Annotated in this window: 57 protein-coding genes and 1 pseudogene (2 of these 58 cut by a window edge); 36 read left to right on the top strand and 22 right to left on the bottom strand. The window is 63.3% G+C overall.

Annotation, left to right across the window (positions count from 1 at the left end; all coding sequences use genetic code 11):
- Positions 1-40 carry the 5' end (the start) of a metallophosphoesterase gene (locus OPC11_RS05975; protein ID WP_264781319.1) on the bottom strand. The gene continues 479 nt to the left of window position 1, outside the view, so only the first 40 of its 519 coding nucleotides appear in the window; the start codon lies at positions 38-40; its stop codon lies off the left edge, out of view.
- A gap of 141 nt (positions 41-181) precedes the next feature.
- On the opposite strand from OPC11_RS05975, the gene OPC11_RS05970 reads away from it, so the two are divergent.
- Together OPC11_RS05970 and OPC11_RS05965 are read left to right on the top strand one after the other, a co-directional pair.
- Positions 182-1,150 (top strand): cation diffusion facilitator family transporter, encoded by a 969-nt coding sequence (locus tag OPC11_RS05970; protein WP_264781318.1) that lies wholly within the window; start codon positions 182-184, stop codon positions 1,148-1,150.
- Between the two features lie 92 nt (positions 1,151-1,242).
- Positions 1,243-3,429, top strand: a complete 2,187-nt coding sequence (locus tag OPC11_RS05965; protein ID WP_264781332.1) for an ATP-dependent DNA helicase — start codon at positions 1,243-1,245, stop codon at positions 3,427-3,429.
- A gap of 19 nt (positions 3,430-3,448) precedes the next feature.
- Here the strand turns inward: OPC11_RS05965 and OPC11_RS05960 are convergent, their stop codons facing one another.
- Both OPC11_RS05960 and OPC11_RS05955 read right to left on the bottom strand, forming a co-directional pair.
- A complete protein-coding gene (locus OPC11_RS05960) occupies positions 3,449-3,949 on the bottom strand; it encodes a 2'-5' RNA ligase family protein (protein WP_264781317.1) in 501 nt (166 codons plus the stop codon).
- Positions 3,950-4,011: 62 nt separating this feature from the next.
- Positions 4,012-5,127 (bottom strand): hypothetical protein, encoded by a 1,116-nt coding sequence (locus tag OPC11_RS05955; protein WP_264781316.1) that lies wholly within the window; start codon positions 5,125-5,127, stop codon positions 4,012-4,014.
- Between the two features lie 351 nt (positions 5,128-5,478).
- Between OPC11_RS05955 and OPC11_RS05950 the strand changes: the two genes are divergently transcribed.
- The 9 genes from OPC11_RS05950 (at position 5,479) to argF (ending at position 14,448) form a co-directional block, all read left to right on the top strand.
- Positions 5,479-6,648, top strand: a complete 1,170-nt coding sequence (locus OPC11_RS05950) for an argininosuccinate synthase (protein WP_069452646.1) — start codon at positions 5,479-5,481, stop codon at positions 6,646-6,648.
- Positions 6,641-8,113: an argininosuccinate lyase gene (argH, locus tag OPC11_RS05945; protein ID WP_264781315.1), complete on the top strand. Its 1,473-nt coding sequence runs from the start codon at positions 6,641-6,643 to the stop codon at positions 8,111-8,113. The genes OPC11_RS05950 and argH overlap by 8 nt, the downstream gene beginning before the upstream one ends.
- A gap of 151 nt (positions 8,114-8,264) precedes the next feature.
- A complete protein-coding gene (lysW, locus tag OPC11_RS05940) occupies positions 8,265-8,429 on the top strand; it encodes a lysine biosynthesis protein LysW (protein ID WP_007976494.1) in 165 nt (54 codons plus the stop codon).
- A 60-nt stretch (positions 8,430-8,489) separates the two neighbouring features.
- Entirely contained in the window at positions 8,490-9,350 is an 861-nt protein-coding gene (gene lysX, locus OPC11_RS05935) for a lysine biosynthesis protein LysX (RefSeq protein WP_264781314.1), read from the top strand.
- Positions 9,350-10,426 (top strand): N-acetyl-gamma-glutamyl-phosphate reductase, encoded by a 1,077-nt coding sequence (gene argC, locus OPC11_RS05930; protein WP_264781313.1) that lies wholly within the window; start codon positions 9,350-9,352, stop codon positions 10,424-10,426. Before lysX ends, argC begins: the two co-directional genes overlap by 1 nt.
- Positions 10,423-11,364: an acetylglutamate/acetylaminoadipate kinase gene (locus tag OPC11_RS05925; RefSeq protein WP_264781312.1), complete on the top strand. Its 942-nt coding sequence runs from the start codon at positions 10,423-10,425 to the stop codon at positions 11,362-11,364. The genes argC and OPC11_RS05925 overlap by 4 nt, the downstream gene beginning before the upstream one ends.
- Complete coding sequence (locus tag OPC11_RS05920) at positions 11,361-12,494, top strand: acetylornithine/succinylornithine family transaminase (protein WP_264781311.1); 1,134 nt, start codon at positions 11,361-11,363, stop codon at positions 12,492-12,494. The genes OPC11_RS05925 and OPC11_RS05920 overlap by 4 nt, the downstream gene beginning before the upstream one ends.
- Complete coding sequence (locus OPC11_RS05915; protein WP_264781310.1) at positions 12,491-13,558, top strand: [LysW]-lysine hydrolase; 1,068 nt, start codon at positions 12,491-12,493, stop codon at positions 13,556-13,558. The genes OPC11_RS05920 and OPC11_RS05915 overlap by 4 nt, the downstream gene beginning before the upstream one ends.
- Complete coding sequence (gene argF, locus OPC11_RS05910; protein ID WP_264781309.1) at positions 13,555-14,448, top strand: ornithine carbamoyltransferase; 894 nt, start codon at positions 13,555-13,557, stop codon at positions 14,446-14,448. Before OPC11_RS05915 ends, argF begins: the two co-directional genes overlap by 4 nt.
- A gap of 1 nt (position 14,449) precedes the next feature.
- Here argF and OPC11_RS05905 read toward each other — a convergent pair whose 3' ends face one another.
- Positions 14,450-14,923 (bottom strand): DUF1440 domain-containing protein, encoded by a 474-nt coding sequence (locus OPC11_RS05905; protein WP_264781308.1) that lies wholly within the window; start codon positions 14,921-14,923, stop codon positions 14,450-14,452.
- Positions 14,924-15,059: 136 nt separating this feature from the next.
- On the opposite strand from OPC11_RS05905, the gene OPC11_RS05900 reads away from it, so the two are divergent.
- The 4 genes and pseudogenes from OPC11_RS05900 to OPC11_RS05885 all read left to right on the top strand — a co-directional run bounded on the left by OPC11_RS05900 (position 15,060) and on the right by OPC11_RS05885 (position 19,326).
- Entirely contained in the window at positions 15,060-16,049 is a 990-nt protein-coding gene (locus tag OPC11_RS05900) for a CapA family protein (protein ID WP_026177795.1), read from the top strand.
- Positions 16,050-16,160: 111 nt separating this feature from the next.
- On the top strand, positions 16,161-17,420 hold the full coding sequence (gene thrC, locus OPC11_RS05895; RefSeq protein ID WP_007976508.1) for a threonine synthase: 1,260 nt from the start codon (positions 16,161-16,163) through the stop codon (positions 17,418-17,420).
- 214 nt (positions 17,421-17,634) lie between these two features.
- Positions 17,635-18,846: pseudogene (locus OPC11_RS05890) on the top strand (histidine kinase N-terminal 7TM domain-containing protein); the annotation flags it as partial.
- On the top strand, positions 18,844-19,326 hold the full coding sequence (locus OPC11_RS05885) for a HAMP domain-containing sensor histidine kinase (protein WP_264781331.1): 483 nt from the start codon (positions 18,844-18,846) through the stop codon (positions 19,324-19,326). The pseudogene OPC11_RS05890 and the gene OPC11_RS05885, both read left to right, overlap by 3 nt.
- Positions 19,327-19,391: 65 nt before the next feature.
- Here the strand turns inward: OPC11_RS05885 and OPC11_RS05880 are convergent, their stop codons facing one another.
- The 4 genes from OPC11_RS05880 to OPC11_RS05865 form a co-directional block, all read right to left on the bottom strand.
- Positions 19,392-20,633: an MFS transporter gene (locus tag OPC11_RS05880; protein ID WP_264781307.1), complete on the bottom strand. Its 1,242-nt coding sequence runs from the start codon at positions 20,631-20,633 to the stop codon at positions 19,392-19,394.
- A 138-nt stretch (positions 20,634-20,771) separates the two neighbouring features.
- Positions 20,772-22,355 carry a phosphoglycerate dehydrogenase gene (gene serA / locus OPC11_RS05875; RefSeq protein WP_264781306.1) on the bottom strand — a complete coding sequence of 528 codons (1,584 nt, stop codon included), beginning with the start codon at positions 22,353-22,355 and terminating at the stop codon, positions 20,772-20,774.
- A 122-nt stretch (positions 22,356-22,477) separates the two neighbouring features.
- Positions 22,478-22,978: a hypothetical protein gene (locus tag OPC11_RS05870; protein WP_264781305.1), complete on the bottom strand. Its 501-nt coding sequence runs from the start codon at positions 22,976-22,978 to the stop codon at positions 22,478-22,480.
- Entirely contained in the window at positions 22,978-23,952 is a 975-nt protein-coding gene (locus OPC11_RS05865) for a prohibitin family protein (protein WP_264781304.1), read from the bottom strand. Before OPC11_RS05865 ends, OPC11_RS05870 begins: the two co-directional genes overlap by 1 nt.
- Positions 23,953-24,053: 101 nt before the next feature.
- Here OPC11_RS05865 and serB point away from each other — a divergent pair, with 101 nt between their 5' ends.
- Together serB and OPC11_RS05855 are read left to right on the top strand one after the other, a co-directional pair.
- Positions 24,054-24,689, top strand: a complete 636-nt coding sequence (gene serB / locus OPC11_RS05860) for a phosphoserine phosphatase SerB (RefSeq protein WP_069449354.1) — start codon at positions 24,054-24,056, stop codon at positions 24,687-24,689.
- Positions 24,690-24,804: 115 nt separating this feature from the next.
- Entirely contained in the window at positions 24,805-25,215 is a 411-nt protein-coding gene (locus OPC11_RS05855) for an Hsp20/alpha crystallin family protein (RefSeq protein ID WP_007976521.1), read from the top strand.
- Here OPC11_RS05855 and OPC11_RS05850 read toward each other — a convergent pair.
- The 4 genes from OPC11_RS05850 to OPC11_RS05835 all read right to left on the bottom strand — a co-directional run bounded on the left by OPC11_RS05850 (position 25,131) and on the right by OPC11_RS05835 (position 28,875).
- Complete coding sequence (locus tag OPC11_RS05850) at positions 25,131-25,991, bottom strand: trypsin-like peptidase domain-containing protein (protein ID WP_264781303.1); 861 nt, start codon at positions 25,989-25,991, stop codon at positions 25,131-25,133. The two genes, OPC11_RS05855 and OPC11_RS05850, sit on opposite strands and share 85 nt — an antisense overlap.
- 129 nt (positions 25,992-26,120) lie before the next feature.
- Entirely contained in the window at positions 26,121-27,299 is a 1,179-nt protein-coding gene (gene metX, locus OPC11_RS05845) for a homoserine O-acetyltransferase (RefSeq protein ID WP_264781302.1), read from the bottom strand.
- Positions 27,296-28,627 (bottom strand): O-acetylhomoserine aminocarboxypropyltransferase/cysteine synthase family protein, encoded by a 1,332-nt coding sequence (locus OPC11_RS05840; RefSeq protein ID WP_264781301.1) that lies wholly within the window; start codon positions 28,625-28,627, stop codon positions 27,296-27,298. The genes metX and OPC11_RS05840 overlap by 4 nt, the downstream gene beginning before the upstream one ends.
- Before the next feature lie 92 nt (positions 28,628-28,719).
- A complete protein-coding gene (locus tag OPC11_RS05835; protein ID WP_007976528.1) occupies positions 28,720-28,875 on the bottom strand; it encodes a hypothetical protein in 156 nt (51 codons plus the stop codon).
- Between the two features lie 162 nt (positions 28,876-29,037).
- Here OPC11_RS05835 and OPC11_RS05830 point away from each other — a divergent pair, with 162 nt between their 5' ends.
- The 3 genes from OPC11_RS05830 to OPC11_RS05820 all read left to right on the top strand — a co-directional run bounded on the left by OPC11_RS05830 (position 29,038) and on the right by OPC11_RS05820 (position 31,959).
- Positions 29,038-29,628, top strand: coding sequence for a DUF3267 domain-containing protein (locus tag OPC11_RS05830; protein WP_264781300.1), 591 nt, complete (start codon positions 29,038-29,040; stop codon positions 29,626-29,628).
- Positions 29,629-29,641: 13 nt separating this feature from the next.
- Entirely contained in the window at positions 29,642-29,851 is a 210-nt protein-coding gene (locus tag OPC11_RS05825; protein WP_264781299.1) for a hypothetical protein, read from the top strand.
- A 104-nt stretch (positions 29,852-29,955) separates the two neighbouring features.
- A complete protein-coding gene (locus OPC11_RS05820; RefSeq protein WP_264781298.1) occupies positions 29,956-31,959 on the top strand; it encodes a DUF460 domain-containing protein in 2,004 nt (667 codons plus the stop codon).
- A gap of 25 nt (positions 31,960-31,984) precedes the next feature.
- Here the strand turns inward: OPC11_RS05820 and OPC11_RS05815 are convergent, their stop codons facing one another.
- On the bottom strand, positions 31,985-32,185 hold the full coding sequence (locus tag OPC11_RS05815; protein WP_264781297.1) for a hypothetical protein: 201 nt from the start codon (positions 32,183-32,185) through the stop codon (positions 31,985-31,987).
- A gap of 100 nt (positions 32,186-32,285) precedes the next feature.
- Between OPC11_RS05815 and OPC11_RS05810 the strand changes: the two genes are divergently transcribed.
- Positions 32,286-33,263 carry a tyrosine--tRNA ligase gene (locus OPC11_RS05810; protein WP_264781296.1) on the top strand — a complete coding sequence of 326 codons (978 nt, stop codon included), beginning with the start codon at positions 32,286-32,288 and terminating at the stop codon, positions 33,261-33,263.
- Between the two features lie 105 nt (positions 33,264-33,368).
- Positions 33,369-34,049, top strand: coding sequence for an MBL fold metallo-hydrolase (locus OPC11_RS05805; RefSeq protein WP_264781295.1), 681 nt, complete (start codon positions 33,369-33,371; stop codon positions 34,047-34,049).
- Between the two features lie 281 nt (positions 34,050-34,330).
- Here OPC11_RS05805 and OPC11_RS05800 read toward each other — a convergent pair whose 3' ends face one another.
- Positions 34,331-34,531: a hypothetical protein gene (locus OPC11_RS05800; protein WP_007976538.1), complete on the bottom strand. Its 201-nt coding sequence runs from the start codon at positions 34,529-34,531 to the stop codon at positions 34,331-34,333.
- A gap of 168 nt (positions 34,532-34,699) precedes the next feature.
- Between OPC11_RS05800 and eif1A the strand changes: the two genes are divergently transcribed.
- The 5 genes from eif1A to thsA all read left to right on the top strand — a co-directional run bounded on the left by eif1A (position 34,700) and on the right by thsA (position 39,366).
- Positions 34,700-34,984: a translation initiation factor eIF-1A gene (eif1A, locus tag OPC11_RS05795; protein ID WP_007976539.1), complete on the top strand. Its 285-nt coding sequence runs from the start codon at positions 34,700-34,702 to the stop codon at positions 34,982-34,984.
- Positions 34,985-35,125: 141 nt separating this feature from the next.
- Positions 35,126-35,785, top strand: a complete 660-nt coding sequence (locus tag OPC11_RS05790) for a nitroreductase family protein (protein ID WP_264781294.1) — start codon at positions 35,126-35,128, stop codon at positions 35,783-35,785.
- Positions 35,786-35,831: 46 nt separating this feature from the next.
- Positions 35,832-36,698: a serine/threonine-protein kinase Rio1 gene (gene rio1, locus OPC11_RS05785; RefSeq protein ID WP_007976541.1), complete on the top strand. Its 867-nt coding sequence runs from the start codon at positions 35,832-35,834 to the stop codon at positions 36,696-36,698.
- A 300-nt stretch (positions 36,699-36,998) separates the two neighbouring features.
- Positions 36,999-37,547 (top strand): KH domain-containing protein, encoded by a 549-nt coding sequence (locus tag OPC11_RS05780; protein WP_007976543.1) that lies wholly within the window; start codon positions 36,999-37,001, stop codon positions 37,545-37,547.
- Between the two features lie 142 nt (positions 37,548-37,689).
- A complete protein-coding gene (gene thsA, locus OPC11_RS05775) occupies positions 37,690-39,366 on the top strand; it encodes a thermosome subunit alpha (RefSeq protein WP_264781330.1) in 1,677 nt (558 codons plus the stop codon).
- A 230-nt stretch (positions 39,367-39,596) separates the two neighbouring features.
- Here the strand turns inward: thsA and OPC11_RS05770 are convergent, their stop codons facing one another.
- From OPC11_RS05770 to lrp, 3 genes are all read right to left on the bottom strand, one after another.
- A complete protein-coding gene (locus OPC11_RS05770; RefSeq protein WP_264781293.1) occupies positions 39,597-39,926 on the bottom strand; it encodes a helix-turn-helix domain-containing protein in 330 nt (109 codons plus the stop codon).
- 124 nt (positions 39,927-40,050) lie between these two features.
- Entirely contained in the window at positions 40,051-40,707 is a 657-nt protein-coding gene (locus tag OPC11_RS05765) for a helix-turn-helix domain-containing protein (protein ID WP_264781292.1), read from the bottom strand.
- 41 nt (positions 40,708-40,748) lie between these two features.
- Positions 40,749-41,207: an HTH-type transcriptional regulator Lrp gene (lrp, locus tag OPC11_RS05760; RefSeq protein WP_007976550.1), complete on the bottom strand. Its 459-nt coding sequence runs from the start codon at positions 41,205-41,207 to the stop codon at positions 40,749-40,751.
- A 124-nt stretch (positions 41,208-41,331) separates the two neighbouring features.
- Here lrp and glnA point away from each other — a divergent pair, with 124 nt between their 5' ends.
- A complete protein-coding gene (glnA, locus tag OPC11_RS05755) occupies positions 41,332-42,702 on the top strand; it encodes a type I glutamate--ammonia ligase (protein ID WP_264781291.1) in 1,371 nt (456 codons plus the stop codon).
- On the opposite strand, the gene OPC11_RS05750 is transcribed toward glnA, so the two are convergent.
- From OPC11_RS05750 to OPC11_RS05740, 3 genes are read right to left on the bottom strand one after another with little or no spacing between them, the layout of a single operon-like run.
- Positions 42,699-43,544, bottom strand: coding sequence for a phosphatase PAP2 family protein (locus OPC11_RS05750; protein ID WP_264781290.1), 846 nt, complete (start codon positions 43,542-43,544; stop codon positions 42,699-42,701). The two genes, glnA and OPC11_RS05750, sit on opposite strands and share 4 nt — an antisense overlap.
- A gap of 2 nt (positions 43,545-43,546) precedes the next feature.
- Positions 43,547-44,773 (bottom strand): YihY/virulence factor BrkB family protein, encoded by a 1,227-nt coding sequence (locus OPC11_RS05745; protein ID WP_264781289.1) that lies wholly within the window; start codon positions 44,771-44,773, stop codon positions 43,547-43,549.
- Between the two features lie 53 nt (positions 44,774-44,826).
- Positions 44,827-45,933: a tRNA (guanine(26)-N(2))-dimethyltransferase gene (locus OPC11_RS05740; protein WP_007976554.1), complete on the bottom strand. Its 1,107-nt coding sequence runs from the start codon at positions 45,931-45,933 to the stop codon at positions 44,827-44,829.
- Positions 45,934-46,104: 171 nt separating this feature from the next.
- Here OPC11_RS05740 and OPC11_RS05735 point away from each other — a divergent pair, with 171 nt between their 5' ends.
- Positions 46,105-46,449, top strand: a complete 345-nt coding sequence (locus OPC11_RS05735; protein ID WP_026177792.1) for a hypothetical protein — start codon at positions 46,105-46,107, stop codon at positions 46,447-46,449.
- Positions 46,450-46,455: 6 nt separating this feature from the next.
- On the opposite strand, the gene hisH is transcribed toward OPC11_RS05735, so the two are convergent.
- Positions 46,456-47,115 carry an imidazole glycerol phosphate synthase subunit HisH gene (gene hisH, locus OPC11_RS05730; RefSeq protein ID WP_264781288.1) on the bottom strand — a complete coding sequence of 220 codons (660 nt, stop codon included), beginning with the start codon at positions 47,113-47,115 and terminating at the stop codon, positions 46,456-46,458.
- Positions 47,116-47,262: 147 nt separating this feature from the next.
- Here hisH and OPC11_RS05725 point away from each other — a divergent pair, with 147 nt between their 5' ends.
- The 7 genes from OPC11_RS05725 to OPC11_RS05695 all read left to right on the top strand — a co-directional run bounded on the left by OPC11_RS05725 (position 47,263) and on the right by OPC11_RS05695 (position 55,936).
- A complete protein-coding gene (locus OPC11_RS05725) occupies positions 47,263-48,201 on the top strand; it encodes a phosphate/phosphite/phosphonate ABC transporter substrate-binding protein (RefSeq protein WP_264781287.1) in 939 nt (312 codons plus the stop codon).
- 72 nt (positions 48,202-48,273) lie between these two features.
- On the top strand, positions 48,274-49,026 hold the full coding sequence (gene phnC / locus OPC11_RS05720) for a phosphonate ABC transporter ATP-binding protein (RefSeq protein ID WP_264781286.1): 753 nt from the start codon (positions 48,274-48,276) through the stop codon (positions 49,024-49,026).
- 1 nt (position 49,027) lies between these two features.
- On the top strand, positions 49,028-50,038 hold the full coding sequence (locus OPC11_RS05715; RefSeq protein ID WP_264781285.1) for a phosphate/phosphonate ABC transporter permease: 1,011 nt from the start codon (positions 49,028-49,030) through the stop codon (positions 50,036-50,038).
- Positions 50,039-50,092: 54 nt separating this feature from the next.
- Positions 50,093-52,255: a PQQ-binding-like beta-propeller repeat protein gene (locus OPC11_RS05710; protein ID WP_264781284.1), complete on the top strand. Its 2,163-nt coding sequence runs from the start codon at positions 50,093-50,095 to the stop codon at positions 52,253-52,255.
- 53 nt (positions 52,256-52,308) lie between these two features.
- Entirely contained in the window at positions 52,309-53,583 is a 1,275-nt protein-coding gene (locus OPC11_RS05705; RefSeq protein ID WP_264781283.1) for an inorganic phosphate transporter, read from the top strand.
- 71 nt (positions 53,584-53,654) lie between these two features.
- A complete protein-coding gene (locus OPC11_RS05700) occupies positions 53,655-54,095 on the top strand; it encodes a universal stress protein (RefSeq protein WP_007976566.1) in 441 nt (146 codons plus the stop codon).
- A 473-nt stretch (positions 54,096-54,568) separates the two neighbouring features.
- Positions 54,569-55,936 (top strand): hypothetical protein, encoded by a 1,368-nt coding sequence (locus tag OPC11_RS05695; protein ID WP_264781282.1) that lies wholly within the window; start codon positions 54,569-54,571, stop codon positions 55,934-55,936.
- Between the two features lie 132 nt (positions 55,937-56,068).
- Here OPC11_RS05695 and OPC11_RS05690 read toward each other — a convergent pair whose 3' ends face one another.
- Positions 56,069-56,148 carry the end of a uracil-DNA glycosylase gene (locus tag OPC11_RS05690; protein WP_264781281.1) on the bottom strand. It continues 508 nt past the right edge of the window, so 80 of the gene's 588 nt are visible here — the last part of the coding sequence; its start codon lies off the right edge, out of view; its stop codon occupies positions 56,069-56,071.

The raw sequence follows: 56,148 nt of genomic DNA, 5'->3' as shown, positions 1-56,148 counted from the left end.
GACCGGTCGTGCTGTGGGTGTCCGAAACGATGGTTATCATGCTCCGACGTTGGTAGCCCCTCGTTTTCCGTCTTACGTCGGGTCGCGCTCGATTCTCACGGGTCGGTTCCGCGGTGTCGTCGGACTTCCGTTCGGCCCTCCGTCGTAAGGACTTTGACACCTCCTCGCCGCTAGTGGCATAATGGCGAATAGCAAGTCCGTCGTGATTGCCGCCCTCGTCGCAAACGCGGCGATTGCCGTGATGAAGTTCGTCGGTTTCGTCCTCACCCAGAGTCCGGCCATGCTCTCCGAGACGTTTCACTCCATCTCCGACACCGGGAATCAGGTGTTCCTCCTCATCGGTATCTGGTTCGGCGGGCGGAAACCGACGCGCGCTCATCCGTTCGGCTACGGCAAGGCACAGTTCTTCTACAGCTTTCTGGTCAGCGTCCTCCTCTTCGGCATCGCCGGGTGGGAGAGCGCGAAACACGGGTACGAAGCCCTGCTCCACCACGAGACGGTCAGCGGTGAGGCGGTCCATTTCCTCGGACAAACGTTTCCGCCCGTCTACGTGAACTACGCGGTCCTCATCGGTGCTATCGTCTTCGAGAGCTACGCCTTCAGCAAGGCGTACCGCGCGACGAAACTCGAAATCGACCGCCGAAACTGGAGCGGATTCCGCGAGGCGTTCCACAAGACGAGCGACGTTTCGACGTTGACGGCGCTCACCGAGGACACGGTTTCCGTCAGCGGTGCCGGGTTCGCGCTGTTCGGCATCTGGCTGTCGCAAATCACCGGGAACCCGATTTACGACGCCGCCGCGGCGCTCCTCATCGGGCTTCTCCTGATGGGCTTCGCCGTCGCGCTCGCGTGGGAGAACAAGCGCCTCCTGCTCGGCGAAAGCCTGCCCAAGGAAGAGGAGGACCTCCTCCGGTCCAAGCTCGACGGCTGGGAGGGCGTCACCGAGATAATCGACTTCCGCACGGTCTACTTCGGCCCCAACCGCATCATCGTCACCGCCGACGTGGCGTTCGACCCGACGCTCGACACCGGCGAAATCGACGAACACATCACCAACATCGAAAACGAACTGTTCGAGACCAACGACAGCGTGAAGAAGGTGTACATCGAGCCGGAAGTGCAGGAGACGGCATCGGAATCGGTCGTCTAATCGCAGCACTCGAAACCGGTCCGCATCGGGTGCAAAACACGCGTTTCTCTCACGTAGGCAAGGGTTTTTGAACCAAGCCGCGAATATCCCGTATCGTGTCCACGACGAACGAGTACATGCGGTTCTTCCCGTACGATTCTCCCTACGAGAACCAACGGGAGGCGATGGACCGCATCTACAACGGATTGACGCGCGGGCAGGACGTGCTCTTCGAAGGCGCGTGCGGGACGGGCAAGACGCTCTCGTCGCTCGTCCCCGCGCTGGAGTTCGCGCGCGAGGAGGACAAGACGGTCGTCATCACGACCAACGTCCACCAGCAGATGCGCCAGTTCGTCACGGAGGCGCGCGAGATAACGCGAAAGGAACCGCTCCGCGCCGTCGTCTTCCGGGGGAAGGGGTCGATGTGCCACATCGACGTGGATTATCAGGAGTGTCAGGTGCTCCGGGACAACACCTACGAGGTCGTCGATAAAGAACGCGACAAACGGGAACTCGAACAGCGCCAGAGCGAACTGCTCTCCGATATGCAGGAGGGCGATTCGAACGCCGCCGAGGCGCGCAGCGCGGTGATGGACGAACTCGAACAGATTCAGGACGAGGTGGAGAATCTGAAGGAGAAGAACGTCTGTGAGTACTACTACAACAACCTCACGGGGAACACCGAGGAGTTCTATCAGTGGCTCTACGACGGCGTTCGGACGCCCGACGACATCTACGAGTACGCCGAGCAACAGCACATGTGCGGCTACGAACTGCTGAAGGACGGAATGGAGGGCGTAGATTTGGTCGTCTGCAACTATCACCACCTCCTCGACCCGATGATACGCGAGCAGTTCTTCCGGTGGTTGGGCCGCGACCCGGAGGACGTCATCACCATCTTCGACGAGGCGCACAACATCGAGGGAACGGCCCGCGACCACGCCTCGCGCACGCTGACCGAGAACACCATCGACAGCGCGCTGGACGAACTCCAGGAGAGCGACGACTTCCGGAGCGAGGCGGGATTCAACGTCCTCGCCGCGTTCCAGCGCGCGCTGAAAGCCACCTACGAGGATTCGTTCGGCTTCGGCGAGCGCGAAGCGGTCGGCGAGAACTGGCAGGACGTATCGGTTGCGAACGAGAACAAGCGCGACGACCTGACGCTGAACTTCCTGCAGGAGTACTCCGGGAAGGGAATCGACGCGGAGTTGGACGACGCGCTCTCGCTCGCCAAGGAACTCGACCAGAAGTACGAGGACGCCTACAAGGAGGGCGATGCGACGACGCGAAAGGAGTGCCAGACGTTGCAGGCCGCGGCGTTCGTCAAGTCCTACATGGACGAGGGGGCAGAACTCGGACAGTATCCGGTCGTCGCGGTGCGGCGCGACGAGGGAACCGACCAAGTGTACGGACGAGCGGAACTGTACACCTGCATCCCGCGCGAGGTGACGCAGGCCCTGTTCGACGAGGTGTACGCGACGGTGCTGATGAGCGCGACGCTTCGCCCGTTCGACGTGCTGTCGGACGTGCTGGGGCTCTCGGAACCCGTCACGCTGGCCTACGGACTCCAGTTCCCCGAAGAGAACCGTCGCACTTTCGCGGCCGAGACCCCGGCGTTGTTCGCCAGCGAGCGAAGCGACCCGGAGACGCAGGAGACCATCGCCGAGGCGTTGACCGACGCGGTTCGGTTCACCGCCGGGAACACGCTCGTCTTCTTCCCGAGTTACGCCGAGGCGGAGCGCTACCGCGACCTCGTTCGGAACCGCGTCGATGCGACCCTCTACTTCGACGAGGCCGGAACCCCCGTCGAGGAACTCCGCCAGCAGTTCACGTCGGACGGCAACGGCGTGCTCTTCACCTCGCTGTGGGGGACGTTGGCAGAGGGCGTCAGTTTCGACGGCGACGACGCGCGGACCGTCGTCGTGGTCGGCGTCCCGTACCCGCACCTGGACGACCGGATGGACGCGGTACAGGAGGCCTACGATACGGTGTTCGCGGACCGCTCCGGCCGGAATTCGGGCTGGGAGTACGCCGTGGAGATCCCGACGATTCGGAAGACTCGGCAGGCGCTCGGGCGGGTGATTCGCTCGCCCGAGGACTTCGGCGTTCGCATCCTCCTCGACAAACGCTACACCGAGAAGAGCGTCCGTGAGATGGGAAAGTACAGCGTTCGGGAGACGTTCCCCCCCGAGGAACGCGGGGAGACCATCGACATCGCGCCGGAAAAGCTCAAGTTCGCCATGCTGAACTTCTTCACGGACAAGGACGCGTGGGACGGCGACCCGCCGAAACCGCAGTAAAAACGGAACCGAGAGCGAATCAGACGGGAAGCGAGAGTCTGGCGGCGGTTTCCTCGTACTTTGCATCCCAGAGGTGGAGTTCCGTGACGCTCCACGAAATCGAATCGATATCGCGTTGGGCGAGTTGTCGCGCCGTCTCCACGTCCCCGCCGCGCGCCAGCGTGACGTGCGGAACGTAATCCTCGCCTTCCAACCCCTCGATGGTCCCGAACTCCTCGGTCAGTTCGTCGTGGAGGCGCTGCAGGCCGGGGCTTTCGACGCCGAGATAGACGACGGGACCCGCGCCGCGCGTCGGCGTTTCGAAGTAGTCGATGCCCGAAACTTTCGCCTCGAACGCGGGCGTTCCGACGAGCGCGGTTCGGACCCGCATCTCCAGTCGGTCGTAGTCCCCGTCGTTTCCGAAGCGCTTGACGACGAGCGTCCGTCGATCACGAACCTTGTCGAACCCGTAGAGGGAGGGGCGTAGCTCCTCCGCGAGTCGGGCGATGTCGCCGGGAACCGGGACGTTGAGGCTGAACACTGTTCGGTTCGAGCGGTGGGAAGAATATCAGGGTGGCGTTTGTCAGTCGGGACCCGCTGGACTCATGCGGTGCTGTCGTTCCGTATCGCGGAGCCCCAAATCGAAATCCACCACTTCTTCATTCGGAGGCTGACACTCGACGTCCACTCGGTATGGTTTATCGCCGAATCGTTCGACTGCGGACGGTTGACCGTCGCGTTTCCGGCGATACGATACGAATGCCCCTTCGTGTCTTCGAGGCTGGTGACGGTGATGTGGGCGACGTCACCGTTTCCGAGCGATTTGGGAAGTTTGATTTTACCACTCGCGCCGACCGTATCGTTTCCGAGGAAGAGCGAGGCGTTCGTTCCTGCCGGAATACGTTTCCCGCCGTGGTGTTCCACGGTGACCTCGCTCGCGTTCCGGTGAACGGTCAATCGCGGACGGTCGTCCATCCACTTCGGGGGCGTGGGTGGGTTCGAAACCAACTCGTACCGATAGTCGAACTCGACGGTCGCGGAGCGTGTTCCCGTCGTTCGAACCGTTCCGGATAGGTCGTGGATGATGCCGCGTTCGTCCACGAGTGCGGTCGCGGAGAGCGTCTCGACGCCCTCCAGCGTCGAGGACCCCGAGGCCTCGTATCGGTACAACTTCGTTCCGTTTCGAACCGTCGTTCCGTTCACGAGGAAGTCCGCGCTGGAGAGTATGGTTTCCATTCGTGGAGCAACGGACCCGATGCGTTGCCGGATGAAATTGGAACTCTCCCCGGAATTAACTCGGCAGGTGTCGTCCGCGAGTCGACACCATGCTACGCTATCGTTCCACGTGTACCCTCGATACGGGTTCCCCATTTTGTTCACTACCACTCCGTCACCCGCCTCCCGTATTCCCGCGCGGCCACCTCCCACGTGCGCGGTGAGGGTCGAGTTCATCCAGTTTCTCGACCCGACGTCCTGTCTCGGGCGGATACGAACGCTCACTCGATAGGGCTTCGATTCGAGCGCCGATTCGTGTGCGGACACCAACCGCTCGGCGTCGACTATCCACTGGCCGTTCGCGCCGGGCGGCGGCGACAGCGAATCGGTCGAAGTCGCGGTCGGTGTTCCTCCGCCGGAACCGGTGTCGGACCACGGGAGAAACCCCGAACAGCCGGATGTCAGGACGAGGAGGACCAACAGGAGGGCTGGTAGCCGTCGCATTCCACGACGTTACCGTCGGAACACAATAAAATCTATCTACGAAGGGAACCGCTGGCAATCGTTGCCGTGCCGAAAGGCTTTAAGGGGTGAGCGACGGAAAGACTCGATAATGTCGCGGACTCGCGTTACCGGGGTCGCCCCTCTGGTGAGCGACGAGTCCGTCCGTGACTCCTTCTGCGTGCGACGACGACCGGGGCTTTTCTAGTCCCAATAATACCTATTCCACTCCGTTCCGATGTTCGTTCAAAACGCACTCACCTGTGATTAACTCGTCTTTAGTCTGCTCTCCGATTTTATTTCTCAAATACTTGAGAAGAATTTAAGTAGGTGTAGCCCCTGGCGACTCGTACAATGAAAACGGTTGCACTCGCCTTCTCGGGCGGACTCGACACGACAGTATGCGTCCCACTCCTCGAAGAGGAGTACGGCTACGACGACGTTATCGGCGTCACTGTCGACGTGGGTCAACCCGAAGAGGAGTTTGCAGAAGCGGAGGAAACAGCGGAGGCATTGGATTTGGACCACTACGTCGTGGACGCCAAGGACGCGTTCGCGGAGCAGTGTCTCGACGCGGTGAAAGCGAACGCGACGTATCAGAGCTATCCCCTCGGCACCGCGCTCGCCCGCCCCGTCATCGCCGAAGCGATTCTCGACGTGGCGAAGGAAAACGACTGTGACGCCGTGGCCCACGGCTGTACTGGCAAAGGGAACGACCAGTTGCGCTTCGAGGCGGTCTGGCGCGCCTCCGACTTGGAGGTCATCGCCCCCGTACGCGAGATGGGGCTGACACGCGAATGGGAGATGGGCTACGCTGACGAACACGACCTGCCCGTCGAGGGCGGCAACGAGGGCGTCTGGAGCATCGACACGAACCTCTGGAGCCGCTCCGTCGAAGGCGGTAATCTCGAAGACCCCGGCTACGTCCCGCCGGAGGACATCTACGAGTGGACTCTCGCACCCGGCGCGGAAACCGAACTCGTCGAAATCGAGTTCGAGGAGGGCAAACCGGTCGCCGTTGACGGCGAAGCGATGGACGCGGTGTCGCTCATCGAGTACCTCAACGAACTCGCCGGAAAACACGGCGTCGGTCGCACCGATCTGATGGAAGACCGCATGCTCGGCCTGAAGGTCCGCGAGAACTACGAACACCCCGCCGCGACGACGCTCCTCAACGCTCACGAGGCGCTCGAAGGATTGGTGTTGACGAAGGAGGAGCGCTCGTTCAAGACGAGTATCGACCAGCAGTGGGCCGAGAAGGCCTACGAGGGACTGCTCTCCGCGCCGCTCGTGGACGCCCTCGACGGCTTCATCGACACCACGCAGGAGAAGGTGACCGGCACGGTCACCATCAAATTCCAGGGCGGGCAGGCCCGCGCGGTCGCCCGCGAGAGCGAACACGCCGTCTACTCCGAGGACGCCGCCTCGTTCAACACCGAGACGGTCGGCAAAATCGAGCAGGCCGACGCGACAGGGGTCGCGAAATACCACGGCTATCAATCACGCCTCGCGAACGATGAGTGACGGCGGACACGCGGCGAGCGAGGACGACTTCGGGGACGGAGACGTCGTTCGCGGCGACCGCTTCAGCGGCGGTCCCGCCCGCGGGTTTCTCTCGTCGCTCGCGGCCGACGAGCGCATCTTCGCGGCGGACCTCGAAATCGACCGCGCCCACGTCGTGATGCTGGCCGAACAGGGCATCATCGACGACGAGGTAGCGGGCGAAATCCTCACCGCGCTGAACGTGGTCGAAGTCGAAGGCCACGAGACGCTCCCCGAGGGCGAGGACGTTCACGCCGCCATCGAAACGGCGGTCGTCGGACAGGTCGGCCACGACGGCGGGAAGATGCACACCGCCCGCAGTCGGAACGACGAGGTGGCGACCTGCATCCGCTATCGCCTCCGCGAGGACGTTCTCTCGCTCCTCGAAACCACGACGGCGCTCCGCTCGGCCCTGCTCGACGCCGCGGAATCGCACGCAGAGACGGTGATGCCGGGATACACCCACCTTCAGCCCGCGCAACCGACGACCGTCGGGCACTTCCTCGCCTCCTACGAGCAGGCCGTCGCCCGCGATACGGCACGCCTGCTCGACGCCTACGGGAGAATCAACCAGTGCCCGCTCGGCGCGGCGGCGTTCGCGGGAACGCCGTTCGACGTGAACCGCGAGCGCGTGGCGGAACTGCTCGGCTTCGACGGCGTTCTTGAGAACTCGATGGACGCGGTTTCGACCCGCGACTTTTTGGTCGAGACGGTCGCCGCCGCGGCGAACCTCGCCACGACGGTCTCCGGTGTCTCCGAGGACCTCGTGATTTACTCGAACCGCGGCTTCGTGGAACTCTCGGACGATTACGCGTCCACGTCGTCCATCATGCCACAGAAGAAGAATCCCGATACGCTCGAACTGGCTCGCGCGGTCGCGGGCGACGCTCACTCCGGACTGTCGGGGCTGCTCACCACGCTGAAGGGACTGCCCCGCGCGTACAACCGTGACCTGCAACGCGCGACGCCGCACGCGTGGGACGCCATCGACGCCGTGACCGACGCGACCGAAGTCGCGGCTGGTGCGGTGGCGACCGCGACGTGGAACGACGACGCGCTCGCGGACGCGGCCGGAGAGGGATTTTCGACCGCAACGGGCGTCGCCGACCTGCTGGCGATGTGCGGCGTTCCGTTCCGCACGGCCCACGAAGTCGTTGCGACGGCGGGCGAAGCGGACTACGACGCTCTGGACTCGGCGGCCGAGGAGGTCCTCGGCGCACCGCTCTCGGAGTTCGTCGCCCCCGAGGAAGTCGAATCGGCGCTCGACGCGGCGACGAGCGTCGCCATGCGCGATTCGGTCGGCGGTCCGGCGAGCGAGTCGCTGGCCGACTCGCTCGCCGACGCGGAAGCGACGCTCGTGGACGACGAAACGACGACGACCGAACTCGCCGAGTCGCTCGAAGCGGCCGGTGAAACGCTCCAGACGGAGGTAAACGACTATGCCTGAACTACCGCGACCCCCGCGTGGGGCACTACTTGATTACTAACATCGAAACCGCGGTATCCGACTTCTAACGCCGTTAGACGGCAGTCTGTGCTTTTCTTTCATAATTAATAACGATGGATTTAAGTCCGATAGGGCGATACGGGAGAGTACAATGGCAGAATGCGTTGAGTGCGGAGCCGATGTGGCTTTGCACGACGATTTGGAAGCGGGCGAAATCATCGACTGTGGAACCTGCGGTGTCGAACTGGAAGTCATCGACGTGAACCCGCCAGTCCTCGACCGAGCGCCGGAGCTCGAAGAGGACTGGGGGGAGTAAATTGCACCGCGCAAATACGCACCATTTGCTGGCTCACGTTTGCCACCGGAGGTGGCTCGCATGAATGTAGGCATCCTCTACTCCAGGATTCGCCGCGACGAAAAGCTCCTCCTCGCGGAACTCCGCGAGCGCGGACACGAGGTAACGAAGATCGACGTGCGCAAGCAGACGTTCGATCTGACCGAGCCACCTGAGGCCTTCGAGGGGCTCGACCTCGTCGTGGACCGCTGTCTGGCGACGAGCCGGAGCCTCTACGCCACGCAGTTCTGCGAGGCGTACGGGGTTCCCGTCGTCAACAGCCACGAAACCGCGGAGGTGTGTTCGGACAAGGCGAAGAACAGCCTCGCGCTCGCGGGCGCTGGCGTCCCCACGCCCGAGACGAAAGTCGCCTTCACGACCGACAGCGCGATGGAGGCCATCGAAAGCTTCGGCTACCCGTGCGTCCTCAAACCCGTCGTCGGGTCGTGGGGTCGCCTGATGGCGAAAATCGACTCGCGCAGTGCGGCGGAGGCGATTCTGGAACACAAGGCCACGCTCGGCCACTACGAGCACAAGGTGTTCTACGTGCAGGAGTTCGTGGACAAGCCGGAGCGCGACATCCGCGTCGTCGCATTGGACGGGAAGCCGGTCGCCGCGATGGTCCGCCATTCGGACCACTGGCTCACGAACGCCGCGAAAGGTGCTGAGACGGACGAGTTCGAACTCGACGCGGAAGCGAAATCGCTCGTGAAGAAAGCCAGCGATGCGGTCGGCGGCGGTCTCCTCGGCGTCGACTTGATGGAGACCGAGTCGGGCTACACGGTCCACGAAGTGAACCACACGGTCGAGTTCAAGGCGCTGAACGAGGCGGTCGAAACGGACGTTCCCGCCGCCGTCGTGGACTGGCTTGAAACGAAGGTTCCGGCGGAGGTGGTGGCCTGATGGCTACCGCGACCGACGCGGAGACGGATACGAGCGCCGAGACGCTCTCGGCGACCGTCATCGGAGCCAGCGGGTTCACCGGCGGAGAGCTGCTCCGCCTGCTCGCCGGACATCCGAACTTCGAACTCGCACAGGCGACCAGCAGGGAGTACGCGAACAAGACGCTCGGCTCCGTCCACCCGAATTTACGTGGGTCCGACCTTCGCTTCTCGGAGCCTTCGGACCTCGAATCGGTGGACGTGCTGTTCGCCGCGACGCCACACGGCGTCTCGATGGAACACATCGGCTCGTTCCGCGAGGCCGCCGACACGGTGGTCGATTTGAGCGCGGACTTCCGCCTCGACACGGAAGCCGAGTACGACGAGTGGTACGACGGACACAGTTGTCCCGAATATCTGGACGAGGCGGTGTACGCCCTGCCGGAACTGACGCGCGAGGAACTTCCCGGTGCGGACCTCATCGCCGCGGGTGGCTGTAACGCCACCGCGACGCTGCTCGGCCTGTCGCCGCTGTTCGACGCGGGAATCCTCTTCGGGAGCGAGCAGGTCGTCGTGGACGTGAAGGTCGGATCCTCCGAGGGTGGTGCCTCGCCGAGCAAGGCGAGCAGCCACGTCGAGCGCTCGGGTATCGTTCGCCCCTACGCGCCGACGGGCCACCGCCACGAGGCCGAAATAGAGGGGATTCTCGGAACGAGCGTGTCGTTCAGTGCACACGCCGTGGACATGGTTCGCGGAGCCTCCGCGACCTGTCACGTGTTCCCCGACTCGCCCGTCTCGAAGGGAGACCTCTGGAAAGCGTATCGGGAGGCCTACGAGGACGAACCGTTCGTCCGCCTCGTCGCGGGGGGCGGCGGCGTCTATCGCTACCCGGAACCCAAGGCGGTCGCCGGGACGAACTACGCCGAGGTCGGGTTCGAACTCGACCCGACCAATAAACGCATCGTCGTCTTCAGCGCCATCGACAACCTGATGAAAGGGTCGGCGGGACAGGCGGTCCACGCCGCCAACCTTGCGCTGGGATTCGAGGAAACAGCCGGATTGGAATTCGAGGGACTACATCCCGTGGGAAGCCCATGACTGACGAATACAGCCGCGAGGAACTGCTGGCCGCACACGACCAACTCATCGACAACGACAACGACGACGGGCTTCGAGCGGACGGCGGGGTCGTCGAGGACGACACCGCCCCCGTGGTCGTCAAAATCGGCGGCGCGCGGGCGGTGAATCCCGACGGCGCGCTGTCGGACGTGGCGCACCTCACCGCAAACGGACAGGACGTCGTGGTCGTCCACGGCGGTTCGACGGCGGTGGACGACACGCTCCACGAACTCGGCGAGGAACCCGAGTACGTCGAGTCCACCAGCGGTGTCATGGGCCGGTTCACCGACGAGAAGGCGATGGAGGTCTTCGAGATGGTGATGCCGGGCAAACTCAACACCGAGCTGACGGCAAATCTGCAGAACGAAGGCGTCCGCTCCATCGGACTGTCCGGCGTGGACGGCGCGCTCCTGACCGGCCCGCGCAAGTCGGCCGTCAGGGTGGTCGAGAACGGGAAGAAGAAGATACGTCGCGGCGACCACTCCGGAAAAATCGAGGACGTGAACGCCGACCTCCTCGAAACGCTCCTCGACGGCGGATACACGCCCGTCGTGACGGTCCCCATGCTGGCCGACGACGGAACGCCGGTCAACGCGGACGCGGACCGCGCGGCGGCGGCCATCGCCGGCGCACTCGGCGGCGAACTCGTCGTTCTGACGGACGTGCCGGGTCTCCTCGAAGACCCCGACGACGAGACGACGCTCATCGAGCAAGTGGGCACTCCCGAGGAGATGGAAACCGCGAAATCGGCCGCTGAAGGGTTCATGACGAAGAAGGTCATGGCCGCGACGGAGGCGCTCGAAGGCGGTGCGGAATCCGTCGTCGTCGCGGACGCGAACAACCACGACCCGATTACGACGGCCCGGAAGGGGCACGGAACGCGCTTTACGCCCGCCTCGCTGGGGGTGTCGCCATGAGCGGTTTCGTCTACAACGAGAAGCCGATTCGAATCGCGAGCGGCGAGGGACCGTACCTCTACGCGGAGGACGGAACCGAATACCTCGACTTCGGCGCGAGTTACGCGGTCACACCGGTCGGCCACTGCCACCCGGACGTGGTTTCCGCCGTCCAAGAACAGGCCGCGGAACTGCTGTTCGTCCACGCGTCGTATCCCACCGACGCCCGCGACGACCTCTACGCGAAACTGGCCGCCGTCGCACCCGAGGGCCTCGAAAACGTCTGGCTCAACAACTCGGGAACCGAAGCGAACGAGGCGGCGCTGAAGTTCGCCCGGAGCGCGACCGGGAAGTCGAAACTCGTCGCCGCGAAGCGCGGCTTCCACGGCCGGACCATGGGGTCGCTGTCGGTGACGTGGAAGAAGAAGTTCCGCGCGCCGTTCGAACCCCTCGTGGAGGACGTGGAGTTCGTCACCTACGGCGACGAGGAGGAACTGGCCGACGTCATCGACGACGACACGGCGGCCGTCATCCTCGAACCCGTACAGGGCGAGGGCGGCGTCAATCCCGCCACGAAGACGTATCTTCAGGCCGCCCGCGAGTTGACCGAGGACGCTGGAACGGCCCTGATATTCGACGAGGTGCAGACAGGCCTCGGCCGGACGGGTGCCTTCTGGGCGTGCGAACACGCCGACGTCACCCCCGACGTGCTCACGACGGCGAAGGGGTTGGCGAGCGGCCTGCCCATCGGCGCGACGCTCTGTGCCGACTGGATAGCCGAGTCCGCGGGGTCGCACGGTTCGACCTTCAGCGGCAGTCCGGTCGTCAGCGCGGCGGCGGAGGCGACGCTCTCGGTACTCGTGGAGGAGAACTTGCCGGAGCACGCCGCCGAGATGGGCGAGTACCTCCGTTCCGAACTCGAAGCCGCCGACCTGCCCGTCCGCGAGGTTCGCGGCCACGGCCTGCTCGTGGGTATCGAGGTCAAACGCGGAGCGAACCGCGTGTTGAAGGAGCTGGCGCTGTCACACGGCGTTCTCGCGCTTCCGGCGGGACGGAGCGTCGTCCGCCTCCTCCCGCCGCTGACGGTGGACACGGAACACGTCGATACCGTCGTTTCCGCGCTGGCCGACGTGCTGGGAGGGAACGAATGATAGGAACGATGATGGATTCTACTTCTGTATCACAAGCCGACGCGCACGATTTGCTGGTCGAACTGGTCGAAACGCCCTCGGTTTCGGGCGAGGAAGCGGACTGTGCCGAACGACTCGCTGCCTTCCTCGAAGCGGAGGGCCGCGACGTGTGGATCGACGACGTTGGCAACGTCCGCGCCCCCGGAAACGGGGTGCTCCTCACTTCGCACATCGACACCGTGCCCGGCGACGTCCCGGTCGAACTGGACGACGGAATCCTCCACGGTCGCGGAAGCGTGGACGCGAAGGGGCCGCTCGCCGCGATGGCGGTCGCGGCGGTCGAAACCGGCGCGAGCTTCGTCGGCGTCGTCGGCGAGGAGACGAACTCGCGCGGCGCGCGCCACCTCGTTTCCGACGTGGACGAACCCGAATTCGTCGTCAACGGCGAACCCAGCGGCTGGGACGCCCTGACGCTCGGCTACCGCGGCTACCTGACTGGTACCTACTCGGTCACGGTCGATTCCGTGCACACCTCCCGCCCGGAACCGAACGCGATTCAGTACGCGACGGAGTGGCTGACGCGCGTCGAATCGGCGTTCGACACGGCGGCGTCGGACGCCGACGAATCCTCGACGGCGACCTCGGTGACGGTAAAGCCCGTCGAGTTCGACGGCGGTCTGACCCCGGACGGCTTCGCCACGGAGGCGACGGTCGAAATCCAGTTCCGTATTCCGTCGGGTACGACGGCCGAAGAGATTCGGTCGGTCGCCGAAGCCGAACTCGATGCCGGTAAGCTGTCGTGGAACACCCCGATTCCGCCGACGCTCTCCAGCCCGCGGACGGAGTTGGGTCGTGCGTTCCGCGTCGCCATCCGCGAGGAGGGCGGCGACCCCTCCCTGCTCCGGAAGACGGGAACGAGCGACGCGAACCTCTACGCCGAGGCCTGGGACTGTCCGGTCGTCACGTACGGACCGGGCGACTCCTCGCTCGACCACACGCCCGAAGAGCACATCGAACTGGCCGAGTTCGACAGGTCGATTTCTGTGTTGACTGCCGTCTGCGAGAAACTGGAGGTGGACGCATGACGCGTCACTTCCTCGACGTGGACGACCTGTCGCCGGAGGAGGTGGCGGAGGTGCTGGCGCTCGCGTCCGAATACAAGGAGAGCGGGTCGCCGCACGTACTTTCCGGCCAGACGCTCGCCATGCTGTTCGAGAAGCCGAGCACGCGCACCCGCATCTCGTTCGAGACGGGGATGACGGACCTCGGCGGGCACGCCATCTTCCTCGGCCCGAACGACACGCAACTCAACAGGGGCGAACCACTCTCCGACACGGGGCGGGTGCTCTCGGGCTACGTGGACGCCGTGATGGCCCGCGTGTTCGACCACGACAGTCTGGTCGAGATGGCCGAACACGCCACGATTCCGATAATCAACGGGCTTTCCGACGTGGCGCATCCGTGTCAGGCGCTCGCCGACCTCCAGACGATTCGGGAGCACTTCGGCGGGTTCGAGGACCTCACGGTCGCGTGGGTCGGCGACGGTAACAACGTCGTCAACTCCTTCGCCATCGCGGCCTCGACGGTCGGTATCGACCTGACGATTGCGACGCCCGAGGGGTACGAGCCCTCGGCTGACGCCATCTCGACGGCGGCCGCCCGCGGACCGAAGCCGACGGTGACGAACGACCCGGACGCGGCGGTCGCGGACGCAGATGTCGTCTACACCGACGTCTGGGTCAGCATGGGCGAGGAGGACGAACGCGAGTCGAAACTGGCCGCGTTCGACGGCTTCCAACTGAACGAGGAGTTGCTCCCCGACTCGATGCCGGTCATGCACTGTCTGCCCGCCCACCGCGGCGAGGAAATCACCGGTAATGTCCTCGAAAGCGACCGCTCGCTGTCGTGGGACCAAGCGGAGAACAGGCTTCACGCACAGAAGGCGCTTCTCGCGTTCCTCGCGGAAAAACGGTGAGTCAGCGCCGGTAGGCGATGGCGAACACCGCGCCCAACAGGACGCCGTAGACGATGTGGCCGACGAGGCTCACGACGTCGAACGTCGGGACGGCGAGGGTCATGCCGACCGCGCCGAGCCAGAACGGCATGACGAAACTCGCGGCGACGACCCACAACACGATTCCGTACGCCACGCCGATTCCGGCCGTCGGGCCGGGACGGTCGGCGTACGCTCGAAGTCGCGTCATCGTCATCACGGCCCCGAAGACGAGACCGAACACGACGCTGTTGAACAGGTGGGCGACCCACCCCATCGTCGTCCCGTCGAGTCCGTACAACGCCGCGACGGTCGGCAGCACCCCCATCGACTGCAGCAGCAGGCCGAACACGATGCCGCCGACCAGCCCCCCGAGTATCGAACTCGACCACGTTCTGTTGATAACCCCGCGCTCTCTGATTCGCTCGCCGATGGTTTCGCTCCGTTCTTGTGCCATATGTGAACGTAGGCCACGGTGGTTGATGTGGGTTTCCGCAGGAACCGAACAGGACGGTTTCCTGTCCGATTGCCGTCTCACGAGCGAGTAGCCTTTTGCCGGTGTCACGCTACCTCTAGGTGGGTGAGAAAGGGGGATGACTCGACTCGGTTTCACGGGGGACGTGATGCTCGGGCGGTTGATAAACGAACGACAGCAACGTCGGAGCGTCTCGGGGGTTTGGGGCAACGTTGAAGGGACCCTCCGCGCGCTCGACGGTCTGTTCATCAATCTCGAATGCTGTCTCTCCGCGGGTGGTACGCTGTGGACGGACACGTATCGTCCGTTTCACTTCCGGGCCGACCCGGACTGGGCGATTCCGGCGCTCGAATCGGTGGGCGTCGAGTGGGCGAATCTGGCGAACAATCACGTGCTGGACTACGGCCCGGACGCGCTCGCGGACACGGTGGGTCACCTTGACGACGCCGAAATCCGCCATTCGGGTGCGGGGGCCGATTTGGAAGCGGCCTGTTCCCCCGCGTTCGTCACCGTGGACGGGTTGGAGGTCGCGTTCGTCTCGTTCACCGACAACACGCCGGAGTTCGCGGCGAAGTCGGACAAAGCCGGGACGGCGTACGTGAACTTCGACGTCACCCACCCGCAAGCGGTGCGACGCGTCGGGCGGTCCCTCGCCCGCGCTCGAACGGAGGACCCCGACCTGCTCGTGGCGTCGCTTCACTGGGGTCCGAACATGCGAACCGAACCCACCGTCGAGTTTCGAGAGTTCGCCCGCTGGTTGGCGGAGGAGGGCGTGGACATCGTGCACGGTCACAGCGCGCACGTCTTTCAGGGCGTCGAAGTCATCGACGATACGCTCGTGCTCTACGACACGGGGGATTTCGTGGACGATTACGCGACCGATTCGGAACGCCACAACGACCGGGGTTTTCTCTTCGAAGTGACCGTCTCGGACGGTGAACTCTCGGAGCTTCGACTCCGCCCGACGGAGATTTACGACCTCGCGGTCCACGAGGCGGAACACTACGCGGGAACGTGGAGCGTCCAGCGGATGGACGCGCTTTCGTCGGCGTTCGGTACCGAGCTCCAGCGCGATAACGACGACCTCGTGCTCTCGCTTTCGTCGTAGCGTTGCCGTCGTTCGCGGCGTTTTCACGGGTCGGTGCGGTGCTTCCGACGGCCGCTGCCAGCGTTGCCACCGTCCGCGCCTTTTTCACCTCGGAACCCATCCACCCGCTCAATGAACCTGACGCTCTCGAATCCGACCGCACCCGAACCCGACGGTGCGGACGACGGCGTATGGCTCGCCTGTATCGACTGCGAGTGGACCGGCGCACCCTTCGACGAGATTCGCTACCGCTGTCCCGACTGTGACGGACTGCTCGAAGTCCGCTACGCCGACCACCCGACGTTCGACGACTTCGAGGGGAGCGGCGTCTGGCGCTACGCCGACGCCCTTCCCGTCGAGTCCGGCGTGAGCATCGAAGAGGGGAACACCCCGCTCTACGAGGTGCCGACCATCGAGGAGGAAGTCGGCGTCGACGCGCTCCGCGTCAAACACGAGGGGATGAACCCGACCGGGAGTTTCAAGGACCGCGGCATGACGCTGGGCGTCAAGGTCGCCGAAGAATTGGGCGTCTCCCGCCTCGCCTGTGCGAGCACCGGGAACACCAGCGCGGCGCTCGCCTGCTACGGCGCACGGGCCGGAACCGAAGTGCTCGTGCTCCTCCCCGCCGGGAAAGTCGCCGCCGGAAAGGTCGCACAGGCCAGCCTCCACGGCGCGCGAATCCTCGAAGTGGACGGCAACTTCGACGACTGCCTCGACATCGTTTCCGACCTCGCAAATCGGGGCGAAGCCTATCTGCTCAACTCGCTCAATCCCTTCCGCCTGGAGGGGCAGAAGACCATCGGCCTCGAAATGATAGAACAGTTCCGCGACCAGACGGGCGAACTGCCCGACCGAATCGTCCTCCCCGTGGGCAACGCCGGAAACACCAGCGCGCTGTTCAAGGCGTTCCGCGAACTCGTCGCCGCCGGGGAACTCACGCCCGAGGAGGTGCCCGTCCTGACCGGCGTGCAGGCCGAAGGCGCGGCCCCGATGGTCGAAGCCGTCGAGAACGACGCCGAGGAAGTCCGTCGCTGGGACGAGGTGGAGACCATCGCAACCGCCATCCGCATCGGCAATCCCGTCAACGCCCCGAAGGCGCTCCCAGCGATTCGGGAGACGGGCGGCACTGCCGTCGCCGTCACCGACGAGGAAATCACCGACGCCCAGCGCGCGTTGGCGCGGGATGGCGTCGGCGTCGAACCCGCGAGCGCGGCGAGCGTCGCCGGATTGCGAAAACTCCGCGAGTCGGGCGAAATCTCGCCGGGCGAAAACGTCGTCTGCCTGACGACGGGCCACCTCCTGAAAGACCCCGACGCGGCGGCCGCGGCGGGCGTCGAGCCGGAACCGGTTCCGGCGGACACGGACGATGTGCTCGACGTGCTCAGTCAGTAGCCGAGCGTATCACGTCGAAACGTCGCTCGGTAGCCGCCCGACTGACGACGAGTCGATAGAATCCATCCGAACGTTCGATATTTTCATTATAACAATCGCAACAATATTATCCGTCTCTCGAAAATATCATGGGTATGATGGTTCGGGACCAGATATTGCAGTGGGATGATTTATCAGTCTCGATACGAAATCTGGAACGCAAAGCGATATCGAAATGCAAGTCACACCGTCCGCGACCCTCTCGGTCGTTTCGACTCTCGTCATCCTCGGCGTTACCGCGTTCATATGGCGCTATCGCTCTCGTCCGGGTGCGACGCCGTTAGTCGGATTCACGACAGCCGCGGCCGTTTGGACGGCCGGAAACGCGCTGCAGATAGCGAGCACGTCGCTCGCTGGGAAACTGTTCTAGGTCAACGTTCAGTACTTCGGCATCGTCGCAATTCCGATAACGTGGTTCGTCTTCGCGTGTGAATACACGGGCCACGATGAGTGGCTGACGCGGCGGACGTTCTCGATACTCTTCTTGTATGCTGGCGGTACGCTGGTGCTCGTCTGGACCAATCCGGTCCACCACCTCGTTCGAACGTCGAGCGAACTCGTCGTCACCGACGGCGTGGTTCGGTTGGACCGAACGTTCGGCCCGTGGTTCTGGACGAGCGCCGTCTACTCGAATCTCGTGGACGGTCTCGGGACGCTGTTGCTCCTTCGAGGATTGATACGAGCGCGCCGGTTCTTCCGGGGACAGGCGACCGCGCTGATAGTCGGGACGATGATTCCGTGGACGGCTTCCGCGCTGTTCTACAACGGGCTGTTGGGAATCGAACCGGAGGTGTTTTTCGCCGCCACGGCCATCGCGTTCGCCTACGCTATCTGGCACCACCGGTTGTTCGATCTGGTTCCGGTCGGACGCTCCGCGGTCGTGGACGAGATGACCGATGCCGTCATCGTCACCGACGACAGCGGCCGCTTGGTGGATACGAATCCCGCGGCAAACCGACTGCTCGACGTTTCGTCCGACGATATCGGCCGACGGTTCGATGACGTCTGTGCGGCGTTCCCCGAACTCGTGGAGTGTTTCCGTGCACGGCGGGTTCCCGAAACGCCCATCGTCAGCGACGTCGGTGGCGACCGTCGGTACCTCGACGTCCACTGTTCGAAGGTGTCCGACTCGGGGACGAAGCTTTCGGGGACGATACTCATCGTTCGAGACGTGACCGAGTTCGAGCGGAAAAAGCGGGCCGTAGAGCGGCACAACGAGCGACTGGAGCGGGTCGGGCACACCATCGCCCACGACCTTCGCAATCCCCTCAACGTCGCCGAAGGGTACCTCGGACTCGAACGCGAGCGCTCCGACGGCGAGTACTTCGATAACGTCGAACGCGCCCACGACCGCATGGAGGAGATAATCGATGACGTCCTTTCGATGGCACGTCACGAGCGCTCGGAACGGTTCGAATCCCTCGATCTCGAACGACTCGCCGAGCGGGCGTGGGAGAACGTCGAGACGGACGCCGCCACGGTCTCCATCGAAACCGGTCCCGTCGTCGTTCGAGCGAACGAGGGACAGTTGTCGAGCGTGTTCGAGAACCTGTTTCGAAACGCGGTCGAACACGCTGGACCGACCGTGGCCGTCGAGGTCGGGTGGAAAGAGGACGAGAACGAACAGCGGAGTGGAACGATATACGTCGGTGACGACGGGCCGGGCATCCCGCCGACCGAACAGGGTCGCGTCTTCGACCACGGCTATTCGACCCGAACCGACGGGACGGGTGCGGGACTCTCCATCGTCGCCGGTATCGCCGAACGACACGGATGGGAGGTGAACGCGACGGACAACACTCGTCGCGGAGCACGCTTCGACATCAGCGGCGTACAGACTTCATCGCCGGGTCGAGAACTCGATTGACGGTCGCTCACCGTCGTGGTTTCCGATTTCTGGCGGCTCACGGCGCGACCCCCCGTTTCACGGTGTCACCCTGACCGCGACCACCGCGCCAGCGCGAACACGATGCTCGCGCTGACGATGAGACACGCGAGCAGTCCGGTGAACGCCGCCTTATATCCTGACTGCCCCGCGACGTACCCGACGTACGTCGTACCGAGGCTGCCGAAACCGATGTAGACCGTTCGCGTCGCGCCGAGGTCGCCGCCCATGCTCCCGTCGGGAAACACGTCCATCAGGTGCGCCTGCATGGCTGGCGGATAGGCCATCAACCCCGCCGCGAACAGGGCGACGCTTCCGGCGACGGCCAGCGTCCCGCTCGCCAGTACGAGCGCGGCGAGGGCGACCGTCGCCAGCACGAGCGACCCGGCGGCGACGACCGGGCGCGATATCCGGTCGCCGAGCGCGCCCGAAACCGGTTTCACCAGCGTTCCGACGATGAACAGCGCCGCGAACGCGCTTCCCGCGAGTTCGGGCGAAAAGTCCTTCGACTCCTGGAGGAACGACGGGAGGAACCCGGCGACGGACTGCCAGACGAACGCGTAGAGCGAATAGGCCACGAGGAGCGCCACGGTTCGGCGGTTGCCGAAGCGCCGCGCCGTCGCTCTGACGTCCGCGATGACCGCTCGTCTCGCGTCCGCGTCGATGGTCGGTCGGGTGTAGGCCTCTCGACTCCAGCGGTGGAGGAAAACGAGTACCAACACGGTTACCAGCACGACGGGAACGAACGCGGCCCGCCAGACGGCGACGGCGAGGACGGCGACCGCCAGCCCCGCCGCTATCACTCCGCCCGTGTCCCCCGACGCGCCGTGAAGGCCGAACGCTTGCCCTCGACGGGAGACGAACAGGTCGGAGACGAGCGCCCGCGCCGGAGTCGGATACAGTCCGGCACCGCACCCGACGACGGCCGCGCCGAGCAGAAAGACGGCGTAGGTCGGCGCGGCCGCGAGGACCGTGAATCCGACCGCGAGGAGCGAAAGCCCGGACACGAGCAGAGTTTTGCGCGAGAAGCGGTCGGACAGCCTGCCGCTCGGATACTGACCGAGCGCGTACAGCCCCCAGAGAAGGGTGAACGCGACGCCCGCCTGAAGCTCCGTGATGTGGAGGTCCTCCATCACGGCCGGGAGCATTGGCGAGAGGACGAGCCGTCCGGCCTGAATCATCATCCATCCGAGCGAGACGACGAGGAGCAGTCGCCCGGAATACCCCGTCACGAGCCGCTCCTCGCGTCCGGGTCGTTCGTCGCCGCGGTTGGATTCGACCGATGTCACGACTCGACGGTGGCGTGGCGGCTACTTGAGTCCCGCTTTCGCGGCAGGGCAAGCGGTCAAAGATTCGTTCGACTGGTCCTCACACCGACTGCTGGCCTCGTTTCCGTATAAAAAGATTCGTCGCCCGCGGGTCGATTTTCAGTTCCCGTTCAGCGCGATGTTCCGCACTTCGATGATGCGCTCGTCGGCTTCGAGCGCTTCCTTTGCGGCCGTACTGACTTCGCTGTCCAGGTTGTAGACCGACAGCGCCTCGCCGCCGTCGGTTTCGCGGGCGTTGAACATGCCCGCGATGTTGATGTCGTGTTCGCCGAGGACGGTTCCGATGAACCCGATGACGCCGGGCTTGTCCTGATTGCGGGCCACGAGCATGTGACCGTGGGGGATGGCGTCCACGCGGTAGCCGTCGATGCGGACGATGCGCGGGTCGTCGTCCGCGAAGAGGGTTCCTTCGACCGTTATCTCCCCGTCGTCGCTTTCGACCGTGACCGTGATGAGGCTCTGGAAGTCGGCGGCCTGCCGGGTCTTGCTCTCGGTCACTTCGACGCCGCGCTCCTCCGCGATTTGGGGGGCGTTGACGGCGTTGACCTGCCATTCGAGCGGCTGGAAGACGCCCTTCTGGGCGCTGGCGGTCACGAGGTCGACTTCCTCCTCGGCGATGTCTCCCTCGTAGTTCACCTCGATGCGCTCGATGCGCTCGTCCAGCAGTTGCGTGGCGATTTTGCCCGCGGTTTCGGCGAGTTCGATGTAGGGTCGAACGCGGGGGAACGCACTCTCCTCGACGGACGGCGCGTTGAGCGCGTTGATGACGGGTTCCTCGCGGAGCGCGGCGACCACTTGATCCGCGGTGCTGGTCGCCACGTTCTCCTGTGCGGCCTCCGTGCTCGCGCCGAGGTGAGGCGTGAGGATAACGTCGTCCACGTCGAGCAGCGGGTTGTCCTTGGGGAGCGGTTCCTCCGCGAACACGTCCACCGCTGCACCCGCCAGCACGCCGTCGGCGACCGCTTCGGCGAGCGCATCCTCGTCGATGACGCCGCCGCGGGCGCAGTTGACGATGTACCCGCCTTCGACCTGCGCGAGTTCTTCGGTGCTGATGAGCCCCTCGGTTTCGGGCGTGAGCGGGGTGTGCACCGTCAGGAAGTCGGCTTGTTCGAGACAGTCGTCCAGTTCGACCAGTTCCGCGCCGAGTTGCCTGGCGAGGTCCTCGCTGATGTACGGGTCGTACGCGACGAGGTTCATGCCGAGGCTGTCGAGTTTCTTTGCGACCTCCTGCCCGACGCGGCCGAGGCCGACGATGCCGAGCGTCTTACCGTTCAGTTCCGTTCCGAGGTAGTCGCCCTTGGCCCACTCGCCGCCCTTGAGTCGGGCGTGTGCCTGCGGGATGGAGCGCGCGGCGGCGAACGCCATCGCGACCGTGTGCTCCGCGGCGGCGCGAACGTTGCCTTCCGGCGCGTTCGCCACGATGACGCCGTTTTCGGTCGCGGCCTCGATGTCGATGTTGTCCACGCCGATACCCGCACGTCCGACGATAACGAGGTCGGACGCCGCTTCGAACACGTCTCGGTTGACGTCCGTCCCCGAGCGAACGATGAGTCCGTTCGCATCGGAAACCGCGTTCAAAAGTGCATCGCCCTCTACGTCGTATGCCGTTTCTACCTCGTATCCGCTTTCACGAAGTCGCTCGAGACCCGCGTCCGCGATGGGGTCCGTGACGAGAACCTTCATTGCTGGAGAGAATGCACCCCCCACCCGTTAACCCTTTCTCTCACAGCGAAGATTGCCAATATATTTTCGTATTCTATATTCTAAAAATATGTTGTCATTGGGAGGACTGCTACGGTCGGTGGCTACTGATTCCGCTCACGTCGGTCGGAGGACTGCCGTTCCGTCTCGTCTTTTTCGTGGCCTTCGACCGCTTCGTCGCTCGCATCGCTTCCATCGTTTTCGTTCCCATCCGACTCGGCCGCGAAACACTCACGACAGTAGTCGTTGCTCCCGCTTTCGACCAGCGCAATCGGGACGCCATCGACGACGAGTTCCTTCACGAACCGCCGTCGAACGCCGTTCCCGCCGTGCGTGCCACAGACGCCACACTCCCCGTCACCGAGCGCGATTCGCTCGGTGACGACGCGACGGCCGACGCCGTACCGCCCGCGGTCGTAGGCGCGTTCCGCCCGACTGAGACGATAGGAGAGGAGCACCGCCGGGACGAGAACGACGAGCAACAGGAGGAACGCCTTCCAACTCACCAACGACCGGACGACGACGCTGAGGAGCACCGCGAGCGAGGCGAATCCGACCGCGACGAGGACCCACTTCGTCAATCGGGCCGTGGCGTCGTTCGTCATCAGGTCGACGCGTTCGTCGAGTTGGTGGACGTCCCCGACGGCGAATCGCCGTTCGACCCGTCGATGTTTCGCACGAACTGCGGGTAGCCGTCACCGCCGACCGGGATGTAAACCGTATCCGTGTCGTCGAGTTTGTCGATGTACTGCTGTGTGAGAACCTTCTGGTCGAGCGATTCGCTCAGGATGCGGTTCGCTTCCGCCTCCCCGTTCGCCTCGATTTTCTTTCGGTCGGCTTCGAGTTTCTCGACTTCGAGTTCGTTCTCCTTCTGCTGTCGGCGCTGTTTCGTGATTTCCTTCTGTTCGACCGCCTGCTCGTACTGTTTCGGAAGGTTGACCTTCCGAATCTGGACCGCTTCGAGGATGAGGGCATCGCGGGCGAAATCCTTCTTCAGGGCGCTCTGGGCGGCCTGTTTCAGTTCCGTCTGGCCCTTTCCGGTGTATATTTCGGTCACGGGGAGGGCACCCGCCTCGGTGCGGAGCACGGAGCGAATGCTCGGGCGGATGAGTCGCTGCTCCGCGGACCCGAGCGTCCGGTAGTTCTTGTAGAATTTCACGGCCTGTCCCGCATCCACGCGATACCGCACGGTGATGTCGATGTCCACCCGGAGTCCGTCCTCCGTCAGGACGGTGATGGAGTCGTCTGTACCCGCCTTGTTTCCTTCGCCCTGTTGACTGGACATGGTGTAAGACTGGGGTCGCGTGGAGAGCGACACGGTGTCCTGCGAAACCGGGTTGATGAAGTGGGCTCCCGGTTCGAACACCGTTCCCGTCGCGGCACCCCACTTTTTGACCACTTGGACGTTCCCCTCGTCGACGGGCGTCCACGAGAGGAACCCGATTACCGGGGCGGCGATGAGGACGATGACGAGGACGATGAGGAGGGTGTTGCCGAAGATGCTTCGGAGGTCGATATCGGGAATGTTCGGTCCCGAGGAACCGTCGGGGTCTATCGGAATGTCACTATCGGAACTCATTCAGGTACGACCACATGTCTCGAGAGACATGTTATATCTCTTGGCGTTTGTCGCCGACGTGCATCGAACTTTATACCGTTGGGTTGTGAACCACGACTCGAATGACGTTAGTCGCGTTCGATTTCGACGGAACGCTTTCGGATTCGGAGATGACCGTGCTCCTCGGGAAACAGGTCGGCGTGGCCGACGAGATGGCCGACATCACCGCCCGAGCGATGAACGACGAACTCAGCTACGCGGAGAGCCTGCGCGACCGCGCGGCTTTGCTCGACGGGTTGTCACTCGCGGGTGCCGAGGACGCCTTCTCCGAGGTGACGCTCCGCCCCGGGGCGGCGGAAATCCTCGACGAACTTTCGGCGAAGGGAACCCACGTCGCCATCCTCACCGGCGGGTTCGAGCGCGGGGTACAGGCCGCGCTCGACCGCGAGGGCGTCTCGGTGGACACCATCGTCGCCAACCGACTGCTCGACGACGGGGAGGAACTGACGGGCGAGGTCGAGGGGCCGCTCATCGAGGGGACGAAGGACGACGCGCTCGAAGCGCTCGCGGAAGAACAGGGCGTCGACATGGTGAACACCGTCGCAATCGGCGACGGCGCGAACGACCTGCCGATGCTCGAAGTCGCGGGCTTGGCCGTCGGGTTCGACCCGAAACCCGCCGTCGCGCCCGCCTGTGACACCATCGTCACGCACATGGACGAACTGGACGACGTGCTGGGACGGAAGAACGCGATTTGAGCGTTCGCCGTCATTTCATATCGGGGATGTGGTGGTAGGGCGCTGAGACACGTGATATTCCGCATCTCGCTATCTTTAATATCTCAGCGAGCGTCTAATACATTCGGTGATTGTCATGGAACGATACACCCCCTTCGAGGACATGGACCGAATGTTCGAACAGATGCGTTCCCGCATGTGGGGGACGAACGCCCCGCGGAGCGAACTCCGAGGAGCATCCCACGGGACGCACGTGGACCTGAAAGAACGCGACGGCGAGTTCGTCCTCGTCGCCGACCTCCCCGGATTCGAGAAGGAGGAGATAGAACTCGCGTTCGCGGACGACACGCTGACCGTCGCCGCGAAACACGAGGTGTCCGGCGACGACTTCAGCCGCGCCCGCGAACTCTCGGAGCGCGTGACGATGCCCAAGCCGGTCGAGAAGGACGGAATCGAGGCGACCTACCGCAACGGCGTCCTCGAAGTTCGGCTTCCCATCAGCGAGGTGGAGACCGACGACGGCGACCGCATCGAGATTTCGGACTGATTTTTTTGGCGCGACCCGTCGACCAGCGGCGGCACCGTCTCGCGGAGCGCGCTCGCTGGAATCGCAAAGCCGAGGTTCTCTCCGCCGACGATTCCCGCCGTGTTGACGCCGACGACGCGTCCGTTGCAGTTCACGAGCGGTCCGCCGCTGTTGCCCGGATTGATGGCCGCGTCGGTCTGCACGACGCCGGAAATCGTCGCCCCGTGCTGGGACGGCAGCGTCCGGTTGACCCCGCTGACGACACCCTGCGTGATGGTCCCCTGTAGACCGAGCGGACTGCCGAGGGCGGCGACTGACTGTCCCGGTTCCGCCCGCTGCTCCGCGAGCGAGAGCGACTCGACGTAGGACGGGACGTTTTGCACGCGGAGGACCGCGAGGTCGCGTTTCGGCGCGGCCCCGACGACCGTCGCACGTCGCCATTGACCGCGGTCGAACTGGACGCGGAGTCGAGTTGCCTGCGCGACGACGTGCTGGTTCGTGACGACGTAGCCGACCCCCTCGGTCAGTTCGTAGACGAACCCCGACCCTTCGCCTTCGCTCCGGGGCGTTTCGACGCCGACCGAGACGACGGAATCGATGCTCCGGTCGTAGAGGCTCGAAAAGTCGCACGTCGATTGCTCCGCTCCTTGTGTGCCCTGTGCTCGGACGGTTCCGTTCGACGCGACGGCCCCCCACGACGGGACGACCCCCCAACTCGCGGTGACGAGAAGAACGGCAGCCACGGAGACGATGGCGTCGGTGAGCGTGCGGGACGGCGGAAGCGGTCGAGTTCCCATCTCGCACTCTGGACGTCACGCGCGCTAATCAGTGCCACGGCCGAACGACGGGGACGGCGGCGTTCACGACTGAACGACGGGGACGGCGGCGTTCACGACTGAACGACGGGGACGGTGGCGCGACGGGAACTACTGTGCGAACAGGCTGGCGTGAACGGGCGCGAAGTCGCTCGAATCGGACGAGAGGAACCGGCGAATCGGCGGGCCGACCAGTTCGGGTTCGGTGAGAAACGCGTCGTGCCCGTGGTCGCTGTGGAGGGAGCGGTGCGTCGCTTCGACGCCCGCCCGTTCGAACGACTCCATGAGGTGATTCGACTGCTGGACGGTGAAATGCCAGTCACCAGAAATCGAGATGAGGAGCGCCTCGCCGTCGAAGTCGGCGAGCGCCTCGGCGTCCGAGTCGCAGTTCGCGGCGAGGTCGTAGTTCTCCATGGCGTGCGTGAGGTGGAGGTAGCTGTTCGCGTCGAACCGCCGGACGAACTTCTCGGCCTGATAATCGAGGTAGCTCTCCACGTCGCGGTAGGAATCGGGGCCGAATCCGGCGATTCGGTCGTCCGCTCCTCGGCCGTTCGACGGAAACGTCCCCGGCGCGCTGTCGGCGAAGTCCCGGCCGAACTTCTCGCCCATCGACTCCTTCGAGAGGTACGTGATGTGGCCGAGTTGGCGGGCGAGCGCCAGTCCGCTGTCCGGGTGGTCGGGGTAGTAATCGCCGCCCTGCCACGCCGGGTCGGAGGTAATCGCCCGCCGCGCAACCGCCGACAGGGCGAGCAGTTGCGGGTCGAGTCGGGGACCGGTGGCGACGGGAATCACGCGTTCGACCATCTCCGGGTATCGCTTCGCCCATTCGAGCGCGTTCATCCCGCCGACGCTGCCGCCGACGACGGCCCGCAGTCGGTCGATTCCGAGGTCGTCGAGGAGTCGTCTCTGGACGCGAACCCAGTCGCCGACAGTCACGGCGGGGAAGTCGGAACCGTACGGGTCGCCCGTCTCGGGGTTCGTGCTGGCCGGGCCGGTGGTCCCGTAGCACGACCCCGGCACGTTCGCGGCGACGACGAACTGCTCGTGTGTGTCGATGGCTTTGCCGGGGCCGACGATTTGGTCCCACCAGCCTTCGCCCTGCCCGTCGGCGGCCCCCGTCACGTGGTGGCTTCCGGTCAGCGCGTGACAGACGAGAATCGCGTTGTCGCCGGTGAACTCGCCGTAGGTCTCGTAGGCGACTTCCAGTTCGGGAATCTCCTCCCCGCACTCGAACTCGAACGGGCCGAGCGAGAGCGAGGAATCGACGGTGGCGTCGGTCGGTTCGGTCATCGTGTCGAGTCCTCTGTTCGTGTCACCCCGTTTTTCGTCGCGGCGGCCGCCTCGTCCGTCGCCGACTCGATGGCGTTCTCGATGTCGGCAAGGATGTCCGCGGGGTCCTCGATTCCCACCGACAGGCGAATCAGGTCGCGCGTGACGCCCGCCGCCCGCTGTTCGTCGGGAGAGAGTTGTGCGTGCGTCGTGCTCGCGGGGTGGATGACGAGCGTCTTCGCGTCGCCGATGTTGGCGAGGAAGGACGCGAGGTCCACGTCCTCGCAGAACGCCTTGCTCGCCTCGAACTCCCCGAGGCCGAAGGCGATCATGCCGCCGTAGCCCCCCGACAGGTACCGACTCGCGCTGTCGTGCGTCCGGTGGTCGTCGAGGCCGGGATACGCGACCCACGCCACCTCGTCGTGGTCCGCGAGGTACTCCGCGACGATGGCGGCGTTCTCGCAGTGTCGCTCCATCCGAAGCGGCAGCGTCTCGATGCCTTGGAGGGTCTGCCACGCGTCGAACGGGGACTGTTGGTTGCCGAGGCTTCGAACCGACCGAAGCCTCGCGGCGGCGGCCAGCGGCGCGTCCGAGAAGTCCTTCGAGAAGTTTACGCCGTGGTAGGCCGGGTTCTCGCCGCCGATTTCGGGGTAGTCGCTCCAGTCGAAATCACCGCCGTCGACGAGGACCCCGCCGACCGTGGTGCCGCTCCCGTGGAGCCACTTCGTCGTGGACTCCCAGACGGCATCCGCGCCGTGTTCGAGCGGACGACAGAGCGCGGGCGTGGCGAACGTATTGTCCACGACGAGCGGAACGCCGTGGTCGTGGGCGATGGCCGCCACGCGCTCGAAGTCGGGCGTGACGAGCGACGGGTTGCCGACGGTTTCGACGTGGACGAAGGCCGTGTCGTCGTCGATTTCCTCCTCGTAGGCGTCGTAGTCGAGCGTTTCCACGAGACGGGCGTCGATTCCCCGGCGGGTCGCGGTGTGGGCGAAGTAGGCCGTCGTGCCGCCGTAGGTGTCGGTCGAGAGGACGACGTTATCGCCCGATTCGGCGAGGACGAGCGTGAGGGCATCAAGCGCGGCCATGCCGCTGGCGGTGGCGACCGCATCCGTCCCGCCTTCGAGCGAGGCGATGCGGTCTTCCAGCATCTCGACGGTCGGGTTGCTCAAGCGCGAGTAGATATGGCCGTCGGCCTCCAACGCGTACAGATCTGCCGCGTGGTCGGCGTCCTCGAACGCGTAGGACGTGGTTTGGTAGAGAGGTGGGGCGACCGCCCCCGTCGCGGGGTCCGGCTCCTGTCCCGCGTGAACGCTTCGAGTATCGAATCGGGACCCGTCGTTGCTCATGTGTAATACGCATATTCTCCCAGAATTTTATAACCAGCAGTTACGGCAACGTTTGCTATCCGTGGGGTCCCGTGTCACGGGTTTCGTGCCTGCTACTCACAGTTCACCGTCACGGCCGTGAACACCACCGCTAGAACGAGGAACACGACGCCGAGAGTGACGGTGAAAAACCAGCCGTCCCCTCTCACGCTGATACTCCCGCCGAGCGTGCGGAGGATTTCGATGGCGAAGAGGAGGAGCACCGCCACGGAGAGCCAATTCAGTTTCCGATTTACCGCCGCGAGGTTGGGGTCCGTCGTATGAAACCACTGTCAACTTCGATTCGTATCCCTTTCGAACCGCCGCTTTCGTTTCGGTCACGTGGCAAGCGGTACGAAACAGCGAAGCCTTCCGGACGCGTTTTCATCGCAATGACCGCCCCGTCTCCTCCCGCCGGATACCGTCCTCCCGAACGGTTCCGCTACTCCTCTGCCTTTCTCGCCCTCGCGTCGCTCGTCGCGTTCGTCGTCTCCGCCGTCGGCTTCGGTGCCCTCCTCTGGTTCCTGCAGGGAACCCCCGAGGGCGGGTCCGTCTCGTTCGGCTTCGCGGGAGTCGTCGCCGTCTTCCTCGTCTGTCTCGCCACGCTGGTCGTCCACGAGGCGATACACGGCCTCGTCTTTCGGTGGCTGGGCTATCGCGTCTCGTTCGGCTTCGCACCGCACGTTCCCGCCCTCTACACCGCCGCGTTCGGGCAGTTCGTCACCCGTCGGGACAATCTCCTCACCGGAGTCGCACCGCTCGTCGTCATCACCGCCGTCGCGGTCCCGCTGTTGGCAGCGCCGCTCCCCGTCGCGTCGGTGGCGTATCTCGTCCTCCTCGTCAACACCTCTGGTGCGGTGGGGGACGTCTACATGTCGTGGCGACTGTGGCGACTGCCACCCGAGACGCTGTTTTACGACGTGGATATCGAGCACAGCTACGCCTTCGAACCCGCGAACGACACCGCTATAGGTGCCGAGTAACTCGCCACAATCGATGCAAAAGCGCACGTTCACGCTCCTCGGACTCGGTGCGTTCGGCCTCACCGTCGTCAGTTTCGTCCTCCTCGGGTTCGGCCGCCTCGTTCTCTCCTACCGGACGGCGCGCTATCTCTCCGCCCCGACGATGTTCCTCTCCTTCGTGCTCCTCGTCGGTCTGTTCGTCTACTCCGTGCTCGTCTACGTCGGCGTCGCGGAACTGGAGTGAGGGGAGGCGGAGTGGGGACCGTCTACCTTGCGTCGCCGATTTCCTCCACGCGACACGCTACCACCCGCGCCGGATTTATATTTCGACGGTTCCTACCACGGACCGTGAGCGAGCGCACGAGTGCCCTTGACACCCTCGTTTTCGGTGTCGATATCCAAAGCGGGGACGTTCGGGGTGATTCTCCCTCTTACGCACTGGTCGTCTACGACGGCGAGGAGTTGGACCGCGACGTCGTCTCCTACCGCAAACTCCGTCGGCTCATCGACCGCGACGAACCGACGTTCGTGGCGACGGACAACATGTACGAACTCGCGGCCGACAAGAACGCCCTCGTCCACTTCCTCGGTAGCCTGCCGGACGAAACCCGCCTCGTGCAGGTGACTGGCGCGGAACGACCCGAACCGCTTTCACGGGTCGCGTCTCGCCACGGCGTTCCCTACGGGAAGAAACCGATGCGCGAAGCGGAGGCCGCGGCCCGCCTCGCCGCGATGAACGTCGGGCAGGTCGTGTCGGCGTTCACGGACACGACGCGCGTCAAGGTCTCCCGCGGGCGCTCGACCGGAAAAGGCGGCTGGAGCGAGGACCGCTACACCCGTCGAATTCACGGGTCCGTGAAGGAACACTCCCGGACGGTCGAATCCGAACTCAGGAGCGCCGGACTCGACTACGAGCGCGAGGTGACGGAGAAGTACGGCGGCTACTCCAACGCGACGTTCGACGTGGACGCCCGACCGGGCGACATACCCGTCTCGTCCCGGCGCTCCGGCGACATCCGGGTCGAAATCGAGCGACTCCGCCGCGACGGAATCGAGTTCGAACCCCTCGCAAAGCGCCGCGACCACGTTATCGTCGGCATCGACCCCGGTACCACGACGGCGGTGGCGATGACCGACTTGGACGGGACCCTCCTCGACGTGTTGAGCACGCGAACCGCCGACACCGCCGACGTCATCGAGTGGATAATCGAGCGGGGCCGACCGGTCATCGTCGCGGCGGACGTGACGCCGATGCCGGAAACCGTGGAGAAGTTCCGCCGGAGCTTCGACGCCGCCGGGTGGACGCCCGAACGCGACCTGCCGGTGGACGAAAAGCAACACCGGACGCGGGAGGACGGCTACGACAACGACCACCAGCGCGACGCGATGGCCGCCGCGTTCTTCGCGTTCGACAGCCACGAGGACCAGTTCCGGCGAATCGCCCGCAAGGTGCCGCCGGGAATCAGTCGCGGGGAAGTCACCGCCCGGGTCGTGGCGAACGACGAGAGCGTCGAGAGCGTCCTCCGGGACCTTTCGGACGACCCGGAACCGGAAGCGGAGGAATCCGAACACACGGTCCGCGAACTCTCGGCCGAGGAGAAGCGCATCAAGCAACTCGAATCGCAGGTCGAGCGCTTGCAGTCGCACACGGCGGAGTTGAACGAGACCGTCGAGAAGAAGGACGAGCGAATCGAGGAGTTGGAAACCGAACTGTCGGACACGCGTCGAAAGGAGCGCCAGAACGCCCGCGAACGTCGGGACATCTCGCGTCTCCTGCGCGAGAACAACCGACTGGAGGACGAAATCGACGACCGCGACGACAGGATCGAGGAGTTGGAGGGCAAACTCACCCGACTCAAGAAGTTGTGGAAACTCGACCATTCGAACTTCAGCGACGTGTCCGAGAAGAAGGCCGGACTCGTCGCCGTCAAACCGGTCGAGAAGTTCACCAACGACGCCATCGACGCCGCCCACGAGAGCTACGGACTCGCCGAAGGCGACGTGATATTCCTCCGCGACGCGAGCGGCGCGGGTCGTTCGACCGCCGAGCGACTGGCCGACATCGGGCCGCGCGTCGTGCTCAAGGCGGGCGGGATTTCGGATGCGGCCGACGAGGTGCTGTTCGAACACGAGATTCCCGTCGGCCCCGCCGACGAGGTGACGATTCAGGAGATAGACGAACTCGCCGTGGCGCGCGAGTCGGAAGTCGAAGCCGTCATCGACGACTGGCACGACCGCGCCGAGGAGCGACAGAAAGAGGAGAAGGCCGAGCAACTCGACCAACTCATCAGCGAACACCGGGCGGAGCGACGGGCGGACGGCCGCGGGTCGTCGTCCTCGTTCGGCAACTAACCGCTCTCGTTCTCTCTCACCTTTGCTACGTCGTCCACTCTGCCGTCAGCGTTCGGAGGACGCTCAATCCCCAGATGGCGATGCCGAACCCGACCGCCAGCAGGGCGGCGTAGAGAAAGACGTACTCGGGAAGCGTCGTCGAGACGCCCTCCTGCAGGCGAATGGCGGGATACAACGCGAGTCCACCGACGACGGCCAACCAGAGGCCGATTCGTGTTCCGTTCATACCCTCGCATTTCGACCCGGACGACTTGGCTGTTGGGACGTGCGATTCCCGGTAACACGATGACGCAACCCTAAAGCCGGTCAACACTCTTTTTCCGGGCATGGACGCCTACGAGCTAATCTCACGGAACGCCGAGGAGTTGGTAACCGAAGCGGAAGTGCGCGAACTCGCGGAGGACCCCGAGGGCAAGCGCGCCTACGTCGGCTACGAACCCTCCGGCGTGCTCCACATCGGGCACATGCTCACCGCGAACAAACTCATCGACTTGCAGGAAGCGGGCTTCGAAGTCGTCATCCTGCTCGCCGACGTGCACGCCTACCTGAACGACAAGGGCTCCTTCGAGGAGATTCGGGAGACGGCGGAACGGATGAAAGAGCAGTTCATCGCCTACGGGCTGGACGAGGAGAACACCGAGTTCCGGTTCGGCTCCGGGTTCCAGATGGACGACGACTACGTGCTCGACCTCCACGCGCTCGAACTGGAGACGACGCTCAACCGCGCGAGCAGGGCGATGTCGGAGATTCAGAGCGGCGAGTCCACGAAGGTCTCACAGGCGGTTTACCCCCTCATGCAGTCGCTCGACATCGAGTACCTCGATTTGGACCTCGCCATCGGCGGCATGGAACAGCGCAAGGTCCACATGCTCGCCCGCGACACGCTCCCGAGCATCGGCTACGAGTCGCCGACTTGCCTGCACACGCCGCTCATCGCCGAACTCTCCTCGGGCGAGGGCAAGATGTCTTCCAGCAAGGGCGTCACCATCTCGATGGAGGATTCGACCGAGGACATCGAGGAGAAGGTCAACGGCGCGTTCTGCCCGCCGACCCGCGACCCCGACGGGGACCTCGAAAATCCCGTTCTCCAAATCTTCGAGTACCACGTCTTCCCCCGCTTCGAGAACGTCGTCGTCGAGCGTCCCGACAAGTACGGCGGCAACCTCGAATACGACGACTACGAGTCGCTCGAAGACGATTTGGAGAGCGGCGAACTACACCCCGCCGACGCGAAGAGCGCGTTGGCGACGTACCTCGACGAACTCATCGCACCCGGCCGCGAGAAGCTTCGACAGGCCGAGTAGCGCGGTTTCGATTGCTATCCTTTTGCGTGTAACGGGCCGAACGGAAATCGGTTCGGGAGTTCTCGACGAGAAACTATACTATGATTCGATAATTTGTCACGTGTGATGACGGCATCCCTACCGGACGGCCTTCGCCACATCGACTGTCGGACACGGGACAAACCGAACGCGTACATCATCGACGACGGCGCGATTACGCTCGTGGATGCCGGTTGGCCCGGCGACGAAGCGACGGTACGGGACGGCCTCCGCGACGCCGATATCGGTCCGGGGGATATCGACCGGGTGCTGTTGACTCACTACGACGCCGACCACGTCGGGACGCTCTCCAGACTGACTCCCGAGTTGGATGCGCCGGTGTACGTCCATCGGCTGGAAGCACCGTACGTCGCCGGGAATCGACTTCCGCCGTGGACCGCCCGCCACGGAATCGAGGCACTCCACCGATTGTACTACCGACGGCTTACGCTTCCGGACCTTCACATCCGTTCCGTCGAAGACGGGGATGCGGTCGGTGACTTTCGAGTCTATCATACGCCGGGACACACGCCCGGTCACGTGGTCTACCTTCACGAGGACCCCTCCGCCGCGTTTCTCGGCGACCTCGCGTACGGGTTAGGGGACCGCCTCCGCCCGTCGGGTCGGATTTCTAGTTACGACACCGGGCGAGTCACGGACAGCATCGAGTCGCTCTGCGACCGAACCGAGGGGTTTCGATACGCGTGTCCGGGGCACGGTCCCCCGCTCGAAGGTGGCCACGACCTGTTGTCGAGTATCGTCGGATAACCGAGCCCTCGATTACTTCTCTCGGGATTCGACCGAGTGAAACGCTCGACGTTATCGACTCCCCTCCACACGGTCCTCCGACCTGTGACTCCCGTCCCGATTATTGTCACGATGGTGATTTGATAGCGTCAAAATCAGTTTATCGAGGGTACGTTTCGGACCACTCTCTGGCTTCTCCGACGTGACCTCACCGTTCGAGAAGAGAGACACCCCACGAAACCAGCTCTCTCGACGAAATCCGTGGACGATTCACTGACCCAGCGAGAACCGATGGCGTCCGACTATTCGAATCCGCCCATCATTCCGCCCATGCCGAAACTGGAGAGCATCCCCGAAACGAGCCCCCAGGCGGCTAGAACGAAGCCGATGACAACGAGGCCTATTCCGGCGGCGATAATGACGCTCTTGATAGCGATGACGCTGATTCCGGCGAGGAGGACCAATAACCCCGCGATACCTTTCGCACCGAGTTTGTCGAACATAGGCCGGATTGCGTCTGCCACTGCCTTAAAACCGACAGTTGGCGAGACGAGCGTTACAGCGCCGCCTCCACGACGTACCCCCACCGCTCGGGGTTCGTGTTCGGCACGTGCGACCGAAGCCACGGACGGCGGATTTAAAGGTATACCACACGAACGTGGGGACGAGACATGAGTGACAGCAGTGGACGGAACAACCTCCGAATGCCGGACGACGACGAGGTATTCGCCACAGTCACAAACATGCTCGGTGCCAACCGGGTGAAAGTGCGCTGTGCCGATGGCAAGGAACGAACCGCTCGAATCCCCGGAAAGATGCAAAAGCGCGTCTGGATTCGGGAGGACGACATCGTACTCGTCGAACCGTGGGACTGGCAGGACGAGAAGGCCGACATCACGTGGCGCTACGACAAGCAACAGGCGGACCAACTTCGACGCGAAGGTCACATCAACTGATTCGGCGGCGAGCGTTTTAGTCGGACAGTGCACCGAGAGCGATTGCTGTAGCGGTTTTCAGCGTCGTCTGCTACCACACTCCAATCGGAAATCACGGCCGTTTCCGTGGTGCGGTTAACTACCCAGTCCCTTCGGTCGCGTATGTCCGAACAGCTCGCTGCCGAAGACGTCGCACACGACGCGGAGTTTCCCGAACTCATCGAAGGACTGCAAACCCGCCGCTCGGGTCACAATTTCGACCCGGAGGAGGACATCTCCGACGAGACACTCGAAGCGCTCATCGAGGACGCGGCGATCGCGCCCTCCTCGTACAACCTCCAACCGTGGGAGTTCGTCGCCGTGCAGGATGAGGAACGACTGGACGAAGTCGTAGAACTCGCCTACGGCCAGGAACACATCCGTGATGCGGGGACGGCCATCCTCGTCGTCGGCCACACGAACGCCAAGACGGCGGACCGCGTGTTCGAGGATTGGGTCGACGCGGGCCGCATGGATGAGGAAACCGCCCAGCAGACGAAGGCACAGACGGCCGAGATGTACGACGACGACGGAATGGGTCGGGATTACGCGATTCGGAACGCCAGCCTCGCCGCGGAGAACCTCATGCTCTCCGCGCACGCACGCGGCCTGACCGCGACGCCGATGATAGGATTCGACCAGGAAGGAATCGCGGAGTTCCTTGGCCTGCCCGACGACGAGATTCCCGTGATGTTGCTCGCGGTCGGCCCGAGCGGCGGCGAGGAACCGGACCGACTCCCGCGTCGGTCCGTGGACGAAATTCTGCACCGCGAATCCTACTAACCGAACGGGCCACCCTTTTACGGTTCCTCCACATAGTCGGAAGTAGATGAACGAGGAGTACGGATTGCTCGACCCGGACAACGCGGACGCCCCCGGCGACGAGTGGGAGGAGATAGACGTCTCCGACACCGAAGCGGACCGCATCGCACGGCGGCGTGACCGCGAGTTCAACCAGTTCAGAGAACGTATCAAGGACTCCGAGCAGTTCAAAGTCGAGCAGTCCGTCTTCGATGACGCCACGCTAGCCGCGCTGTACAAACTCGTTCAGGACGGCTACGTCCAAGCGTTCGGCGGGCCGATTTCCTCGGGCAAGGAAGCCACCGTCTACAGCGCACTGGGCGACGACGACGAACACGAGGAGGTCGCGGTCAAAATCTATCGTATCAGCGCCAGCAACTTCCGCGACATGCGGGAGTACCTCGTCGGCGACCCGCGGTTCGAAGAACTCGGTGGGGACAAAAAGCGAATCGTCCTCGCGTGGGTTAGAAAGGAGTTCGCCAACCTCGAACGCGCCCGGAAGGCGGGCGTTCGCGTCCCGGAACCCATCGCTGTCCAGCGGAACGTGCTCGTGATGGAGTTCATGGGCAACGACGGCCGTCGCGCGCCGACGCTCGCGGACGCGCGACTCGAAAACCCACGGACCGCCTTCGAAGTCGTTCGGGAGTACATGCGGCGACTGTTCGATGCGGGCCTCGTTCACGGCGACCTCTCGGAGTACAACATCCTCGTCAGCAACGGCGAACTCTGCATCATCGACGTGGGGCAAGCCGTCACGTTCCACCACCCGAACAGCGGCGAGTTCCTTACCCGGGACTGTGTGAACGTCGCCTCGTTCTTCCGCCGGGAAGGAATCGACATCCACGGCGACGAACTCGAAGCGTGGATTCGGGAGAACGCCGAGTCGGAACGCTGATTTTCGGCGAAATATCGTAGCGATACGACTGTTGACGGCAGGCGATACAACCATTCGAAACGGCCGGTGACACGACCTCCATCGTCCCCGTTTTCCGCCGGGAAATTTTCGATTTTCCGGGCCAAGGAATCCCTAACGGCGCGTCTTTGACGCGCCGGCGGGGATGACGCAGGCTTTTGGTCCACCTTTTGTCAGAGAGGTAGACAGAGAGCGGGCGTGAATCGCGCCCGCTCTCTGTTCCCGACCGCGACAAAAGGTGGTAGGGAAGGGCTTAAACGGCCTCATGTGATAGGATTTCGTATGAAGCACGTGACGATTCCGCAGGACAGGATTGGTGTTCTCATCGGGCAGGGTGGTGAGACGATGCGCGAAATCGAAAGCCGTGCAGAGGTGCGTCTCGATATCGACTCGGACGACGGGTCCGTTCGCGTCGAGCAGACTGGCGACCCCGTTCGTGGTTTGAAAGCGCCGGAAATCGTCAAGGCGATCGGCCGCGGGTTCTCACCCGAAGAGGCCCTCGTCCTCCTCGACGACGACCTGATGCTGTTCGACCTCCTGGATATCGAAGCCGCCGCACGGAACAAGAACGACCTCCAGCGCCAGAAGGGCCGTCTCATCGGCGAGAACGGCAGAACGCGGCAGTTGATGGAGGAACTGACGGGCGCGAACGTGGTTATCTACGGCACGACGCTCGGTATCATCGGCCAGCCACAACAGGTCGAGGCCGTCCGAAGCGCCGCCGAGATGCTCCTCGACGGTGCGCCACACGGGTCGGTGTACTCCTTCCTCGAACGCAAACGCAACGAGATGAAGCGACAAGGAATGGAATACCACCAGTTCAGCGGATAACGACCTTCTTTTTCACATATAAACGCTCTGTGTCACTTTGTGCCACTCGTCCGCGAGAGTCCTGTGTGGCACGTTCTCACTGCGCCAAGAAAAGATTTATATAGAATCGCAATCAACGAACGTGATGACTATGTCACAGCCAATGGGCAACCAGCCGCTTATCGTTCTTTCCGAGGACAGCCAGCGAACCTCCGGACGGGACGCACAATCGATGAACATCACCGCCGGAAAGGCGGTCGCAGAGGCCGTACGTACCACACTCGGCCCGAAAGGGATGGACAAGATGCTCGTCGATTCGATGGGCGACGTCGTCGTCACGAACGACGGCGTAACCATCCTCAAGGAGATGGACATCGAGCACCCGGCGGCGAACATGATCGTCGAAGTCGCCCAGACGCAGGAGGACGAAGTTGGCGACGGAACGACCAGCGCCGTCGTCGTCGCGGGTGAACTCCTTCAGAAGGCAGAGGACCTCCTCGAACAGGACATCCACGCCACGACCCTCGCACAGGGGTATCGACAGGCCGCCGAGAAGGCGAAGGAAGTCCTCGAAGACAACGCCATCGAGGTCGACGCGGACGATACCGAATACCTCGAAAAGATCGCCTCGACGGCGATGACCGGCAAGGGCGCGGAAAACGCCAAGGACCACCTCGCCAACCTCGTCGTTAACGCCGTGCAGAGCGTCGCCGACGAGGATGGCGTCGATACGGACAACATCAAAGTCGAGAAGGTCGTCGGTGGCACCATCGACAACTCCGAACTCGTCGACGGCGTCATCATCGACAAGGAGCGCGTCCACGACAACATGCCGTACTTCGCCGAGGACGCCGACGTGGCCCTCGTCGACGGCGCGCTCGAAATCGCGGAGACGGAGATCGACGCGGAAGTCAACGTCACCGACCCCGACCAACTCCAGCAGTTCCTCGACCAAGAGGAAAAACAGCTTCGTGACATGGTGGACTCCTTGGTCGATGTCGGCGCCGATGTCGTCTTCGTGGACGGCGGTATCGACGACATGGCCCAGCACTTCCTCGCGCAGGAAGGCATCCTCGCCGTCCGCCGCGCGAAATCCAGCGACATGCAGAAACTGGCTCGCGCGACCGGCGCGACCCTCGTCAACAGCGTCGACGACATCACGGAAGACGACCTCGGCTTCGCCGGAAGCGTCGCACAGAAGGACGTCGGCGGCGACCAGCGCATCTTCGTCGAGGAAGTCGAAGAGGCGAAATCCGTCAGCCTCATCCTCCGCGGCGGCACGGAACACGTCGTCGATGAGGTCGAGCGCGCAATCGAGGACAGCCTCGGTGTCGTTCGCGTCACGCTCGAAGACGGCAAAGTGCTCCCCGGCGGCGGTGCCCCCGAGACGGAACTCGCACTCGCCCTGCGCGACTACGCCGACAGCGTGGGAGGCCGCGAACAGTTGGCCGTCGAAGCCTTCGCGGACACGCTCGAAGTCATCCCGCGCACCCTCGCGGAGAACGCTGGACTCGACCCCATCGACTCGCTCGTGGACCTCCGCAGCAAACACGACGGCGGCGAGGAGAGCGCCGGACTCGACGCGTACACCGGCGACATCGTGGACATGAAAGACGACGGCGTCGTCGAGCCGCTCCGTGTGAAGACTCAAGCGGTCGAGAGCGCAACGGAAGCGGCCGTCATGCTCCTTCGCATCGACGACGTTATCGCGGCCGGTGACCTCTCCGGCGGCAAGGTCGGCGACGACGATGACGAAGGCGGCGCGCCCGGCGGTGCCCCCGGCGGCATGGGCGGCATGGGCGGCATGGGCGGAATGGGTGGCATGGGCGGCGCAATGTAAATTTCGACGAAAGGAAATATTTCATTGCACGGCCGAGGTTGCCTCGGCCAAGGCTATGTAAAATCAGTCGTTGACCGATTTTACATAGCCCGTCAGGCTCTGCCTGACAGAGACTATGTAAGCGAGGTTTCGAAGAAACTTCGAATGTCGAACGGGCTGTGCCCGTGAGACGGCCCCCGTACCCACTCCGACCGACGAACCGTCTTCGAGAGAAACGCCCGTTTTAACCGTTATTTTTCGTGCATCGAGTCGTACCGCTCTGCCAGCAGCAGGTATGGTTCGATGGCATCCGCATGTTCTTCGAGCGTAACGCAGTCGCCCTCGATACGTACTATCCCCGAATCTTCGAGTTTCGGGAGGTGGCTGTGGTGAAGTTGGGCGAACACGCGCCGCTGGTCGGTATCCGACTGTTGGTCGGAGATCCGCTCGGCGAGGGTCGGTACGGTGAGCGATGGTCCGTGTTCGATAAGTTGCCGAAGCACGAGTCGTCGGCGCGAACTCGCCAGTGTGGAGAAGATGACGGACGGTGCGGGCGTGTCGATGTTGTCTAAGGTGGGCATCCGTGAGGTCCTATGATTGGTGGAAATCCGTCGTTACGGTTGTGTTTCGAGTCACGAAACTTGTACTCGGAAATATGTGCGCGAACCAAACTGAATGTTGGCCTTATATTTCAGGCAGTTTATTTCATGACTGCTTTCGTTTCCCGAGAATGGTGTTCTCGACGAGGCGGGATTGTGCCCGCCGCAATCGCTCGGAAACCGACTGTTTGCTGATGTTCAGCGTCGAACTCAACTCCGAGAGCGTGGCGTCGCGTGGCACTTCGAAGTAGCCCGACTCGTGGGCCGACACGAGCGCTTCGCGCTGTGGCTCCGTGAGCTGAAACGCCGTTTCGCTGTCGCCCGGCGTGTACAACCGTTCGAGGGAAAATGCGATGTCGTTTCGGTTGCAGAACTGCTGAAACTCGACCAGCCCGGTCCGCTCGGGGAAGCGGACTCGCCGCGTCCACGTCCCGTCCGCTCCGTGGCCCGCCATTGGAACGGCACCGAGCTCCTGGTAGGCGGGGTACACCGGGAACAGCGCCTCCCGATTCATTCGAAGTCGATACAGTTTTCGAACGTCTAACTCCTCGACGATAGAGTGCGACTCTATCGTCGGGTCGTGGTGAAGCGCGTCGTTGAACGCGTCGAAGTCTCCGCCCGTCGCCCAGACGATGAGGAGCGCAGTTTCCGACGAACTCGCCATCTGCTGTTCGAGTTCGACGGTCATCTCCGGGACCGCTTCGAGCGTCGCTGTCAGTACGAGGTCCGGTGCACTGATGGTGAACTCCGCGATGACGCTCATGACCGAGGCGACTCACCCCGGGGTTAAGTAGTATTGGTCGTTTACTCGTCCTCGTCGAGTTTGAACTGTTCGTGCTCGCTCGCGGCGTTGAGCACGACGCTCGTGTTGCTCTCCTTGATGTCCGGGTCGATGAGCAGTTTCTTGATCTGTTTGTTCATCCCGTCCGTGTCGGTGAACTTTCCGATGGCGATGATGTCGTAATCTCCCGTCACCTCGTACACGCTTATCATCTGGTCGTGGTCCTGCAGTCGTTCGGTCACTTCCGGGAGCGCGTTCCCCTCGACTTTCAGCTGGACGACCGCTGTCACGTCGTATCCCAGTGCGTCGTAATCGACGCGCGGGGAGTAGCCTTGAATGACACCCTGTTCTTCGAGATGGGTCAGATGATTCGAGATGGTCGTCACCGAGACGTCCAGTTTCTCCGCCAGGCTCCGAAGGCTCGCTCGACCGTCGCCAAGTAGTTCGTTTACGAGCTTCGCATCCAGATTTTCGTACGTCATTACACCAACCAACTCACTCCACCCATTAGAATTTAACGAATATCCAATTCTGGACCAGAATCGCACAGTTGACCAACCGATACTGTTTTAATGGTGGATGTATTTGCGTAGGGTGTCTATAAAGATGACAGACGGAAATATTGCCACTGATGAGGATACAGGGCTATCCGCTGAGGAACAGGAAGTTTTGGACGCGATTGAGACGGAAAACGTCGATTTCGTCCGTCTCCAGTTCACCGACATCACGGGGACGGTGAAGAACGTTAGTATTCCTGCCCATCAGGTCGAAAAGGCCTTCGAAGAGGGAATCTGGTTCGACGGCTCGTCCATCGAAGGGTTCGTTCGCATTCAGGAAAGCGACATGCGTCTCGAACCCGACCCGTCGACGTTCGCCGTCCTCCCGTGGCGCTCGAACGGCGACTCCGCGAGCGCACGTCTCATCTGTGACGTCGTGAACACCGACGGAACGCCGTTCGACGGCGGTCCGCGTCAAGTGCTGAAACGCGTCCTCGCCCGGGCCGAGGAGATGGGCTACACGGTCAGCATCGGACCCGAACCCGAGTTCTTCCTCTTCGAGAAGGACGAGGAGGGCAACGCGACGACCATCCCGCACGACTCCGGCGGATACTTCGACCTCGCGCCGAAGGACATGGCGAGCGACGTTCGCCGCGAAATCATCTTCACGCTGGAGGAGATGGGCTTCGAAATCGAGGCCAGCCACCACGAAGTCGCGGACGGTCAGCACGAGATCAACTTCAAGTACGAGGACGCGCTCGCGGCGGCGGACAACATCGCCACCTTCCGCGCCGTCGTCCGTGCGGTCGCCGAGCAGAACGACATCCACGCGACGTTCATGCCCAAGCCGATCAGCGAGATCAACGGCTCGGGTATGCACAGCCACATCAGCCTCTTCGACGAGGACGGTAACGCGTTCGACGACCCCGACGACGAGTTCAACCTCTCCGAGACGGCCTATCAGTTCATGGGCGGCATCCTGAACCACGCCGAGGCGTTCACCGCGGTCACGAACCCGACCGTCAACTCCTACAAGCGCCTCGTTCCCGGCTACGAAGCGCCCGTCTACGTCGCGTGGAGCGACACCAACCGCTCGGCGCTCATCCGCGTCCCCGACGCCGCAGGTGCGAGTTCGCGCTTCGAAATCCGTAGCCCCGACCCGTCGTGTAACCCCTACCTCTCGCTCGCCGCCGTCATCTCGGCCGGGCTCGAAGGCATCGAGAACGACGCCGACCCCGGCAAACCCGTCCGCGAGGACATCTACGAGTTCACCGACGAGAAGCGCGAGGAATACGGTATCACGACGCTCCCCGGTTCCCTCGACGAAGCGGTCGACGCGCTCGAAGAGGACGACGTTATCAGGGAAGGCCTCGGCGAGCACGTGGTCGAGAAGTTCATCGAAGCCAAGCGCGCGGACTACGCCGACTACCGCGTCTTCGTCTCCAACTGGGAGAAGGAGAAGTACTTGGAGAAGTTCTAAGCGTCAATTCTCTTTCGACCTATTATTTTCGGATACGCGAGGATTCCACCCTGAACGACCGCATTGATGGCGAAGACGACGACGAGCGGTAGCGACGCCTTCAGTCCGATTACCGACAACCCACCGAAGACGAGCAGTCCGACCACGCTCGACCAGCCGCCGACCGTCCCGTCCGGCGGACCGACCAGCTCCCACGTCACGAACGCGCCGACGGTTCCGCCGAGCGCGGTGACGGCATCGACGAGGCCGGTCTCCGCGAGGGCCGTTTCGACGGGCGACAACACCACCGCGACGGCGAACGCCGCGAACGCACAGAGGACCGCGAGGGCGAACGCCGCCCGCGGTCGTCGATTCAGCCCCCAGACCACGATGGCGAGGTAGGCCACTCCGACTGCGACCCCGGCGACGACATCGACCGCGAAGTGGACGCCGAGGACGAGCCGCGAGAGGCAGACGACGGCGACCATGGCACCCGCGGCCGCGAACCGCTTCCCTCGGCTCCAGCGGTCGAGCGACAGCGCGAGGAGGAACCAGAACACCGTCGAACCGATAGCGTGACCGCTCGGGAAGCCGTACCCCGTCGCCTCGACGAAACGGACCGAATCCGGGGGTCGTGCCAGCGCGAAGAATCCCTTCAGCGCGAGCGTCAGCGAGAGTGCCCCAAGCGTCGCGCCGAGGAGGAACCCGAACGCGTCGCGGTCGTCGCTGTACCAGTAGAGGAGCGCGCCGAGGAGGAAGAACAGCCACGCGTCTCCGAGTTGCGTGACGACGGAGAACGCCTCCTGTACCCAGTGTGGCAACGCCCTGTGGAGGAATTGAACGACGCCCCAACCCCGACTCATGGCTACGAGCGCCAGTCCTTGATCCGACCGCCGACGCGTCCCGGTACCCCGGCGGCGCTCACGCCGAACCCGACGAGCACCATGAGGGTGTACAGCCCCAGCGTGGAAAGCCAGACGATTATCATCGCGCCGATGGCCCATCCACCGTCGAGCCATCGGAACGCGCCGAGCGTCATCACCGTCCCGTAGAGGAGGACGAGATACGGACCCCACCCGCGTGCGTGTCCGCGACGCATCCGTCTGCGGACGTACCCCTTCAGCTCCGACTCCAGCTCGGATTTCTGAACCGTGCGCTCATCGACGTCGTGCTCGAACTCCTCGAACTCGGACTGTAGCCGCTCTACGTTGCCGTGGAGTTCGAGGATGTCCGGTGCGGACTGCTCTGTATCGTCGGTCATGTCCTCTCCTTTGACTCCCTGCTGTCTTTCTGTGGTGCCTGCCACGCCTTTAGTTTTCCTGAAGTGCCGTCCCGCGAGAACGGCGTTGATGACCGCCCCGAACAGCAGGACGATGCCGCCGAGGTAGAGCCACGTGACCACCAACAGCGCCCCGCCGAGGACGCCGTAGGCGGAAAACTGGGCCGTCGAATCGACGTAGACGCCGAATATCGCTTGGAGGGCGGTCCACCCGAGCGTGGCGAACAGCGTCCCCGGAAGGGCCTCCCGAACGGTCACGTCCGTGTCGGGAAAGAAGTAGTACAGGGGTAAGAAGACCGGAATCAGCCCGAACAGGAGCGCGACGGAGACGATGGTCCGCCTGAAGGGAACCCACGAGAGCGACGGCAGGAGGATGTTGACCACCGCGACCCCGGCGACGCCGAGCGCGATGACCGCCAGTACGACGGCGGCGTCGGTCATCGTGTCGATGAACGGTTCGCTGACGTTCACGTCGTAGACCCGGGAGAACGCCTCGTCCAATCCGCGGAACACCCGCAACGTGCTCCAGACGAGGACGAGCGACCCGACGACGGTCGCGCTCCGGCGTCCGGACGCGCTGGAGAGCGAATCCTGCACGATGCTCTTCGCCTTCGGCGAGAGCAGACTCTGAACCGTCCCGACGACGGTGTTGGCGAACGCGTCGCCGCCGACGAACGACGCGATGGCGAGCGCCAACAGCAGCGCCGGGAGGATGGAGACGAACGCGTAGTACGCGATTCCCGCCGCGAGAAACGTTATCTCCTGTTCGCGCGCGTAGTCGATGGTTTCGCGTGCCGTCGTTCCGATAGTCACGACGGGTACTTCCACGAAATCGACCAAAAGCGTTGGCTACTATCGACCCCGTGCTACGGTCGCGTCGCCGCCCGAATCTCGGCGACGCTGGCGGGCGTCTTGAACGTCGTCCCGCCGTAGTGGGTGCGCGAGGCGTCGTAGCCCGCATCCCGGAGGCGCTCCAGGAACTCGTCCATCCCCGAGGCCGAACGCGTCCACTCCTTGCAAAGCCGGTGTTGGTCGTAGTGGGTCGGTCGGTGGAGTTCGCCCGAGAGTTGCGTTAGAAGTTTGTTCGCCTTCTTCGCGGTTCCCATCTCCTCGGTCACGTTCTCGCGCACCGCGTCCACGAAGTCGGCGTCGTGGGTCGGGCCGAGCCACACCGGACCGGCGGTGAGAACGCGGTTTCCCTCGCACGCCGGGCAGGTTTCGGGCGGGTCGGCGATGAGTCCGTACTCGTGGTCCCGGTGGAGACAGTCCTCGCAGTGATAGAGGTGGCCGAGTTCGTCGATGGCTCCGTTGGCCGTCGTCGCCCCTTCGTCGAGTTCGAGGTACGTTCGGACGTAGTGGCTCGTCGCGTGCGTCAGGAGCGGCGTGACGCCCTTGTCGTAGCGGGCGGCGGTGCGGGCGAGCGCGGAGAGGAGGATTCGAACCCCCATCTCGGCGTGATAGTCCGTGTTGCGCGGCACCGCACTGTACTTCCGGACGCCGCTGTGGAAGTGCGCGCCACAGAGCGGCGCGGTGTCGGTCGCCGTCACGCAAACCAAATCGCGCGTGTTGGCGAAGGCGGCGTCGGCGAAGGGAATAGGCGTCCCGAACGGGTCGATGTCCACCACGTCGAACACCTCCTCGTGCATGAGCGCGTTGGCGTTCCGGTGGACGACCTCCCCCGGCAGGTCGTTGCGCTCGAAGTTCTCCCGGCAGAGTTCGATGGCGTCCGGGTCGATGTCGGCACAGGTCACGTTCCAGTCGTTCGCGGCGGCGCGGACGCCGCGAATCCCCGAGGCCGCCATGGCGTCGAGGTAGTACTCCGCCCGCGGTTCGCGGTCGCGGTACGTTCGTAGGACGGCCACCGTCAGGTCGCGGTTCAACTCCTGCACCGGATTGAAAAACACGTCGTCGATGATGGCGTCCCCCTCCTGCTCGGGAACTTCCACCTCGATTCCTCCTTCGCGGACGTTCATGCGTGCTCGTCGGCGTTCCGTCCCGAAAAGGGATACGGGTTGCCGTCGCGTCGGCGGTCCGACCGCCTCCTCGCTATCGGAACGGGTTTATTTCGTCCGTCCGAACCGATGGCCCGTGCCCTCGGTTTCGAACTCCGTCTGTCGGTCGCATTCTCCCGGGGAGTGGATACCGTGAACCGCGTCGAGGAGTGGGAAACCGAACTGGCCGACGCGGGGTCGCTCACGCCCGACATCGTGGGAAGAATTCTCTCGACGCACGACGACAGGGGAAAACAGGCCATCGAAGCCGTTTCCGAACGGCGCGTCAAGGAGTACCGGGATTTCGTGGTCGTCGTCGGGTTCGAGGACGAGTACATCGTGGAGGAGGGGTGCACCTGCCGTGATAGCGAGTACAATCTCGACCCCGCCGACCCGACCGACCTGTGCTGGCACGTCCTCGCCGCCAAAATCGCCCGACACATCGACGCGATGGACCACCACGACATGTGGTACTCCGACGTACGCGAGTTCCTGTAATCCGCTTTAGCTATCGAGACAGATGTTCACGAAGTTCTCGAGGATTCGAAGCCCCGTGTCGCCGCTCTTCTCGGGGTGGAACTGCGTGCCGAAGACGGTCCCCGACTCGTCGGCGATGACGCTCGGAAAGTCCGTGCCGTAGTCCGTCGTCGCCACCACGGCGTCGTCGTCCTCGGGGACGGCGTAGTAGGAGTGGACGAAGTAGGCGTACTCCCCGTCCACGCCATCGACCAGCGGGTGGTCGCGCTGGACGGAGAGTTCGTTCCAGCCCATCTGTGGCACCTTCTGGTCCCCGTCGAACCTGACGTTCGTCCCCGGAATGAGGTCGAGTCCGGTAACGTCGCCCTCCCCGGCGTGCTCGGCCTCCTCGCTCGTCGTCAACAGCATCTGCATCCCGAGACAGATGCCGAACACCGGCGTCCCGCTTTCGGCGGCATCGACGAGCGCTTCGCGGTACGGTCCGGCGTTTTCCACACCCTCACGGAACGCGCCGACACCCGGCAGAACGATGCCGTCGGCCGCGTCGAACGTCGCCGGGTCGTCGGACACCTCGACGTCCGCTCCCGCGCGTTCGAGACCCTTGACCGCGCTCCGGAGGTTGCCGAGGCCGTAATCGACCACGACGACCGACGCGGCCCGTTGCTTCGCGTGCGTGTTCCCTTCCATACCGCCATCTACCAACTCAACCTACAAACTGTTTCGCGTTTGCGCGAAATTTGATCTCTAATCGTGACTATGTATCACACCGTTGGGCCAAAAGGTTTGAATAGGAAGATTTAACCTACAAGTACAGAACGAATAACATGTATTCAGATGGTAAATCGACGCACGTTCATCAAATCCGCGAGTACGGCAGGACTCGTCGGCCTTTCGGGCATGGCCGGGTGTATCGGAACCTTCGGAAAGCAAGCCTACAAGGACGGTAAAATCAAGTTCCTGATGTCTCCGACCGAGCCACAGGAACAGATGATGGCACAGTACACGCCCATCAAAAAGCGTCTGAACAACTACATCGACGCTGTTAACACCGTGAACATGAAGTACGCGAGCGACTACAGCGCGACGCTTACCGCGCTCGATAGCGGGACGGCGGACGTTGCGGAAAGCGGTCCGTTCGCCGCCGCACTGGGCGTCAAAAATGACCGTGCGGACATCATTCTTCAGCGCCACGCCTACGGAACGTGGACGTACTACAGTGTGATTATCACGCGCGAGGATTCGGACATCTCGTCGCTGAAGGAACTCAAGGGAAAAACCGTCGCGTTCGCCGACCCCCTGAGTGCCAGCGGGTCGCTCTACCCACTGCACATGCTGAAACAGGCGGGGCTCTCGATTCCGGAGTCACCGGGCGACCCGAAGGGTGCCGACTTCACCCCAAAATGGTCCACCCACGACAAAGCGTACAACGCGCTGAAAAGCGGTCAAGCCGACGCCGCCGGTGTCGGTCGATTCATCGTCTGGGACTACGACGCGGACGATTACGTCAAGGGCGTCAAGGAACTCGATATTCGCTCCGAAATCCCGCGTGCGCCGATTATGGTTTCCCCGAAACTCTCGGACGACGAGAAGGAAAAAATCACGAAGGCCTTCACCAAAGCGCCAGACGAGATGTACTACGGAGCGGACGGCAAACAGGACACCGACGACGACATCTGGTTTGATGGCGTGAAGAAAGCCGACGCCTCGACGTACCAACCCGTCGTCGAAGTGGCCAACAAACTCGGATACGGCGAAGATATCTTCAAGAACTAACCTCCTCAAAAGATGGATCAACGACAGTAGATAATAAACTATTAGCTTTTAGGACTTAGTTCAAATAATCACATGGCATCATTGACGGTATCGGACATCACCAAGGTTTACGGTGGCGAAACGGTGGCACTCGACGACGTTTCGTTCGAGATCCCCGACGGGGAGTTCGTCATCCTTCTCGGTCCGTCTGGGGCGGGGAAATCGACGTTGCTTCGTCTTCTGAACGGCCTCGAACAGCCGACGGAGGGGGAGATTCGGATCGGCGACGACCGGGTTTCGGGTACCCGTAGCGACGTGGCGATGGTGTTCCAAATGCACTACCTCGTCGAAAGCATGAGCGCGTACCGAAACGCTCTCACCGGAGCACTCAACCGGACTGACACGGTCGATAGCGTCTTCACACGGTACGACGAGAAGGACAAGGAAATGGCGTTGCGGTCGCTCGAAACCGTCGGGTTGCTCGAAGAAGCGAATCAACGAGCGGACAGCATGAGCGGTGGCCAGCAGCAGCGCGTCGGCATCGCTCGCGCCCTCACACAGGACCCGCAACTCCTGCTCGCCGACGAACCGGTCGCGAGTCTCGACCCGAAAGCCGCCCAAGACGTGATGCACTACATGAAGCGTGCGGCGGCGGAACGAAATCTCACGTCCATCGTGAGCCTCCACCAGGTCAACATCGCCCGCGAGTTCGGCGAGCGGTTCATCGGGCTCAGGGACGGGAACGTGGTGTTCGACGGTGGAAAAGACGACCTGACGATGGAAGACGTCGACCGGATCTATTACGGCGAATCACCGGAGAATTCGGCCATCAACAACATCGCATAACATGGCTACGGACATCACCGAAATCAAACAGCGAATCGAGCACGAACAGCGCATCCGGCGAATATCCGGCGGCTTGGGAATTCTCGCGGTCCTTCTGATAACCGGCTTGGGGATGACCTATCTCGGCTTCCTGCTGGCGGACCTCGTTCGCCAGTTCGGAACGTGGATCAACTTCATCGGGGCGTTCCTCAAACCCAACTTCGTCGATTTCACGAGCTACACTCACCAGCACGATATCGGCGGCCTTCGCGCGATCTGGGTCAGTTTCACACATCCACAGTATTTCGTTAGCACCATCGCCAACGCGTCCGTTTCGAGCGGCTCCGTACTGGTTTCGGCGGCGTTCGTGACGATCCTCGTCGGCTTCTGTGGTACCGTGATCGGGTTTCCACTCGCGCTCGTCTTCGGTATCCTCGGCTCCGAACGCGTGACCCCGTTCCCGTTCAACTTCATCTTCCGCGGGGCGATGAGTACCATCCGCGCGGTTCCGGCGTTGGTTTGGGTGCTCATCTACATCCCGCTGACAGGCATTAATCCGTATGGCGCAGTGCTCGCCATCGCAACCGATACCATTGGCAACCTCGGACGACTGTTCACCGACGAACTCGAAGAGATCGATAACGGGCCGATAGAAGCGATTCGATCGACCGGCGCGAAGCGCCCACAGGTTGTCATCTTCGGCATGCTCAGTCAAGTGTCGAACTCGTTCATCGCGTGGACGCTCTACGTCCTCGAAATCAACACCCGAATCGCCGTCAGCCTCGGTGTCGTCGGTGCCGGCGGGTTGGGGATGTACATCAACCTCCGCCTGCAGACCGTGAGTTCCGCCTCGTACGCCCGTGCGGCGGCGGGACTCGTTACGGTCGTCGTCATCGTCGTGACCGTCGAACTCCTCTCCTCGCGCATTCGTGCCCGCCTCCGGCCGGGCGAACACGAACGCTCGGGATTCTTCGAGACGATACGAGGTCTCGGAGACACGGGTCGCTGGCTCGGTTCCGGCAACAAAGATTAATCTCACTCGTTCCGTATCTCCAACTATAAATAACTCCACGCAGTGGCTTCGAGTATGAATCCCTCGCCCTCCTCGCTTTCCAGACGTGGATTCTTGACGACGACGGGAACGCTCGGCGCGGCGGTCGGCGTCGGCGGTGCGACGACCACGACGACCGGAACGACGGCGTTCTCGGACGACGCGCCGAAACCGGCGTGGACGGTCCCCGAATCGCCGGAGGACTCCGACTCCCGGTACGAAGCCGCGTATCCCATTACCGTCGCCGACGGAATCGCCGTGGTCATCGTCATCTCCGATTCGACCGAATCGACCACGTACCAGTTTCGCGGGTTGGACGAATCCGACGGGACCGAGCGGTGGACGAAGGAGTTCCCCGGTATCTCCTTCCCGGTCATCGACGACGGTTCGATGTACTTCTACGTTCGGAACGTGCGGAACGACACCGACTCGGAAGGGGCGTTCGTCGCGCTCGATTTGAAAACCGGCGACGAACGGTGGCGCAAATCGACCGACACGTCCTCGACGCAGACGGCAGTGGGCGGCGGGAACGTGTATCGCCTCTCCTCCGACGACCGGTTTATCCTCGCGTTGGACGCCGAATCCGGAAAGCAAGTGTGGAGTTACCAAGCCACACAGAACGATATGCGCGCCGTCAGTTTCCAGTTCGCCAACGACACCCTCTACGCCAGTTTCAACGACGCCATCTACGCGTTCGCGCCGGACGGGACGAAACGCTGGCAGAACGTCGAAACCGACCTCACGACCCTCTACGTGCGGTCGGTCACCGATACCCACCTGTACGCCATCGAAGACGGTTCCATCTACGCGTTCGACGTCGACGACGGGTCCCGGGACTGGTCCGTCGAGAGTCTGGGACAACCCGTCGAGAAAGACGGCGTGCTCTACTCGTGGGGACCGGACCTCAAGGCCATCGACGTGGAAGACGGGGCGGTCCAGTGGCAGTACGACGACGTCGGACGCACTCGCGCCGAACCGGTCGTCGCCGACGGAGCGGTGTTCGGCGTGGACAGGGAGGGGACCGTCTCCGCGATAACGACCGACGGGACGGAGCGGTGGACGTTCGACATGGAGTCCACGGAGGAGTACAGTTTCACCACCCTCAACGTCAGCGACGGGTCCGTGTACGTCTCCTTCGAGCGGACGCTGTACGTCCTCTCGACCGACGACGGCTCGTTACGGTGGTCGTTCACGGGTGAGAACCGTGCCATCAACACCATACTCGCGGACGATGTTATCCTCTTCGGGACCCGCGGTACGCTGTTCGCGTTCGACCGCCATCATTCGCTTCTCTCCACGGCCATCGACGGAACGGGTGAATTCCTCACGTCCGGTCCGGGGATGGCGCTCTCGGGTATCCTCGTCGGGACCACGGCGTTCGCGGCGTACCGACGGTGGAACGATGACGACGGGGCGGTCACGGCGGACGCCACCGAACCGACGCTCGACTACGGTCGGTTGGACCGCCTCTCTTCGGACGCGCTCACCGAGACGTATCGCGTCAGGAAACGCACCGACGACGGCCCGGAAGTCGTCGTGGAGCGACACCTGACGGACCCGCAAGTCGCGGGGACGTTCCGCTCGGCGACCGAACGCTGGGCCGAGATGAGCGACCGAACCGGCGTCGTTCCCGTCCTCGAAACCGACGGCGACAGCATCGAACTGCCCTACTACGCGGACGGGTCGCTCGCCGATTCCCACCGGCCAGTCGAGGAGCGACTCGACGCTCTCTCGGACGCGAACACGGTGGTCCACGACGCACACTCTGACGGCGTGATTCACGGCGGTCTGACTCCGAAGTCGATTCTCCTCGACGGCGACGACGTTGCCGTGGCCGATTGGGAACTGGCCGCCGCGCTGGCCGAGTTCCGCGACCGGTCGCCCTACGACGCGCCGGAGCAGGTCGCGGGCGAGGCGGGTGACGAGCGAACCGACGTGTACCGCCTCGGCGCGATTGCGGCCTTCGTTCTGACCGGCGAGGACCCCGACGGGGGGTCGCTGCGCATGCTCGACCCGGAGTATCGGAAACTTCTCCTCGCCCGAGCGGACCCGAACGAGTACGAATCGCTTCGCTCGGATTCCGTCTCACCGGAACTGTACGAGGTGATATCGAAAGCGATGGCGGACGACCCGGACGACCGGTTCGAGTCGGTCGTCGCGTTCGACGACATGCTTCGCTGGGCGGCGTTTCGCGCTTGAGGTGCGAGCAAGAACGAAATAGTTTGCCACCGTTGTACGAGTGGGGGAAGAGAGTGGTCACCGCATTACTGATAGTCGGATTGTTCGTCGCCGTGTTCGTCGGCTACAACATCGGGGGGTCCTCGACGGGGGTCGCCTTCGGTCCCGCGGTCGGCAGCCGAATCATCGGGAAAGTCGGAGCGGCGGCGCTATTCACCGGTTTTGCCCTCTTGGGCGGGTGGACGGTCGGTCGAAACGTCATCGAGACCATGAGCAACGGTATCGTCCCGGCGAGCCAGTTCACGCTGGTGACGAGCATCGTCGTCCTCTTTTTCGCCGGGTTCGCGCTGCTCATCTCGAACCTGTTCGGCGTGCCCGCCTCCACCTCGATGACGGCGGTGGGCGCAATCGTCGGCTTGGGGTTGGCGTCGAACACGCTCAACGAATCGTTGATGTTCACCATCGTCTCGGCGTGGATCGTCGCGCCGCTTTCGGCCTTCTTCGTCGGGTTGGTCGTCGGTCGGTACCTCTACCCGCATCTGGACGCCCGATTCTCGTTCTCACGAATCGAGGACGGATTGCTGACGGTGGACCGTTCGGGGTCGATTCCCCGACCGAAACTCGGCGGTAACGTCGGCAAACGAGAAGCGGGCGGCGCGGCATCGGTGCTCATCATCGCCTGTTACATGGGGTTCAGCGCGGGTGCGTCGAACGCGGCCAACGCGGTCGCTCCGCTCATCGGAAACGGGTCGATAACCGCCAGCCAAGGAATCCTCTTGGCCATCGGAGCAATCGGGCTCGGCGGCTTTACCATCGCTCGCCGGACCCTCGACACCGTCAGCGACGGCATCACAGACCTGCCGATTCTGGCCGCGCTCATCGTCTCGCTCATCGGCGCGACCATCATCACGATTCTCTCGCGGCTCGGAATTCCGGCGAGTCTCGCGGTCAGCACCACGTCGTGTATCATCGGACTCGGGTGGGGTCGCGCCAGTCGCGCGGTGACGGTCGCGGAGGTGGCGGACACCGCGCTGCAGGGCGAACAGACCCCCACCGCGGAACTCTCCTCGGGTGCGTTGATAGCGGAGACCAGCGAATCAGAGGTGCCGCCCGGCCCGACCATCGGCGACGTGGCGGACGGCGACGTTCCCGACTCGGGCACGGTCGGCGACGGCGGTGAAGCCGGAGAGGTGCCGCCCATCGGCGAGGAGAGCATCGAGGAACTGACCGCGGAAAACCTGTTCGACCCGGCGGCGACGAGCCGAATCGTCCTCCTCTGGGTCCTCTCGCCGACCCTTTCGGCGGTCGGGTCGTTTCTCATCTTCGAGTTCATCCTGAACGTCGGGTGAGTTCGTTCCCCGGGAACAGCTGTCAACGACAGAGAAAACTGTTTTACTGGCGTTCGCCCGTCCAACGTGCCATGGGGGAACACGTTCTCGTTCCGTTGGATGGTTCGCCGAAATCGGTGGAGGCGTTCGAATACGCGGCGTCGATGCCGGACGTCGAACTCACGCTCATCACCATCGTCAACCCGTTCGATATCGACCCGCTCTCACCGGGGTATCAGTCGCCGATAGGGAAGTCGGGGATGCCCGCCTATTCCCAGGAGTGGTATCAAGAGGAGTGGGACAACGCGCACGAACTGCACGAGGAACTCGGTGAGCAGGCGAACGTTCCGGTCGAGAGCGTCGTCAAGATGGGCCAGCCCGCCCGCCAAATCCTCGTCTACGCCCGCGAAAACGACGTAGACCACATCGTCATCGGAACTCACGGAAAGGACGACATCTCGAAAATCATCCTCGGCTCGGTCGCCGACAAGGTGATGCGCCGCGCGCCGATGATGGTCACGGTCGTCCGCTGATTCGTTCGGCCGTTCGCCGTTTCTCCCGGCCGTTTGCTGATTCGTGCGGCAAAGACGGGTCGCCGATTCCGATAGCGGTGGGTTGTTGATTCCGATAGCGGTGGGTCGTCGAGTGTGACGATTGTCGCGCGGATTCACCGGTTTCGGTCGCGGTGGTGGTAGGTTTCTCGTCCGTCTCGGACGTTTCTTGCCGGATGGTACTCGTTGAAACCGGGTGCGTCCCGCGATTTTGTTCTCGTCGATGAGTGATAATACAACATCGGAATACGTGTTCGAATCCCTACAATTTTTGTTCGTTTTACCGTTATAACTAGGTCCTACTCGCTAAGTATTGGCGACAGGCGGCTCATAACGAAATGTGAACCGATGTTTTACCAGGTTGCACTATGCGAGGAACCAACCGGAATCGCGGCAAGCTTAAACGCAGAGGCTATTTGAAGGGAATCGCGGCAACTGGCATCGGCGCCGGAGCAGTGAGCAAGTTCTCGGGCGCAACGAACGCGGCCACGGACGATGTCGTACAGGCGGACGGAGATAACGTCTACCTCATCTTCGGGGTTGACACCGACTCCACCGACCTCGAATCGTGGCTGGCAGACCACAAAAACGACCTCCAGACCAGTTCACAGGAGTCGTCGTCCGAGGTCATCCAGTATCAGGAGGTCTCCCAACTGAACGTCAACCAGCAGAAGTACGCCGTCGCCATCTCCATCGACGGTGGGGAGGCAGACGCCATCCAGCGCACCTACCAGAACAACCAGAACGTGCAGGCGGGGAAGGCGTGGTCGAAGAACGCGAAGGCCGACCACAAGAAACAGACGTTCAAGGACGTCAAGAACGCCTACATCATCTTCGCACACGAGACGGAATCGAGCGAGTTCTCTGGGTGGGTCGTCAGCGACGACGAATACCAGAGCGAACAGTCCGCCGACGCCAAAATCGACCAAGAACAAGAGGTCGATCAGGTCAACTACAGCAGTCAGAGTCGCGCCGTCGCGGTCGCGGAAGGCGGGAGCTACGCCCGTTCCTACCAGCGAAGCTACCAGCTCAACGAAAACGTGCAGGACGCGGAGGCGCTCGCGAAGAACGTCGGCGACGGCGATAACCAGAGCGCCGACTCGTCCGTCGACCAGTCACAGGAAGTCAACCAGCTGAACTACAACAAACAGGGCGTCGCGGTCGCCCTCGCCGTCGGCGAGGGCAGTACCGCCAAGGCGTGGCAGATCAGCTGTCAGTTCAACCGGAACAAGCAGATAGCGAAGGCCACGGCGCTCAACTTCGACCTGACCCCCGTCAGCGAGTACATGTCCACCGCCAAGATGACGGGCGACTACTCGGACTCCGACGTGAAACGCACGTCGGACGGGTCGATGCAGGCGAACAAGCAGGGTGCCGAATCCGAAATCGACCAGTTCCAGGACGTCAGCCAGCGTAACTCCAGCGTGCAGAACGCGGCCTTGGCGGTCGCGCTGAACGGTAGCGAGTCGACGGCAACGCAGGCCAGCTATCAGGGTAACTTCAACGCCCAAATCGCCTCGGCGACCTCGGTCAACGTGGACGAGGGAGCCCTCCAAATCGAGGGCGTGGTGAAGGGTACCGATGCGAAAGGCGACGGGTCGTGGGCGGTCGCGTACGACAAAGGCCACAACCAAGTCAACACGCAGAAAGCCATCAGCGAAATCGTACAGGAACAGTACATCGAACAGCTGAACGTGAACGAGCAGAACAGCGCCATCGCGTTCTCCATGGACGACGGTAACGCGACGGCGGAACAGCTCAACTACCAGCGGAACGAGAACGTCCAGTACGCAGAATCGAACGCGGGCAACTGCCAGAGCTAAACGATTCGAGACTCGGCTTCGAAACGTCTCGTCGGTGACGAAGAGAAAGCCCCGTTGATTCTGTCGTTATTTTCGCGGTTCGTGTCCGACTCCGTAGCCACGGCGTCGCCGAATCCCGTCCGTCTCGCCCGCTCAGAAATCGCCGAGGTTCGACTGGCCGCCGTTCGCGCCCGCCATCGTCGCCGCCTTGTCGAGCGCGCTCTCGAACGTGG

It is taken from the genome of Haladaptatus sp. T7, assembly GCF_026008575.1.
In the GTDB taxonomy this organism is placed as follows: domain Archaea; phylum Halobacteriota; class Halobacteria; order Halobacteriales; family Haladaptataceae; genus Haladaptatus; species Haladaptatus paucihalophilus.
This window is presented reverse-complemented; position numbering and strand designations above follow the sequence as displayed.

Excerpts from the sequence above, each read along its gene's own strand:
- OPC11_RS05970 (WP_264781318.1), top strand. The coding sequence starts at position 182 with ATGGCGAATAGCAAGTCCGTCGTGATTGCCGCCCTCGTCGCAAACGCG.
- OPC11_RS05955 (WP_264781316.1), bottom strand. The coding sequence starts at position 5,127 with ATGCGACGGCTACCAGCCCTCCTGTTGGTCCTCCTCGTCCTGACATCC.
- OPC11_RS05950 (WP_069452646.1), top strand. The coding sequence starts at position 5,479 with ATGAAAACGGTTGCACTCGCCTTCTCGGGCGGACTCGACACGACAGTA.
- argH (WP_264781315.1), top strand. The coding sequence starts at position 6,641 with ATGAGTGACGGCGGACACGCGGCGAGCGAGGACGACTTCGGGGACGGA.
- lysW (WP_007976494.1), top strand. The coding sequence starts at position 8,265 with ATGGCAGAATGCGTTGAGTGCGGAGCCGATGTGGCTTTGCACGACGAT.
- lysX (WP_264781314.1), top strand. The coding sequence starts at position 8,490 with ATGAATGTAGGCATCCTCTACTCCAGGATTCGCCGCGACGAAAAGCTC.
- argC (WP_264781313.1), top strand. The coding sequence starts at position 9,350 with ATGGCTACCGCGACCGACGCGGAGACGGATACGAGCGCCGAGACGCTC.
- OPC11_RS05925 (WP_264781312.1), top strand. The coding sequence starts at position 10,423 with ATGACTGACGAATACAGCCGCGAGGAACTGCTGGCCGCACACGACCAA.
- OPC11_RS05920 (WP_264781311.1), top strand. The coding sequence starts at position 11,361 with ATGAGCGGTTTCGTCTACAACGAGAAGCCGATTCGAATCGCGAGCGGC.
- OPC11_RS05915 (WP_264781310.1), top strand. The coding sequence starts at position 12,491 with ATGATAGGAACGATGATGGATTCTACTTCTGTATCACAAGCCGACGCG.
- argF (WP_264781309.1), top strand. The coding sequence starts at position 13,555 with ATGACGCGTCACTTCCTCGACGTGGACGACCTGTCGCCGGAGGAGGTG.
- OPC11_RS05905 (WP_264781308.1), bottom strand. The coding sequence starts at position 14,923 with ATGGCACAAGAACGGAGCGAAACCATCGGCGAGCGAATCAGAGAGCGC.
- OPC11_RS05900 (WP_026177795.1), top strand. The coding sequence starts at position 15,060 with ATGACTCGACTCGGTTTCACGGGGGACGTGATGCTCGGGCGGTTGATA.
- thrC (WP_007976508.1), top strand. The coding sequence starts at position 16,161 with ATGAACCTGACGCTCTCGAATCCGACCGCACCCGAACCCGACGGTGCG.
- OPC11_RS05885 (WP_264781331.1), top strand. The coding sequence starts at position 18,844 with ATGGCACGTCACGAGCGCTCGGAACGGTTCGAATCCCTCGATCTCGAA.
- serA (WP_264781306.1), bottom strand. The coding sequence starts at position 22,355 with ATGAAGGTTCTCGTCACGGACCCCATCGCGGACGCGGGTCTCGAGCGA.
- OPC11_RS05870 (WP_264781305.1), bottom strand. The coding sequence starts at position 22,978 with ATGACGAACGACGCCACGGCCCGATTGACGAAGTGGGTCCTCGTCGCG.
- OPC11_RS05865 (WP_264781304.1), bottom strand. The coding sequence starts at position 23,952 with ATGAGTTCCGATAGTGACATTCCGATAGACCCCGACGGTTCCTCGGGA.
- serB (WP_069449354.1), top strand. The coding sequence starts at position 24,054 with ATGACGTTAGTCGCGTTCGATTTCGACGGAACGCTTTCGGATTCGGAG.
- OPC11_RS05855 (WP_007976521.1), top strand. The coding sequence starts at position 24,805 with ATGGAACGATACACCCCCTTCGAGGACATGGACCGAATGTTCGAACAG.
- OPC11_RS05850 (WP_264781303.1), bottom strand. The coding sequence starts at position 25,991 with ATGGGAACTCGACCGCTTCCGCCGTCCCGCACGCTCACCGACGCCATC.
- metX (WP_264781302.1), bottom strand. The coding sequence starts at position 27,299 with ATGACCGAACCGACCGACGCCACCGTCGATTCCTCGCTCTCGCTCGGC.
- OPC11_RS05840 (WP_264781301.1), bottom strand. The coding sequence starts at position 28,627 with ATGAGCAACGACGGGTCCCGATTCGATACTCGAAGCGTTCACGCGGGA.
- OPC11_RS05830 (WP_264781300.1), top strand. The coding sequence starts at position 29,038 with ATGACCGCCCCGTCTCCTCCCGCCGGATACCGTCCTCCCGAACGGTTC.
- OPC11_RS05825 (WP_264781299.1), top strand. The coding sequence starts at position 29,642 with ATGCAAAAGCGCACGTTCACGCTCCTCGGACTCGGTGCGTTCGGCCTC.
- OPC11_RS05815 (WP_264781297.1), bottom strand. The coding sequence starts at position 32,185 with ATGAACGGAACACGAATCGGCCTCTGGTTGGCCGTCGTCGGTGGACTC.
- OPC11_RS05810 (WP_264781296.1), top strand. The coding sequence starts at position 32,286 with ATGGACGCCTACGAGCTAATCTCACGGAACGCCGAGGAGTTGGTAACC.
- OPC11_RS05805 (WP_264781295.1), top strand. The coding sequence starts at position 33,369 with ATGACGGCATCCCTACCGGACGGCCTTCGCCACATCGACTGTCGGACA.
- OPC11_RS05800 (WP_007976538.1), bottom strand. The coding sequence starts at position 34,531 with ATGTTCGACAAACTCGGTGCGAAAGGTATCGCGGGGTTATTGGTCCTC.
- eif1A (WP_007976539.1), top strand. The coding sequence starts at position 34,700 with ATGAGTGACAGCAGTGGACGGAACAACCTCCGAATGCCGGACGACGAC.
- OPC11_RS05790 (WP_264781294.1), top strand. The coding sequence starts at position 35,126 with ATGTCCGAACAGCTCGCTGCCGAAGACGTCGCACACGACGCGGAGTTT.
- rio1 (WP_007976541.1), top strand. The coding sequence starts at position 35,832 with ATGAACGAGGAGTACGGATTGCTCGACCCGGACAACGCGGACGCCCCC.
- OPC11_RS05780 (WP_007976543.1), top strand. The coding sequence starts at position 36,999 with ATGAAGCACGTGACGATTCCGCAGGACAGGATTGGTGTTCTCATCGGG.
- thsA (WP_264781330.1), top strand. The coding sequence starts at position 37,690 with ATGGGCAACCAGCCGCTTATCGTTCTTTCCGAGGACAGCCAGCGAACC.
- OPC11_RS05770 (WP_264781293.1), bottom strand. The coding sequence starts at position 39,926 with ATGCCCACCTTAGACAACATCGACACGCCCGCACCGTCCGTCATCTTC.
- OPC11_RS05765 (WP_264781292.1), bottom strand. The coding sequence starts at position 40,707 with ATGAGCGTCATCGCGGAGTTCACCATCAGTGCACCGGACCTCGTACTG.
- lrp (WP_007976550.1), bottom strand. The coding sequence starts at position 41,207 with ATGACGTACGAAAATCTGGATGCGAAGCTCGTAAACGAACTACTTGGC.
- glnA (WP_264781291.1), top strand. The coding sequence starts at position 41,332 with ATGACAGACGGAAATATTGCCACTGATGAGGATACAGGGCTATCCGCT.
- OPC11_RS05750 (WP_264781290.1), bottom strand. The coding sequence starts at position 43,544 with ATGAGTCGGGGTTGGGGCGTCGTTCAATTCCTCCACAGGGCGTTGCCA.
- OPC11_RS05740 (WP_007976554.1), bottom strand. The coding sequence starts at position 45,933 with ATGAACGTCCGCGAAGGAGGAATCGAGGTGGAAGTTCCCGAGCAGGAG.
- hisH (WP_264781288.1), bottom strand. The coding sequence starts at position 47,115 with ATGGAAGGGAACACGCACGCGAAGCAACGGGCCGCGTCGGTCGTCGTG.
- OPC11_RS05725 (WP_264781287.1), top strand. The coding sequence starts at position 47,263 with ATGGTAAATCGACGCACGTTCATCAAATCCGCGAGTACGGCAGGACTC.
- phnC (WP_264781286.1), top strand. The coding sequence starts at position 48,274 with ATGGCATCATTGACGGTATCGGACATCACCAAGGTTTACGGTGGCGAA.
- OPC11_RS05715 (WP_264781285.1), top strand. The coding sequence starts at position 49,028 with ATGGCTACGGACATCACCGAAATCAAACAGCGAATCGAGCACGAACAG.
- OPC11_RS05710 (WP_264781284.1), top strand. The coding sequence starts at position 50,093 with ATGAATCCCTCGCCCTCCTCGCTTTCCAGACGTGGATTCTTGACGACG.
- OPC11_RS05700 (WP_007976566.1), top strand. The coding sequence starts at position 53,655 with ATGGGGGAACACGTTCTCGTTCCGTTGGATGGTTCGCCGAAATCGGTG.